49 protein-coding genes are annotated in these 42,511 nt (G+C 68.9%); 25 read left to right on the top strand and 24 right to left on the bottom strand.

Annotation, left to right across the window (positions count from 1 at the left end):
• The 9 genes from EPO51_RS05070 to EPO51_RS05030 all read left to right on the top strand — a co-directional run.
• Nucleotides 1–421: SufD family Fe-S cluster assembly protein (locus EPO51_RS05070; RefSeq protein WP_293346762.1), on the top strand; the 421-nt coding region annotated here is incomplete at its 5' end.
• Nucleotides 418–732: a hypothetical protein gene (locus tag EPO51_RS05065; protein WP_293346759.1), complete on the top strand. Its 315-nt coding sequence runs from the start codon at nt 418–420 to the stop codon at nt 730–732. The genes EPO51_RS05070 and EPO51_RS05065, both read left to right, overlap by 4 nt.
• Entirely contained in the window at nt 729–1,133 is a 405-nt protein-coding gene (locus tag EPO51_RS05060) for a hypothetical protein (RefSeq protein ID WP_293346756.1), read from the top strand. The genes EPO51_RS05065 and EPO51_RS05060 overlap by 4 nt, the downstream gene beginning before the upstream one ends.
• Entirely contained in the window at nt 1,134–1,880 is a 747-nt protein-coding gene (gene sufC, locus EPO51_RS05055) for a Fe-S cluster assembly ATPase SufC (RefSeq protein ID WP_293346753.1), read from the top strand.
• Complete coding sequence (sufD, locus tag EPO51_RS05050) at nt 1,877–2,905, top strand: Fe-S cluster assembly protein SufD (RefSeq protein ID WP_293346750.1); 1,029 nt, start codon at nt 1,877–1,879, stop codon at nt 2,903–2,905. Before sufC ends, sufD begins: the two co-directional genes overlap by 4 nt.
• 2 nt (nt 2,906–2,907) lie before the next feature.
• Nucleotides 2,908–4,122, top strand: coding sequence for an aminotransferase class V-fold PLP-dependent enzyme (locus EPO51_RS05045; protein ID WP_293346747.1), 1,215 nt, complete (start codon nt 2,908–2,910; stop codon nt 4,120–4,122).
• 10 nt (nt 4,123–4,132) lie between these two features.
• Entirely contained in the window at nt 4,133–4,492 is a 360-nt protein-coding gene (locus EPO51_RS05040) for an SUF system Fe-S cluster assembly protein (protein WP_293346744.1), read from the top strand.
• A complete protein-coding gene (locus EPO51_RS05035; protein ID WP_293346741.1) occupies nt 4,492–4,887 on the top strand; it encodes a HesB/IscA family protein in 396 nt (131 codons plus the stop codon). Before EPO51_RS05040 ends, EPO51_RS05035 begins: the two co-directional genes overlap by 1 nt.
• 44 nt (nt 4,888–4,931) lie before the next feature.
• Nucleotides 4,932–5,210, top strand: coding sequence for a 2TM domain-containing protein (locus tag EPO51_RS05030; protein ID WP_293346738.1), 279 nt, complete (start codon nt 4,932–4,934; stop codon nt 5,208–5,210).
• On the opposite strand, the gene EPO51_RS05025 is transcribed toward EPO51_RS05030, so the two are convergent.
• From EPO51_RS05025 to parE, 5 genes are all read right to left on the bottom strand, one after another.
• Complete coding sequence (locus tag EPO51_RS05025) at nt 5,207–5,884, bottom strand: glutathione S-transferase family protein (protein ID WP_293346735.1); 678 nt, start codon at nt 5,882–5,884, stop codon at nt 5,207–5,209. The genes EPO51_RS05030 and EPO51_RS05025 overlap by 4 nt on opposite strands.
• Before the next feature lie 61 nt (nt 5,885–5,945).
• On the bottom strand, nt 5,946–6,749 hold the full coding sequence (locus tag EPO51_RS05020) for an enoyl-CoA hydratase/isomerase (protein ID WP_293346732.1): 804 nt from the start codon (nt 6,747–6,749) through the stop codon (nt 5,946–5,948).
• Between the two features lie 79 nt (nt 6,750–6,828).
• Nucleotides 6,829–7,890: a GGDEF domain-containing protein gene (locus EPO51_RS05015; protein ID WP_293346729.1), complete on the bottom strand. Its 1,062-nt coding sequence runs from the start codon at nt 7,888–7,890 to the stop codon at nt 6,829–6,831.
• Between the two features lie 49 nt (nt 7,891–7,939).
• Nucleotides 7,940–9,622, bottom strand: coding sequence for a DEAD/DEAH box helicase (locus EPO51_RS05010; protein ID WP_293346726.1), 1,683 nt, complete (start codon nt 9,620–9,622; stop codon nt 7,940–7,942).
• 150 nt (nt 9,623–9,772) lie between these two features.
• Nucleotides 9,773–11,827 carry a DNA topoisomerase IV subunit B gene (gene parE, locus EPO51_RS05005; RefSeq protein ID WP_293346723.1) on the bottom strand — a complete coding sequence of 685 codons (2,055 nt, stop codon included), beginning with the start codon at nt 11,825–11,827 and terminating at the stop codon, nt 9,773–9,775.
• Between the two features lie 91 nt (nt 11,828–11,918).
• Here parE and EPO51_RS05000 point away from each other — a divergent pair, with 91 nt between their 5' ends.
• The 4 genes from EPO51_RS05000 (at nt 11,919) to EPO51_RS04985 (ending at nt 16,235) form a co-directional block, all read left to right on the top strand.
• A complete protein-coding gene (locus tag EPO51_RS05000; RefSeq protein WP_293346720.1) occupies nt 11,919–12,830 on the top strand; it encodes an alpha/beta hydrolase in 912 nt (303 codons plus the stop codon).
• Nucleotides 12,827–13,555 carry a hypothetical protein gene (locus EPO51_RS04995; protein ID WP_293346717.1) on the top strand — a complete coding sequence of 243 codons (729 nt, stop codon included), beginning with the start codon at nt 12,827–12,829 and terminating at the stop codon, nt 13,553–13,555. Before EPO51_RS05000 ends, EPO51_RS04995 begins: the two co-directional genes overlap by 4 nt.
• On the top strand, nt 13,540–15,921 hold the full coding sequence (locus tag EPO51_RS04990; protein ID WP_293346714.1) for a hypothetical protein: 2,382 nt from the start codon (nt 13,540–13,542) through the stop codon (nt 15,919–15,921). Before EPO51_RS04995 ends, EPO51_RS04990 begins: the two co-directional genes overlap by 16 nt.
• Nucleotides 15,922–16,019: 98 nt before the next feature.
• Nucleotides 16,020–16,235 carry a hypothetical protein gene (locus tag EPO51_RS04985; RefSeq protein WP_293346711.1) on the top strand — a complete coding sequence of 72 codons (216 nt, stop codon included), beginning with the start codon at nt 16,020–16,022 and terminating at the stop codon, nt 16,233–16,235.
• A 4-nt stretch (nt 16,236–16,239) separates the two neighbouring features.
• On the opposite strand, the gene EPO51_RS04980 is transcribed toward EPO51_RS04985, so the two are convergent.
• The 4 genes from EPO51_RS04980 to EPO51_RS04965 form a co-directional block, all read right to left on the bottom strand.
• Nucleotides 16,240–18,177, bottom strand: a complete 1,938-nt coding sequence (locus tag EPO51_RS04980; RefSeq protein ID WP_293346708.1) for a M61 family metallopeptidase — start codon at nt 18,175–18,177, stop codon at nt 16,240–16,242.
• A gap of 57 nt (nt 18,178–18,234) precedes the next feature.
• Nucleotides 18,235–18,477, bottom strand: coding sequence for a hypothetical protein (locus EPO51_RS04975; RefSeq protein ID WP_293346705.1), 243 nt, complete (start codon nt 18,475–18,477; stop codon nt 18,235–18,237).
• Between the two features lie 82 nt (nt 18,478–18,559).
• Nucleotides 18,560–19,969 carry a type I glutamate--ammonia ligase gene (glnA, locus tag EPO51_RS04970; protein ID WP_293346702.1) on the bottom strand — a complete coding sequence of 470 codons (1,410 nt, stop codon included), beginning with the start codon at nt 19,967–19,969 and terminating at the stop codon, nt 18,560–18,562.
• Between the two features lie 36 nt (nt 19,970–20,005).
• The gene (locus EPO51_RS04965) at nt 20,006–20,344 is read right to left on the bottom strand and encodes a P-II family nitrogen regulator (RefSeq protein WP_293346699.1); all 339 of its coding nucleotides are present in this window, start codon (nt 20,342–20,344) and stop codon (nt 20,006–20,008) included.
• 239 nt (nt 20,345–20,583) lie between these two features.
• Here EPO51_RS04965 and EPO51_RS04960 point away from each other — a divergent pair, with 239 nt between their 5' ends.
• From EPO51_RS04960 to EPO51_RS04950, 3 genes are read left to right on the top strand one after another with little or no spacing between them, the layout of a single operon-like run.
• Nucleotides 20,584–22,122 carry an acetyl-CoA acetyltransferase gene (locus EPO51_RS04960; RefSeq protein WP_293346696.1) on the top strand — a complete coding sequence of 513 codons (1,539 nt, stop codon included), beginning with the start codon at nt 20,584–20,586 and terminating at the stop codon, nt 22,120–22,122.
• A 7-nt stretch (nt 22,123–22,129) separates the two neighbouring features.
• Nucleotides 22,130–22,699, top strand: a complete 570-nt coding sequence (locus EPO51_RS04955; protein ID WP_293346693.1) for a histidine phosphatase family protein — start codon at nt 22,130–22,132, stop codon at nt 22,697–22,699.
• Nucleotides 22,696–24,141 (top strand): NAD(P)H-hydrate dehydratase, encoded by a 1,446-nt coding sequence (locus EPO51_RS04950; RefSeq protein ID WP_293346690.1) that lies wholly within the window; start codon nt 22,696–22,698, stop codon nt 24,139–24,141. The genes EPO51_RS04955 and EPO51_RS04950 overlap by 4 nt, the downstream gene beginning before the upstream one ends.
• On the opposite strand, the gene EPO51_RS04945 is transcribed toward EPO51_RS04950, so the two are convergent.
• Both EPO51_RS04945 and EPO51_RS04940 read right to left on the bottom strand, forming a co-directional pair.
• On the bottom strand, nt 24,138–24,968 hold the full coding sequence (locus tag EPO51_RS04945) for an HAD family hydrolase (protein WP_293346687.1): 831 nt from the start codon (nt 24,966–24,968) through the stop codon (nt 24,138–24,140). The genes EPO51_RS04950 and EPO51_RS04945 overlap by 4 nt on opposite strands.
• Nucleotides 24,969–25,189: 221 nt before the next feature.
• On the bottom strand, nt 25,190–26,221 hold the full coding sequence (locus EPO51_RS04940) for a lysylphosphatidylglycerol synthase domain-containing protein (RefSeq protein WP_293346684.1): 1,032 nt from the start codon (nt 26,219–26,221) through the stop codon (nt 25,190–25,192).
• Between the two features lie 108 nt (nt 26,222–26,329).
• On the opposite strand from EPO51_RS04940, the gene EPO51_RS04935 reads away from it, so the two are divergent.
• The 3 genes from EPO51_RS04935 to EPO51_RS04925 all read left to right on the top strand — a co-directional run bounded on the left by EPO51_RS04935 (nt 26,330) and on the right by EPO51_RS04925 (nt 27,537).
• Nucleotides 26,330–26,797 (top strand): BON domain-containing protein, encoded by a 468-nt coding sequence (locus EPO51_RS04935; RefSeq protein ID WP_293346681.1) that lies wholly within the window; start codon nt 26,330–26,332, stop codon nt 26,795–26,797.
• Nucleotides 26,798–26,866: 69 nt separating this feature from the next.
• Complete coding sequence (locus EPO51_RS04930) at nt 26,867–27,184, top strand: polyhydroxyalkanoic acid system family protein (RefSeq protein WP_293346678.1); 318 nt, start codon at nt 26,867–26,869, stop codon at nt 27,182–27,184.
• A 68-nt stretch (nt 27,185–27,252) separates the two neighbouring features.
• Nucleotides 27,253–27,537, top strand: coding sequence for a hypothetical protein (locus EPO51_RS04925; RefSeq protein WP_293346675.1), 285 nt, complete (start codon nt 27,253–27,255; stop codon nt 27,535–27,537).
• On the opposite strand, the gene EPO51_RS04920 is transcribed toward EPO51_RS04925, so the two are convergent.
• Nucleotides 27,530–29,407, bottom strand: a complete 1,878-nt coding sequence (locus tag EPO51_RS04920) for an ABC-F family ATP-binding cassette domain-containing protein (protein WP_293346667.1) — start codon at nt 29,405–29,407, stop codon at nt 27,530–27,532. The genes EPO51_RS04925 and EPO51_RS04920 overlap by 8 nt on opposite strands.
• Nucleotides 29,408–29,556: 149 nt before the next feature.
• Between EPO51_RS04920 and ndk the strand changes: the two genes are divergently transcribed.
• Both ndk and EPO51_RS04910 read left to right on the top strand, forming a co-directional pair.
• Nucleotides 29,557–29,976 carry a nucleoside-diphosphate kinase gene (gene ndk, locus EPO51_RS04915; protein ID WP_293346664.1) on the top strand — a complete coding sequence of 140 codons (420 nt, stop codon included), beginning with the start codon at nt 29,557–29,559 and terminating at the stop codon, nt 29,974–29,976.
• A gap of 75 nt (nt 29,977–30,051) precedes the next feature.
• Complete coding sequence (locus EPO51_RS04910; RefSeq protein ID WP_293346661.1) at nt 30,052–30,411, top strand: DUF6481 family protein; 360 nt, start codon at nt 30,052–30,054, stop codon at nt 30,409–30,411.
• Nucleotides 30,412–30,441: 30 nt separating this feature from the next.
• On the opposite strand, the gene EPO51_RS04905 is transcribed toward EPO51_RS04910, so the two are convergent.
• From EPO51_RS04905 to nthA, 9 genes are all read right to left on the bottom strand, one after another.
• Nucleotides 30,442–30,864 (bottom strand): DUF1801 domain-containing protein, encoded by a 423-nt coding sequence (locus tag EPO51_RS04905; protein WP_293346658.1) that lies wholly within the window; start codon nt 30,862–30,864, stop codon nt 30,442–30,444.
• A 31-nt stretch (nt 30,865–30,895) separates the two neighbouring features.
• The gene (locus EPO51_RS04900; RefSeq protein WP_293346655.1) at nt 30,896–31,306 is read right to left on the bottom strand and encodes a DUF1801 domain-containing protein; all 411 of its coding nucleotides are present in this window, start codon (nt 31,304–31,306) and stop codon (nt 30,896–30,898) included.
• 11 nt (nt 31,307–31,317) lie between these two features.
• The gene (locus tag EPO51_RS04895; RefSeq protein ID WP_293346652.1) at nt 31,318–31,542 is read right to left on the bottom strand and encodes a hypothetical protein; all 225 of its coding nucleotides are present in this window, start codon (nt 31,540–31,542) and stop codon (nt 31,318–31,320) included.
• A gap of 48 nt (nt 31,543–31,590) precedes the next feature.
• On the bottom strand, nt 31,591–32,022 hold the full coding sequence (locus EPO51_RS04890) for an SRPBCC family protein (protein WP_293346649.1): 432 nt from the start codon (nt 32,020–32,022) through the stop codon (nt 31,591–31,593).
• Nucleotides 32,019–32,342 carry an ArsR/SmtB family transcription factor gene (locus tag EPO51_RS04885; protein ID WP_293346646.1) on the bottom strand — a complete coding sequence of 108 codons (324 nt, stop codon included), beginning with the start codon at nt 32,340–32,342 and terminating at the stop codon, nt 32,019–32,021. The genes EPO51_RS04890 and EPO51_RS04885 overlap by 4 nt, the downstream gene beginning before the upstream one ends.
• A gap of 118 nt (nt 32,343–32,460) precedes the next feature.
• Nucleotides 32,461–32,673, bottom strand: coding sequence for a hypothetical protein (locus EPO51_RS04880; protein ID WP_293346644.1), 213 nt, complete (start codon nt 32,671–32,673; stop codon nt 32,461–32,463).
• Between the two features lie 54 nt (nt 32,674–32,727).
• Nucleotides 32,728–33,063: a nitrile hydratase accessory protein gene (locus EPO51_RS04875; protein ID WP_293346641.1), complete on the bottom strand. Its 336-nt coding sequence runs from the start codon at nt 33,061–33,063 to the stop codon at nt 32,728–32,730.
• Nucleotides 33,050–33,700 (bottom strand): nitrile hydratase subunit beta, encoded by a 651-nt coding sequence (gene nthB / locus EPO51_RS04870; protein ID WP_293346638.1) that lies wholly within the window; start codon nt 33,698–33,700, stop codon nt 33,050–33,052. The genes EPO51_RS04875 and nthB overlap by 14 nt, the downstream gene beginning before the upstream one ends.
• Nucleotides 33,697–34,308: a nitrile hydratase subunit alpha gene (gene nthA / locus EPO51_RS04865; protein ID WP_293346635.1), complete on the bottom strand. Its 612-nt coding sequence runs from the start codon at nt 34,306–34,308 to the stop codon at nt 33,697–33,699. Before nthA ends, nthB begins: the two co-directional genes overlap by 4 nt.
• 91 nt (nt 34,309–34,399) lie before the next feature.
• Here nthA and EPO51_RS04860 point away from each other — a divergent pair, with 91 nt between their 5' ends.
• The gene (locus tag EPO51_RS04860) at nt 34,400–35,038 is read left to right on the top strand and encodes a DsbA family protein (RefSeq protein ID WP_293346632.1); all 639 of its coding nucleotides are present in this window, start codon (nt 34,400–34,402) and stop codon (nt 35,036–35,038) included.
• Between the two features lie 3 nt (nt 35,039–35,041).
• On the opposite strand, the gene EPO51_RS04855 is transcribed toward EPO51_RS04860, so the two are convergent.
• Nucleotides 35,042–36,292 carry a glutamate carboxypeptidase gene (locus EPO51_RS04855; RefSeq protein ID WP_293346629.1) on the bottom strand — a complete coding sequence of 417 codons (1,251 nt, stop codon included), beginning with the start codon at nt 36,290–36,292 and terminating at the stop codon, nt 35,042–35,044.
• Between the two features lie 267 nt (nt 36,293–36,559).
• On the opposite strand from EPO51_RS04855, the gene EPO51_RS04850 reads away from it, so the two are divergent.
• Together EPO51_RS04850 and EPO51_RS04845 are read left to right on the top strand one after the other, a co-directional pair.
• The gene (locus tag EPO51_RS04850) at nt 36,560–39,904 is read left to right on the top strand and encodes a Calx-beta domain-containing protein (protein ID WP_293346627.1); all 3,345 of its coding nucleotides are present in this window, start codon (nt 36,560–36,562) and stop codon (nt 39,902–39,904) included.
• Between the two features lie 127 nt (nt 39,905–40,031).
• A complete protein-coding gene (locus EPO51_RS04845) occupies nt 40,032–40,649 on the top strand; it encodes an ATP-dependent Clp protease proteolytic subunit (protein WP_293346624.1) in 618 nt (205 codons plus the stop codon).
• A 19-nt stretch (nt 40,650–40,668) separates the two neighbouring features.
• On the opposite strand, the gene EPO51_RS04840 is transcribed toward EPO51_RS04845, so the two are convergent.
• Both EPO51_RS04840 and EPO51_RS04835 read right to left on the bottom strand, forming a co-directional pair.
• Nucleotides 40,669–40,926, bottom strand: a complete 258-nt coding sequence (locus EPO51_RS04840) for a hypothetical protein (RefSeq protein ID WP_293346621.1) — start codon at nt 40,924–40,926, stop codon at nt 40,669–40,671.
• The gene (locus EPO51_RS04835) at nt 40,923–41,552 is read right to left on the bottom strand and encodes an HAD-IB family hydrolase (protein WP_293346618.1); all 630 of its coding nucleotides are present in this window, start codon (nt 41,550–41,552) and stop codon (nt 40,923–40,925) included. Before EPO51_RS04835 ends, EPO51_RS04840 begins: the two co-directional genes overlap by 4 nt.
• Before the next feature lie 221 nt (nt 41,553–41,773).
• On the opposite strand from EPO51_RS04835, the gene clpX reads away from it, so the two are divergent.
• A partial coding sequence (gene clpX / locus EPO51_RS04830) for an ATP-dependent Clp protease ATP-binding subunit ClpX (protein ID WP_293346615.1) occupies nt 41,774–42,511 on the top strand: 738 nt, incomplete at its 3' end.

Raw genomic sequence — 42,511 nt, 5'->3', positions numbered from 1 at the left:
CACCGGCACCAAGATGATCCACCTGGGCGCCAACACCCGCTCGCGGATCATTTCCAAGGGCATCAGCGCCGGCAAGTCGTCCAACACCTACCGCGGCCTGGTCTCGGCCCACCCGAAGGCCAAGGGCGCGCGGAACTTCACCCAGTGCGACAGCCTGCTGATCGGCAAGCACTGCGCCGCCCACACCGTGCCCTACATCGAAGCCCGCAACGGACAGTCCAAGTTCGAGCACGAGGCCACGACGACCCGATTGTCCGAGGATCAACTTTTCTACGCTATGCAACGCGGTCTCAGTCAGGAGGAAGCCGTCCAGCTTCTGGTCAACGGCTTCGTCAAGGACGTCTTGCAGGAACTGCCCATGGAATTCGCCGTCGAGGCTCAGAAGCTGGTCGCCATCTCGCTCGAAGGGAGCGTCGGATGAGCCCCAGGCCAACCCACGACGGCGAGGTCACGGCGATCGACGCCGACGGCAATGTGTTGCGCGAATGGGACGGCGTCGTCCTGGTGCGGGCGCTGAACGTGACCGCCGCGGGCAATTGCGACCCGGCGCCGAGCGAGATCCCGGCCGGGACGCGGGCGACCGCCATCACCCTGCTGGACCCGGACGCCGGGCTGTTCGACCTCGAATGCTACCTCGACGAGGCCGGAGAGGCCTATGCATTCGCCCACGGGGTGGGCGGCGACGTCCGCGTCGTCGAGCGGATCGAGGACAAGAAGGCCGTGGAGCTGTGAGCACCCGGACGCGCAAGCCCAAGGTCCTGACGCTGAAGGAGGCGTTCGAGACTGAGTTCGCGCGTCGCGAGATGGAGCGTCGCGCCCGCGAGGAGGCCGTGCGCAAGCAGCAGGAAGATGACCTCGCCGGGGCCCAGGCGCTGCACGCGGCGATCGCCGGCGACGGCGACTTCCTGGCCGGCCAAGGCCTGACCGCCGACGTGCGCCGCTACACGGTGTCGCTCGACCACAGGAACTTCCGCATCGCCGCCTATTTCGAGGGCGGCAAGGCCAGCGTCACGCTGTCCGACAAGCGCGGGGCGACGCCGGGATCGGCCGCGCCACGCAAGCAAGAGATCGTCGAGGGCGTCCCGGACGCGCTCAAGGTCATGGCCCAATTCCTCGCCGATGAGACCCACTGAATGCTGTCCGTTTCCAACCTCCACGCCACCGTCGACGACAAGGAGATCCTGAAGGGTCTCAGCCTCGACGTGCCCGCCGGCGAGGTGCACGCGATCATGGGGCCGAACGGCGCCGGCAAGTCGACCCTCAGCTACGTGCTGACCGGCCGCCAGGGCTATGAGGTCACCGCCGGCGGCGCGACGCTGGACGGTGAGGACCTGCTGGCGCTGGAGCCCAACGAGCGGGCGGCCAAGGGCGTCTTCCTGTCGTTCCAGTACCCGCTGGAGATCCCCGGCGTCCCGGCGCTCACCTTCATCCGCACGGCCCTGAACGCCCAGAGGAAGGCGCGTGGCGAGCCCGAGGTCACGGCGCCCGAGTTCCTGAAGCTGGCCCGCGCCAAGGCCGCCGAGTTGAAGATCGACTTCGACATGCTGAAGCGGGCGCTGAACGTCGGCTTCTCGGGCGGCGAGAAGAAGCGGATGGAGATCTTCCAGATGGCGATGCTGTCGCCCCGCTTCCTCATCCTGGACGAGACGGATTCGGGGCTCGACATCGACGCCCTGCGCATCGTGGCGGACGGCGTGAACGCGCTGCGTTCGCCCGATCGCGCCATGCTGGTCATCACCCACTACCAGCGCCTGCTGGACTACATCAAACCCGACCGCGTCCACGTGCTGGCCGGCGGCCGGATCGTGGCCTCCGGCGGCCCCGACCTGGCTCACGAACTGGAGCGCGAAGGCTACGACAAGTACGCGAGGGCCGCTTGAGCGTCCTGTCCGCCATACGCACCCGCGACGCCGCCGAGCTTCCCGGCAAGCGCGACGAGGCCTGGCGCTGGACCGACCTGCGCGGCCTGATCCGTCAGGTCCCGGAAGCGTCGGCGGCGTTCGATCCGTCCTCGCTTCGGGCGGGACCGTTCGACGCCCTGGCCGACGAGGTCATCGTGGTGGCGAACGGCCAGGGTGCGGCCCACATCGGCGTCGAGCCTGGCGAGACCAAGGTCGTGGCCCTGCGCATCGTCTCGCGCGGCGACGGCGCCCATGCGGCCCGCATCTCGGTGGACGTGGAGGTCTCCGGCCGCCTGACGATCCTGGAAAGCTACGAGGGCGAGGGCGCCTATCTCGGCCAGACGGGCCTGGCGATCAGCCTGGCCAAGGACGCCGCGGTCGAACGGATCGTGCTCGCCGCCGATGACGCCGACGGCGTGACGGTGAGCCAGGCCGAGGTCGATCTGGCGCCCGGCTCGTCCTTCGCCCAGACCGCGCTGACCTCCGGCGCACGTCGCCAGCGGATCGAGACCGTGGTGCGTCACCCGGGCGGCCACGCCGACCTGCGCCTCGACGGGGTCTATCTCCTGGCCGACAGGCGCCACGCCGACCTGACCACCATCGTCACCCACTCGGCCGTCGACGGCGTGACCCAGCAACTCACCAAGGGCGTGGTCCGCGACCAGGCCCGCGCGGTCTTCCAGGGCAAGATCATCGTGGCCGAGGGCGCCGACCGCACCGACGCGCGCATGGGCCACCACGCCCTGATCCTCTCGGACCGCGCCGAGGTCGACGCCAAGCCCGAGCTTGAGATCTATGCCGACGACGTCGCCTGCGCCCACGGCAACACGGTGGGCGCGCTGGACGAGGACGCCCTGTTCTACGCCCGCCAGCGCGGCATTCCCGAACCGGAAGCCCGGGCGTTGCTGACCGAGGCCTTTATCGGCGAGGTCGTCGACCGCATCCTCCACGGGGGCGCGCGGGATATCGTCCGCGCCTGGTCGGCGGAAAGGCTGAGGGCCTGAGCATGGCCTTCGACGCCGAAGCGATCCGCAGGGACTTCCCGATCCTCAGCCGCCAGGTGCACGGCAAGCCGCTGATCTACCTGGACAGCGCCGCCTCGGCCCAGAAGCCGCGGGCGGTGATCGACGCCATGACGCACGCGATGGAGTACTCCTACGCCAACGTCCACCGCGGCCTGCACACCCTCGCCAACGAGACCACCGACGCCTACGAGGCGGCCCGCAGGAAGGCCGCGGCCTTCATCGGCGCCGACGAGAACGAGATCGTCTTCACCAAGGGCGGCACCGAGGCGGTCAACCTGGTCGCCAGCGGGATCGGGGCCTCGCTGCATCCCGGCGACGAGATCGTGCTCTCCGAGATGGAGCACCACGCCAACATCGTGCCCTGGCACTTCCTGCGCGAGCGCAAGGGCGTGGTCCTGAAGTGGGTCCCGGTGACCGACGACGGCCAGCTCGACCTCGAGGCCTACCAGAACCTGCTGGGCCCGAAGACCAGGGTGGTGGCGCTCAGCCACATGTCGAACGTGCTGGGCACCATCAACGACGCCAAGTCGCTGGCCCGCATGGCGCACGACGTGGGCGCCCTGGTGCTGTTCGACGGCTGCCAGGCCATCGTCCACAAGCCGGTGGACGTGAAGGACATCGACGCCGACTTCTACGTCTTCTCCGGCCACAAGCTGTACGGCCCCACCGGCATCGGCATCCTCTACGGCAAGGCCGAGAAGCTGGCCGCGCTGCCGCCGTACCAGGGCGGGGGCGAGATGATCGGGGCCGTTTCGATGGACGAGATCACCTACGCCGACCCGCCGCATCGCTTCGAGGCGGGCACGCCGCCGATCCTGGAGGCGATCGGCCTGGGCGCCGCCATCGACTGGCTGGCCGGCCAGGACCGCCTGGCCATCGCCCAGCACGAGCACGGCCTTTACGCCCATGTCCGCGAGCGCCTGGCGGGGTTCAACTGGCTTCGGGTGATCGGCGAAGCGCCGGGGAAGGGGGCCATCCTGTCCTTCACCGTCGACGGCGCCCACGCCCACGACGTGGCCCAGATCCTCGACCGCTACGGGGTGGCCGTCCGGGCCGGGACCCATTGCGCCGAGCCGCTGATGCGGCGTTTCGGCGTCACGTCGAGCGCCAGGGCCTCCTTCGCCCTATATAACACCGTGGAAGAGGCGGACGCCTTCGTGGACGCCTTGACCAAGACTCAGGCCTTCTTCGCGTAACATGAGCATCATGGACGACGCCGCACCCATCGAAACCCAGTCGCCGCCGCTGAGCCAGGCGGAGCTCGACGTGATGACCGACAAGCTCATCGAGAAGCTGAAGACGGTGTTCGATCCCGAGATCCCGGTCGACATCTACGAGCTGGGCCTGATCTACAAGGTGGACGTGTCCGACGACAAGGACGTGGCCATCGACATGACCCTGACCGCGCCGGGCTGCCCGGTGGCCGGCGAGATGCCGGGCTGGGTCGAGGACGCGGTGAAGGAAATCCCCGAGGTCCGCTCGGTGAAGGTCGATCTGGTGTTCGACCCGCCATGGGACCCCTCGCGCATGAGCGACGAGGCCAAGCTAGCGTTGAACATGTTCTGATGACCCATCTCGATATCACCCCCACCCCACGTCCCCGGCGTCCCCGCCCCAAGGTGGTCACGCTGTCCGAGGCCGCCGCCCAGCGCGTCCGCGAGATCATGGGCAAGGCAGCCAAGCCCTATGCCGGCCTGCGCGTCGGCGTGAAGAACGGCGGCTGCGCCGGGCAGGAATATGTCCTGGAATACGCCGACAAGGCCGGCCCGCTGGACGAGGTGGTCGAGGACAAGGGCGTCACCATCCTGGTCGAGCCCAAGGCCGTGCTGTTCCTGATCGGCACGGAGATCGACTACGAGGTCACCAAGCTCGCGGCCAAGTTCGTGTTCCGCAACCCGAACGAGACCGACGCCTGCGGCTGCGGCGAGAGCGTGACCATTACGCCAGCGAAACTCGACTGAAGCGACGGACGCGGTATCCTGTGCTCAGAAACTCGGGGACAGACATGAGCGACGACGTCGAACTGCGCCGCCTGGCCATCCGCCGCGCCGACATGAAGCTGGCGTTCCGCAGCCACCTGATGGCGTACGTCGTCGTGAACGCCGGCCTGACCGCGATCTATCTCATGACCTCGTTCGGCGACTACTTCTGGCCGATCTGGCCCATGCTGGGCTGGGGCGTCGGCCTCGGCGCCCATGCCGCCTCGGTCTACATGAACGGCGAAGGCATGCGTGATCGGCTGATCGAGGAAGAGCTCGAGAAGCTGCGCAGGACCCGCGGCTAGTCGCCGTCGCCGGCGTAGGCGTAGGGCCCGCCGCGTTCCAGCGCCCGCCGATAGGCCGGGCGGTTGTGGATCCTCTTCAGGAACGCCGCGAGCTTTGGGCGGCCGACCCGCGCCGCGGCGCGATCGGCGGCGGCTTCCAGCGGGAAGCTCATCATGATGTCCGCGGCGCTGAACTCCGGCCCGGCGAACCAGTCCGCCTTGCTCAGCTCGTCCTCCCAGTAGTTGAGATGCGCGACGATCTGCGGGTCGATGAAACTGTCCTGGGCCCGCCTGGCGATGCTCTTGACGATGGGACGCAAAAGGGCGGGCGCACCGGCCGGCAGGCGGCCGAACACCAGCTTCATCAGCAGCGGCGGCATGGCCGAGCCTTCCGCATAGTGTAGCCAATAAGTCAGCCGCCGCCGCTCCGGCGTGCCCGGCGGGGGCGCGAGCCGGCCATGGCCGTAGCGCTCGAGGATGTATTCGACGATGGCGCCGGTCTCGGCCACCGTTTCGCCGTCGGCGGTGATCACCGGCGACTTGCCCAGCGGGTGGATCGCCTTCAGTTCGGGCGGCGCGAGCATGGTCTTGGCGTCGCGTTCGTAGCGGATGATCTCGTAGGGCGCTTTCAGCTCCTCCAGCAGCCACAGGACCCGCTGCGAACGGGAATTGTTGAGGTGGTGGACGGTGAGCACGAAAGGACCCTCGCAAGCGGCGAACCTGCGAGGGTCCTTACAGCGTAAGCCTTGGGGGCGGCTAGCGGCCGGTGAACTTCGCCGGGCGCTTTTCCACGAACGCCATGACGCCTTCGCGGGCGTCCGCCGTGCGTTGTGCGGCGCCTTGGGCGTAAGCCTCGGCCTCGAGTTGTTCGTGCCAGGCCGAATCCAGCGCATCCCAGACCAGATTGCGCGTCAGGCCCAGCGAGGCCGGGCCGTCGGCCAGGGCATGGGCGTACTGCAGGGCCGCGGCCATGAGCTCGGCGTCCGGCACGCACTTGTTGATCAGGCCCCATTCGGCCGCCGTCTTGGCCGGAAGCTTCTCGCCCAGCAACATCAGCTCCATGGCGCGGGCCTTGCCGACCAGGCGGGGCAGCATCCAGGTCGCGCCGCCATCGGGCACCAGGCCGATGCGACGGAAGGCCAGCAGGAAGTAGGCGCTTTCGGCGGCCACCGAGAGGTCGGCGGCCAGGGCCAGGGAGACGCCGACGCCGGCGGCCACGCCGTTCACGGCCGACACCAGCGGCTTGGGCGACTTGCGCACGGCTGAGACGAAGGGATTGAAGGTGTTGAGCAGCGCCTGGTTGGGCGCATTGCCCGTCTGCGGCCGGGCCGCACCGCCGCCGCCCGACAGATTGGCGCCCGAGCAGAAGCCGCGGCCTTCGCCGGTGATCACGATGGCCCGGGCCTTGTCGCCATAGGCGAAGTCTTCGAACGCGGCCGTGAGCTCGGCCATCAGGTCCAGGCCCGCGGCGTTCAGCGTGCCCGGATCGGACAGGGTGATGATCCCGACGCCGGCGTCGATGGATGTCTTGACCTTGGGCGTGGCTTGCGCGCCGTCCATGGCGTCCTCCTTGGGTGAACTCTTTGGGTTCAACTCAAGGCAAGATACCCCGGCGTCAGCCAAGGGAAAGCTTCCGGCCTCAGGCGGCGCGGGTGGTTTCCGAACCCATGTCGGCCAGCGAGGTGCGGTTGCGGCCGGAGCGTTTGGAAGCGTAGAGCGCCCCGTCGGCGCGTTCCAGCAGGGCGGCGGGCGTGTCGCCGGGCTTGTATTCCGCAATTCCGGTCGAGATCGTGATCGCGCCAAGGTCCTCGTTGGTCGAGCGCCGCTTCAGGATCCGTGACGAGATCTCTTCGCGCGCCCTTTCCAGCGCCGCGAGCGCGACCGAGGTCTTCTCGCCAGGGAAGATCACCGCGAACTCCTCGCCGCCGTAGCGGGCGGCGAAGCGGGCGCCCTCGGCCACCCGGCCGATGACGCTGGCGACGTAGCGGATCACCTGGTCGCCGGTCTGGTGGCCCCAGGTGTCGTTGAACACCTTGAAGTGATCGATATCGACGACCGCCAGCACCGCGGGCTCGCCGCGCGCCTCGGCCTGGGCGCAGGTGCGGTCCAGGGTCTCGTCGAATGCCTTGCGGTTGGACAGGTTGGTCAGGGCGTCGGTCATGGCGTCGCGGCGCACCTGTTCCAGGTGCTCGCGCAGGCGGCCCAGTTCGTCGGTGGTGTCGGCGAGCTGGCTCTCCAGGGCCTGGTTCTCCTCCCGCACCTTGCGGGTGGCGACGCTCAGGTTCTCGACCATCGCGCGGACAGCGTCGGAGTCCTGTTCTTCGAACGATTGGCTGGCGGTGGCCAGCTGCTGGCCGTAGGCCTCGCTGGTTTCCCGGGCGGATTCGATGGCGCGGTGGACGCTGTCCAACTCCTCGGACAGGCTCTTGCCGGCGTCGAGGATCTCGCCCGACAGCTTGGCGGCCGGAAGATGCTGGGCCGCGATCTGCTCGCCGACCTGGTCGGTGAACGGCGCGCCGGACTGCAGCACGGTGTTGATCTGCGCCGCCACCTCGCTGTCCTTGGCCGCAACATAGTGCAGCCACAGCTCAAAGTTGAGCGCGGTCGGCCAGACCCTATGGGCCTCCATGGCCTCGATCGCCTTATGGGCCCAGAGATAGGCCTTGGGGCTGCGGAGTATTGAATCGATGTCCGACGACATGGGTCCATAAAGTAAGGGCGGACCCCAAACGACGCGTTAAAGGCGAGAACTATTCTTCGTCGGATCGCGGCGGCGGCGCGGCGCGCATCAGGAACGCGGGCGTGTCGGAGCCGAAGCCCACGACCCGGTCGCGGTCATCGTCGTCGCGGTCGCGCCGCCGTTCGGGACGCTCCGAACGGTCGGGACGGCGATCGGAACGCTCTGCGCCGCGGGCGGGTGGCGGGGCGCTGCGTTCCGGGCGTCCGCTCCGCTCGGCACGCTCGGTCCCGGCGCTGCGCTCCGGGCGAGGGGCGCGTTCGGGACGCTCGGCCGGCTCCGCGGCTTCGGCCGGCACGCCCTCGACGCGTTCCGGACGCGCCTCGCGCGGGGCCCGGCCGCGATCGCGGCGGGCGCGGGGCGCACGCGCTTCCTCGGTTCGTTCCGAGGAGGCCGCGGGCGCGGGCGGCGCTTCGGCCTGGATGCTTTCGACGCGTTCGGGACGCTCCTCGCGGGGCGCACGGTCGCGGCCGCCACGTTCGCGGCCTCGGCCCGGGCCGCCGCGGTCGCGGTCACGACCGCCGCTGCGGCCGGCGCGGGGCTCGTCCTTGATGCTGCCCCAGTCGATGCCCTCGATGACGATCTCTTCGGGCACCTTGCCGATCAGCTTCAGCACCTTGTCCAGGTTGCGGCTGTCGGCGGGCGTCACGATCATGAACGCCTGTCCGCTCTTGCCGGCGCGGCCGGTGCGGCCGATCCGATGGACGTAATCGTCGGCATGGTGCGGCACGTCGTAGTTGAAGACGTGGCTGACGTCGGGGATGTCGAGGCCGCGGGCGGCGACGTCGGAGGCGCACAGCAGACGGAGTGAACCGTTGCGGAAGCTCTCCAGGGTCTTCATCCGGGTCTGCTGGTCGAGGTCGCCGTGGATCGGCGCGGCGTCCAGGCCGTGCTTCTTCAGCGACTTGGCGACGACGTCCACTTCCGCCTTGCGGTTGCAGAAGACGATGCCGTTCTTCACGTCGGCCCGGGCGATCAGCTCGCGCAGCGCCGTGCGCTTGGCCTTGGGGTCCGAGGTCGGGATGCGCACCAGGTTCTGGGTGATGGTGTCGGCCGTGGTCGCCGGGCGCGAGGCCTCGATCCGCACCGGGTCGCGCAGGAACTGCTTGGTGAGCCGGGTGATCTCCGGCGGCATGGTCGCCGAGAAGAACAGCGTCTGCTTTTTCGCCGGCGTCAGCTTGAAGATGCGCTCAAGGTCCGGGATGAAGCCCATGTCCAGCATCCGGTCGGCTTCGTCGACCACCATGATCTGCACGCCGGTCATCAAGAGCTTGCCGCGCTCGAAGTGGTCCAGCAGGCGGCCGGGCGTGGCGATCAGCACGTCGACGCCGCGGTCCAGCTTCATCTCCTGGTCCTTGAAGGACACGCCGCCGATCAGCAGCGCCCAGGAGAGCTTCTGGCCCTTGCCGTACTTCTCGAAGGACATCGAGACCTGGTCGGCCAGTTCTCGGGTCGGTGCGATCACCAGGGCGCGCGGCATGCGCGCCTTCGACCGGCCTGCGGCCAGGCGGTCGATCATCGGCAGGGTGAAGGCCGCGGTCTTGCCGGTGCCCGTCTGGGCGATGCCCAGGACGTCGAGGCCCTGCAAGGCCACTGGAATGGCCTCGGCCTGGATCGGCGTTGCGGTGGTGTAGCCCGTCTCGGCGACGGCCTTGAGGGTCGCGGGCGAGAGGCCCAGGTCGGAAAATTCGGTCATTCGCTAACGATGGTGCGGGGCGCTCCCGCAAAACGGGTACGGCGCGACGCGGTGGCGTGGACGGAGATCGGCACGCGCGCGGAACATACGGCGGACGGCTCGACTGTCAACGCACGGCGCGACACTAAGGTTCAGTCCCGGCCCGACTGCTCAGATATCGAGGTCCGCCGCGGCGAACTCGGCATTCTCCTGGATGAACTGGAAGCGGGCCTCGGGTTTGCGGCCCATCAGGCGCTCCACCAGGTCCTCCACCACCTCCTCAGCCCGGGGCAGGGTGACCCGCGCGAGGGTGCGGGTCGCGGGGTCCATGGTGGTTTCCTTGAGCTGGGCCGGCATCATCTCGCCCAGGCCCTTGAACCGGCTGATCTCGGGCTTCTTGCCCTTGAACTCGGTGGCCAGCAGCTCGTCGCGGTGTTCGTTGTCGCGGGCGTAGACCGCCTTGCCGCCATGGCTGAGGCGGTAGAGCGGGGGCAGGGCGAGGTAGAGCCGCCCGCCGCGGATCAGGTCGGGCATGGTCCGGTAGAAGAAGGTGATCAGCAGGCTCGCGATGTGGGCGCCGTCGACGTCGGCGTCGGTCATGATCACGATGCGGTCGTAGCGCAGGTCCTCGTCCTTGAACTTCGACCCCGTCTGCGCGCCCAGCGCCAGCAGCAGGTCGCTGAGCTCCTTGTTGCCGCCGAACTTGTCGATCGAGGCCGAGGCGACGTTCAGGATCTTGCCGCGCAGGGGCAGGATCGCCTGGGTCTTGCGGTTGCGGGCCTGCTTGGCCGAGCCGCCGGCCGAGTCCCCCTCGACCAGGAACAGCTCGGTGCCGTCGGTGGCCGACCCCGAGCAATCCGCCAGCTTGCCGGGCAGGCGCAGCTTCCGCGTGGCCGAGGCCCGGGCGACTTCCTTGTCCTTGCGGCGCTTCAAGCGCTCCTCGGCCCGCTCCACCACGAACTGCAGCAGGGCGCTGGCCGACTTGGGCTGGGCGGTCAGCCAGTGGTCGAACGGGTCGGCCAGGGCCTTCTCCACCAGGCGCTGGGCCTCGGTGGACGACAGCTTCTCCTTGGTCTGGCCCTGGAACTCCGGGTCGCGGATGAAGACGCTGACCAGGGCGCCAGCCTGGGAGATCACGTCGTCGGCGGTGATCAGCCCGCCGCGCTTCTCGCCGGTCAGCTCGGCATACTGCTTCAGGCCCTTGGTCAGCACGGCGCGCAGTCCGGCCTCGTGCGTGCCGCCTTCCGGCGTGGGCACGGTGTTGCAGTACGACTGCATGAAGCTGTCAGCCTCGCCGAACCCGGCGGGGGTCCAGGCGATGGCCCACTCCACCTTTCCGGTCTCGCCCGGACGCGCGAAGCGGCCGGCGAAGGGCTCCGGGGTCACCGTTTCCAGACCCTTGATCCGCTCGGCCAGGAAGTCGGCCAAGCCGTTGGGGAAGCGGAACACCGCCTCGGCCGGGGTCTGGTCGTGGATGCGGCTGGGATCGCATTGCCAGCGGATCTCGACGCCGCCGAACAGATAGGCCTTGGACCGCGCCATCCGGTAGAGACGCGCCGGCTTGAACGCCACGCCCTCGCCGAAGATCACCGGGTCCGGCGAGAAGCTGATCCGGGTGCCCTTCTTCCGAGTCGGGCCCAGCTTCTCGATCGAACCGACTGCCTTGCCGCGCGTGAAGGCCTGACGCCATTCGAAGCCGTCCTTCCAGGCGGTGACCTCGACGCGCTCGCTCAGCGCATTCACGACCGAGACGCCGACCCCGTGCAGGCCGCCCGAGGTCTCGTAGGCCTTGCCCGAGAATTTCCCGCCCGAGTGCAGGACGGTCATGATCACTTCCAGGGCCGACTTGCCCGGGTACTTGGGGTGCGGGTCGACGGGGATGCCGCGGCCGTCGTCGGTGACGCTCAGCGAGCCGTCGGCCTCCAGCGCGACCGTGATCAGCTTGGCGTGGCCGGCGACGGCCTCGTCCATCGCGTTGTCGAGGACTTCGGCGAACAGGTGGTGCAGCGCCCGCTCGTCGGTGCCGCCGATGTACATGCCCGGCCGCTTGCGCACCGGTTCAAGCCCTTCGAGGACCTCGATGTCGGCGGCCGAGTATCCGGAGCCCTTGGCGGGCGTCGGCGCATCGGCGCGCGGCTCATGGCTCTCGGCCAACGGCGCGGCCGGCGCGGGGTTGAGCGCGTCGTCGAAGAGACCGGGGAGGGAGCTGGCGGAGGACTTGGACATGAGCGCTGAAGGGTGGTGCGATTCTGGGGGGCTCGGTATGAACAGACGGGGCTCTCAAGGCAATGCGGCGAGTTGCGAAGGGGCGGACGACGTGACCAGCTGGAAGGATCCGGAGATCGCGGGCGTGCGCGCCCTGCTGGCGGCGAGGCAGCCGGAACCGAGCGCGCCGCCTCCGACGCTCGCCGAGCGCCGCGCCGCCATGGACGCGTTCGGCGAGATGGGCGCGCTGCCCGTCGGCTGCTTCCACGAACCCGCGACTATCGGCGGCGTGCGGTGCGAACGCGTGGTTCCGCAAGGCGCCGTCGCGGGCCGGATGCTGCTCTACCTGCATGGCGGCGCCTACACGGCGGGCAGTCCGCGCAGCCACCGGCCGCTGGTGGCGCGCCTGGCGGACGCCGCCCGGTCGGTCGCCGTCGCCGCCGACTATCGCCTGGGGCCGGAGCACCGCTTTCCGACGGCGGTGGAGGACGCCACGGCCGTCTACCGCGCCCTGCTGGAGGGCGCGACGGAGCCTGGCGGGCTTCTGGTGGCCGGCGATTCGGCCGGCGGCGGCCTGGCCCTGGCCCTGGTGCTCGCGCTCAAGGCCGCGGGCCTGCCCCAGCCCGCCGGGGTCTTCGTCATCAGCCCCTGGGCCGACCTGACCCAGTCCGGCGCCAGCTACCGCACCAAGGCCGACAGCGACCCGATGATCACCAAGGCCGGCCTCGACAAGAACGCGCTCGATTATCTGGGCGGCCTCGATCCCCGCGACCCCCTGGCCTCGCCGGTGTTCGGGGATTTCGCGGGCGTGGCGCCCGTCCTGATCCAGACCGGCTCGGAGGAAGCGCTGCTCAGCGACAGCCTGACCATGGCCGACGTCCTGGCCCACGCCCGGGTGGCGGTGCGCCTGGAGGTCTGGCCGGAGATGATCCACGTCTTCCACGCCTGGAGCGGCGGCCTCCAGGCCGCGCGCCGCGCCATCAAGCTGGCGGCCGCGTGGATGGAGGAGCGGTACGGCGCGTGAGGTGGCTGGCTGGGCTGGCCCTTGCGCTCTCGGCCCAGGCGGCCGGGGCGCAGCCGCTGGTGCTGTGGGCGTGGGAGCGGCCCGAGGACCTGCGCTTCGCCGGCCGCGAGGTCGAGATCGCCGCGCAGACCGGATTCATCGAGCTGTCGGGCGACCGGCTCATCGTCCGCGGCCGCCGTCATCCGCTGCAGGCGGGGTCTGGCCAGGTCACCACAGCCGTGGTTCACCTCCAGATAGATCCGCGCCGTCGGCTGGTCTGGACGCCCGAGCGGCAGGCCCAGGTCGCTCAGGCCGTGCTGCGCCTCGCCCGTCGGCCGGGCGTGCGCCGCCTGCAGCTGGATTTCGAGGTCCGGGCGTCCGAGAGGCCGATCCTGCTGGCCGTGCTGCGCGGCGTCCGCGCCGGATTGCCGGAGGGGATCGAACTTTCCATGACCGCGCTCGCCTCGTGGTGCGACACCGAGACGTGGCTGGACCAGGCGCCGGTGGACGAGATCGTGCCGATGCTCTTCAGAATGGGGCCCGGCGGCGAACGGCTGAAGGCCAGGCTCGCGGCCGGCGGCGACTTCGCCAATCCCAGGTGCCGCGGGGCGCTGGCGGTCTCGACCGACACGCCCCTGGCGCGCGCGCCCGCCGGCCGGCGGGTCTATCTGTTCAATCCCCGGAGCTGGACGGCCGCCAGCTTCGAACGCACGAGACGTGGGGTGGCGGCATGGCCGGTCGGCTGAAGGGCGTTGGGGCGGCAGTGGCCGTGCTGGCCCTGGCGGGGGCCTCCGCGGCGCACGCCTCGGGGCCGGGCTCGGAGTCGCCCTGGTACCTCGATCAGTTCGGCGGCGAGGCGGCCGACCTCAAGCGGCTCTACGATGGCCAGCTCGGCATCGTGATGGCCCGCTCTCCACGCCCGCAGCTCTACATCGCCTGGCGCCTGCTGCACGGCCAGAAGGTGGGGCAGGCGGCCGGTGACGCGCTCTCGACGCCCTGCTGCGACCCGCCCTGGCGCTGGCGGTACGACGCCCGTGAGAATGTCGGGACCGACGGCTGGCTCAAGGCCCGAAAGGCCGTCCCCGGCGTGGCGGAGATCGGCTTCCTGTCCACCGACCGCGACGGCGCGAACTACACCAGCGTGGTCAACTGCTTCGACGAGGCGTTCGACACCGCCTCGGCCACGCTCAAGGATCGGGCGGCGAAGTACGGTGTGGGCTCTCCGGAGCTCCGCGCCTGGGTCGATGCGCAGGACGCAGTCTTCCAGGCCTGCCACGACCCCGAGGCCAAACTGCCGGCGCCGCTGGCCGGCGCGCCGGCCTGGCTGAAGGCCGACCGCGCCTACCAGGAGGCGGCGTTCGAGCTCTATCAGGGCCGCAACGGCGAGGCGGCGATCCGGTTCGCCGCGATCGGCAAGGACAAGGCCTCGCCCTGGCGGCCGCTGGCTCCCTACCTGCGGACCCGGGCGCTGGTGCGCTCTGCGCTGGCGGAGAAGACCGGCGACAGCTTCGCCGGTGCGCGGGCGGCCGTCGCCGACCTGGCCAAGGCGTCCCCCGGCACGTTCGGCCAGGGCGAGGCGCGCAAGATGCGCCACCTGCTCGATTTCCGGGACCGGCCCAGGCAACTGATGGCCCACCTGGACAAGGAGCTGGCGGCGAAGGAGGCCTTGCCGGACATCGCCGTCAGCTTCCGCGACTATTCCAGCCTCTACGACAAGGGCGTCGCCAGTCCCGAAGTCCTGGACTGGGTCGCCACCCTGCGGGCCCAGCCGGACAGCAAGGCGCGGGACGCCGCCGAGGGCGCCGGGGAGGTCGCGGCCCTGGAGCGGAAGACCCGCGCCGCCGCGCTCGCCCGTGCCCGCACCCGTTGGGCCGCCGGTCGAGACCCGGCCTGGCTGATCGCGGCCCTGGCCCTGACCGACCCGGGCGCGCCCGATGGGGCCGAGCTGGCGGCGGCGGCGGCGAAGGTCGCGCCCGACAGCCCGGCCTGGCTGTCCGCCCAGTACCATCTGACACGGCTCACCCTGACCCAGGCGGACCCCGCCGCGACGCGGGCCCGGCTGGACGCAATCCTCCGGCGGTCTGACCTCTCGGTCAGCGACCGCAACGTCTTCACCGCACAGCGGGCGCAGGTGGCGGCGGACGCTGCGGATTTCATCCGGCTGGCGCTGCGCAAGCGGCTTTGCGCCGACATGGACGAAAAGAGCGGCTGCGTCCGTGGCTACTGGCAGGCCGACGCGGTCCAGCCCTCAGGCGTCTACGACGGGCAGGGCTGGGAGGGGACGCAGGGCTTCGGCGAGGACGCCCGCGCGGTCATCGACCGCCTGCCGCTGAACGACCGGATCGCGCTTTCCCGCGACCCGCGCCTGCCGGAAGCGCTGCGGCTGGACGTGGCCCTGACCAGCTACGCTCGCGCGGTGGCCCTCGGCGATCACGCATCGGCCGATGGCCTGGCCGCCGACCTGGAGAAGCTGCTGCCGCAGCTCGCCGACGACTGGAAGCGGGTGCGGACGACGTCGGCAGGGTCCGACAAGCGGTTCTACGAGTTCTTCATCCTGGCGAAGGTCCCGGGCATCCGGATCGACCTGGTCGACTATACCCGCCCCGAGGGCAAGGTGGCGGAGTTCCAGCAGTACTGGACCGATTGGATCATCCTCGCGAAGGGCCGCCCGGCGGCCGCCGACCCGCCGGCGCTGGCGCTCTACCAGGACGGCGGCGTCATCGACGACGACGCGCCGGACGCCGCCACCGACCTGACCTGCCTGGGCGAGTGTGGCCTGGGCGCCTCGCCGCTGCGCCTGCCCGACTTCGCCCAGGCGCAGGCTGGGCAGGCCCAGGCCGAACGCGGCTACTTCGTGCGGATCAAGCCGACCTACGGCGACGAGCCGACGGCCTCGATGCCGGCGGGTGGCGTCGCGGCCTGGGACGAGATGCTGGCCTACGCCGCCGCCCATCCGAAGAACGCCCAGGTCCCCGAGGCCCTCTATTGGCTGGTGCGCGTCGGTCGGTACGGCGGCAGTCACAACCACTCGGGCAGGCGCGCCTTCCAGCTCCTGCACAAGGCCTATCCGACGAGCACCTGGGCCAAGCGGTCGCCCTACTATTACGATTGAGGGCGAGGATGGCCGTTTGGGCTTGCGAAACGCCGGTGCGGGAGCGAGGCTGGCGTCGGGTAGACCGCCGACAAGGCGGCGTTCGACGGGAGGAACAGATGCAGCAGGCCACCAAGGCGCGCACGGGCGTGCGCATACCGGCGGAAATCGCCAACATCGTCGGCACGTCGGCGGCCATCCTGGCTGTCGTGGCCACTGGCTCGGGCATCGCGGCGGCGTGGCCCGATCTCTCGGAATGGCAGTTCGCGGGGGCCTACCTCGCCCCCGCCGCGCTTGCGTTCGCCGTCTACTGGTGGGTCGCCCAGAAGCTTTGAACCGCTATTTCAGCGGGTCGTAGATCTTCGTCAGCAGGTCGGGCTTGCCCTCGATGCGCTCAAGGCGCGGATAGCGAAGGCCGCCGTTGTAGCTGATGGCCTGCACCTTGAAGTGGTCGCCGTCCTTGACGATCAGGGTGATCGGCTCCTTGCCGCCCTTCGCCGCGGTGATCACCTCCTTCAGGCGGTCGGTGTCGTAGGCGATGCCGTTCACGGCCAGGATCTTGTCGCCCATCGTCAGGCCCGCCTTGAACGCCGGCCCGTCCCAGAGCACGCCGGTGATCGTGGCCTCGCGGTTCAGCACCAGGCCCAGGGAGTAGGTGAGGTCGACGATCTTCCGGTTGGCCTCGTTGTCCTTCCAGTAGTCGGTCGGCTTGTCGGCGTAGACCAGCCGGTAGCCGCCGCGCGCCAGGCCATCGAGCGGGTAGGCGGGCGCCACGCGCCGGGCGCGGGTGTCGAGGAATGTGGCCCAGTCGTAGGGCAGCACCGTGTTCAGCGTCTTGACCACATCCTCGAAGGTGTAGGTCAGGGGCTGTTTCCAGTCGCCGTCGTTGACGCCGAAGAACGCGCGGCCGAAGTCGTCCAGCGACTTCTTCCCCCCGGTCTTCTCGCGGATCAGGGTGTCGGCATCCAGCCAGATGAGCTGGCCTTCCGAGTAATAGTCCTCGCTGCGCTGCCAGCTGGTCCAGGGGATCGGCCGGCGCCCGGCGATGATCGGGTCGTTGGTGGTGTCTTCGACCGAACGCCATTCGCGGCCCGGCCGGCCCTCGGTGTAGGTCGCCGCGGTCATGGCCAGCGCGTCCAGCGTCTGCTGCTTGCTCACCAGGCCCGAGCGGGCGCCCAGCACGAAGCCCCAGTACTGGTCCTGGCCCTCGTAGACCCACAGCAGGCTGTCGCGCATGGGAACGTTGTAGTTCGGCGTCCAGAGGTCGGCCGGGCGCCGGTACTTGCCGTCCCAGGAGTGGTTGTACTCGTGCGGCAGCAGGTTGCGGGACGGCGCGTTCTTGGCCCAGTCGATGAAATATTCCGGATCCGTACCGTTCTCGGACGAGCGGTGGTGCTCCAGGCCGATGCCGCCCATCCGGTCGGTGAGGGCCAGCAGGAAGTCGTAGTGGTTGAAGTGCCGCGCGCCGTACAGCCTGTCGGCCTGACGGACCAGTTCGCGGTGCTGCTCGATCTGTTCCGGCGTGGCGGCCAGCAGTTCGGGCCGGTCGGCCACGATGTTCAGGCGCACGGGCGACTTGCCGCTGGTGTCCAGATCGTAGCGCTTGAAGTAGCGGCCCGCGAACATCGGCGAGTCCATCAGGGTGTCGAAATCGACGGTCTTGAACCGCGTCCAGCCCTTGTCGACGCCCTCGGCTTCCAGCGCCGTGCCGTAGCCCCAGCCCTCGGGCAGCTTGATCGCCGCGTCGATCTGGATGCGGCGGGTGAAGTAGCCGGCCGGGTAGAACGCCAGGTTCAGCCACTGGGCGTTCAGCATCTCAGGCGTCATCACCACCCGGCCCTGGTCGCCCGCCGTGGGCGACAGGTACTGGAACTCGATCTCCAGCGACCTGGCGTCCTCGGGCGGGCTCAGGTGGAAGGCGAACACCTGCACGGGGTCTCGCATCCAGGGCACGACCTTGCCGTTCGCCTTCACCACCAGCCCGGCCATGTTGTGCAGGGCGTTGCGCGGCGAGTGGCCGCCCGGGACCCACTGCGGATAGAGCAGGGTGAGCGGTCCGCCGCCCACGATCGGGATGGTCTGCCGCACCCGGAAGATCCGCCGCTCGAGGTCGGTGGCGTCCACCTCCAGCTTCAGCGTCCCGGCCGGATAGGCCACGTCGCGCGGCGTGGCGATCGGCGCCGGCATCGGCAGTGGCTGCGGGCCTTCGGACGGCTGGGCGTGGAGAGGGGAGGCGACGGCGAGCGTCGCGACGGCGGCAAAGAACGCTGATTTCAAAGGGATGCCCCGACAGGAAACGACTGGGGCATTTCTAGAACCTGTCCGGGGCGGGGCTCAATGGCCGGGCGGCGGATCTTTGGGCTCGCCGCTCTCGTCGTCGTCGTTTTCCTGCCGTGCGGCCGCCTCCATCACGCGCTGCGGCGGCGGATCCATGACCTGTCCGAAGCCCAGCATGACGAAGGCGAGACCGGCCGCGCCCTTGACGCTGCGGCCATGCCTGCGGCCCAGCCATGCCCCCAGCGGCGCCAGCACGAGGAGCGCGCCCAGACCGATCAGATAGCCCAGCCAGCCGTCCATACGGTCAAGGTGGGCCCGCTCGGGCAAAAGAAAAGGGCCGCAGCTTGCGCCGCGGCCCCGATCTCAGGTCAACTTTCGCCGACTAGCACTTGTAGTACATGTCGAATTCGACCGGGTGCGGGTGAAGGGCGAGGCGCATGACCTCTTCCATCTTCAGCTCGATGTAGGCGTCGATGAAGTCATCGGTCATGACGCCGCCGGCCTTCAGGAAGGCGCGGTCCTTGTCGAGGTTTTCCAACGCTTCCTTCAGCGAGCCGCAGACCTCGGGGATCTTCTTCTGCTCGCGGGGCGGCAGGTCGTAGAGGTTCTTGTCGGCGGGCGCGCCCGGATCGATCTGGTTGATGATCCCGTCGATGCCGGCCATCAGCAGCGCCGTGAACGTCAGGTAGGGGTTGCCCATCGGGTCGGGGAAGCGGGCTTCCAGACGCTTGCCCTTGGGGCTGTCCACGTGCGGGATCCGGATCGAGGCCGAGCGGTTGCGGGCCGAATATGCCAGCTTCACCGGGGCTTCGTAGCCGGGCACCAGGCGCTTGTAGGAGTTGGTGGTCGAGTTCGAGAAGGCGTTGATCGCCTTGGCGTGCTTGATGATGCCGCCGATGTACCACAGGCACATCTGGCTGAGGCCCGCGTACTTGTCGCCGGCGAACAGCGGCTTGCCGTCGCCCCAGATCGACTGGTGGACGTGCATGCCCGATCCGTTGTCGCCGAACATCGGCTTGGCCATGAAGGTCGCGGTCTTGCCATAGGCGTGGGCGACGTTCTGGATCACGTACTTGTAGAGCTGCAGGCGGTCGGCCATGACGATCATGGTGTCGAACTTCAGGCCGAGCTCGTGCTGGGCCGGCGCCACTTCGTGGTGGTGCTTCTCGGGCTTCATGCCCAGTTCGCCCATCACGGCCAGCATCTCGCCGCGCAGGTCCTGGGCGCTGTCGACCGGATTGACCGGGAAGTAGCCGCCCTTCGGGCCCGGGCGGTGGCCCATGTTGCCCTCCTCATACGACTTCTTCGAGTTCACCGGCAGTTCGCTGGCGTCGTACGAGTAGCTGGTGTCGTGCGGGGCCGTGGACCACTTCACGTCGTCGAAGATGAAGAACTCGGCTTCCGGGCCGAAGAAGACGGTGTCGCCGATGCCCGACGACTTCACGAACGTCAGCGCCGCCTTGGCGATGGAGCGCGGGTCGCGGTCGTAGGGGGTGCCCGTGTCGGGGTTCACCACGTCGCAGAACAGCGCCAGCGTGGTCTGCTGGTAGAACGGGTCGATGATCGCCGAGTCCAGGTCCGGACGCAGCTTCATGTCGCTCTCGTTGATGGCCTTCCAGCCGGCGATCGAGGAGCCGTCGAACATGGTGCCGTCGGTCAGGAACTCGTCGTCGACCAGGTCGATGTCGAACGTGACGTGCTGCATCTTCCCGCGGATGTCGGTGAAGCGGACGTCGACGTATTTGACGTCCTTCTCCTTGATCATGTTCAGGATGTCTTTGGCGGAAGCCATGCTGGTAATCCCCTTCTTGAAGACGTTATTCGGTGGTCAGATTGCGACGGTCCCGGTTTCGCCGGTGCGGATGCGCACGACGTCCAGGATTTCCGAGATGAAGATCTTGCCGTCGCCGATGCGGCCGGTGCGGGCGGCCGTGGAGATCGCTTCCAGCGCACGGTCCAGCTGGTCGTCGGCGATCACGACCTCGATCTTGATCTTGGGCAGGAAGTCCACGACGTACTCCGCCCCGCGGTAGAGTTCCGTCTGGCCCTTCTGGCGGCCGTAGCCCTTGGCCTCGATGACGGTCATGCCCTGGACGCCCAGCTCCTGCAGGGCCTCCTTCACCTCGTCGAGCTTGAACGGCTTGATGATGGCTTCGATCTTTTTCATGCGCTCGACTTGGACAAACGACGTCAGACGCCGGGGCGGTCGCGGGCGAACCAGCACGCCGCGGCCCACGGCCACAAGCACGCTTCGGTTGCCTGCCGTTGGGGCCGGCTGGGAAACTAGGTCAGCGCTTAGAAAATGGGCGCCACAAGGTCAGAAAGTGATCACGCTGGAAATCGCCTTGTGGGGCGGGGTTCGGCGCCTACGATCGCTGCGAAACGTGTTTGGGAGGCGCTTGAAGCATGGACGAACGGACCCCGGTGCTCATCGGAGCAGGCCAATTCACGTACCGGGGCGATCCGGCCGCCTCGCCGTCGCCGACATCGTTGCTGAAGATTGCGGCGGAACGTGCGGCGGCCGACGCTGGAATCGGCGCCAAGGGCCTGGTCGGGGTCGACAGCCTGGCCGTGGTCGGCTTCACGATCGACGCTCCCGGCTCCAAGCGGGGGATGATCCCGCATGCCACGAACCCGCCGGCCACGCTGTCCAAGATGATCGGCGCCGCGCCGCGCTGGAGCGTTTATTCCGAGATGGGCGGCAACACGCCCCAGTACCTGGTCAACATGCTGGCCGAACGGATCGCCCGCGGCGAGACCGACCTGGCGCTGACCGTCGGCTGTGAATTCCTGGGCTCGGCCATGAAGCGCGCCACCAGGGGCCTGAGCTTCGACGACTGGAAGGCGGTCGAGGACGAGAGCCTGGAGCCGGCCCAGCGCGTCGGCGACCCGCGTGCGGGCAGCACGCCCTATGAGATCCGCCACGGCATCAGCCGGCCGATCAACATCTATCCGCTGTTCGAGAACGCGCTCCGGGCGCGTGACGGGCGCTCCATCGCCGAGCACCAGCAGCGGATGGGCAAGCTGTTTTCCGCGTTCAGCGCGGTCGCCGCCGAGAATCCCGAAGCCTGGTTCCCCGTGAAGCGGAGCCCCGAGGAGCTGGTCGAGGTCTCCGAGAAGAATCGGATGATCGGCTTTCCCTATCCGAAGCTGCTGAACGCCATCATGGAGGTGGACCAGTCCGCCGGCGTGCTGGTGGCCAGCGTGAAGAAGGCCCGCGAACTGGGCGTGCCCGAGGACAGGTGGGTCTATCTGCACGGCTGCGCCGACGCGTCCGACCTCTGGTATCCGCTGGACCGCCAGGACTTCCACTCCAGCCCTGCGATGCGGCTGACGGGCAAGCGCGCCTTCGAGATGGCCGGGGTGGGTCTCGACGACATCGACCTGATCGACCTCTATTCGTGCTTCCCGGTGGCGGTCGAGGTGGGCGCCGAGGAGCTGGGCCTGTCGCTGGACGATCCGCGCGGCCTCACGGTCACCGGCGGCCTGCCTTACGCGGGGGGGCCGGGGAACAACTACGTCATGCACTCCATCGCCGTGATGCTGCAGAAGCTGCGTGAAAAGCCGGCCGCCTATGGGCTGGTCACCGGCAACGGCTGGTACCTGACCAAGCAGTCCACCGGGATCTATTCCGCGACGCCGCCGGACAAGCCGTTCGAACGCGAGGACCCGGCCGTGCTGCAGCGCCAGATCGACGGCCTGCCGCATCCCGAGGTCATCGAAACGCCGCAGGGGCGGGGTGTGATCGAGACCTACACCGTCATCCACAAGCGCGAGGGACCCTTCCTCGGCATCGTCGTCGGCCGCGACGAGAACGGCCGGCGCTTCGCCGCGAACACTCCATCCGACCCGCAGACCCTTGCCAGCCTCGAGGCGAGCGAGCAGATCGGACGGACAGGCACGGTCGCCCAGGAGGGCGACCTCAACATCTTCACACCGGACTGATCCTCATATGGCCCGTCTCTACCTGATCCGGCACGGCCGACCCTCGGCGACCTGGGGCGGCCACGACGACGACCCGGGCCTGGACGAGACGGGACGGACGCAGGCGAGGGCCGCCCGCGACTGGCTGCTGTCGCGGCCCGAGGCGGAACGCCCGGGCCTGGTGGTCAGCTCGCCCCTGCGCCGCTGCCGCGAGACCGCCGAGCCGACCGCGGTGGCCCTGGGGGTGGCGATGGAGATCGATCCGGTAGTGGGCGAGATCCCCACGCCCAAGTCCCTGACCGGCGCGGCGCGGCCGGAATGGCTGCGCCAGGCGTTCCAGGGGACCTGGGCGGCCATCGACGGCGACATGGACTACGACGCCTGGCGCACCGACATCGTGGCCTCGCTGGCGCGGCGCGCGAACACCGCCGTCTTCTCGCACTATGTGGCGATCAACGCGGCCGTCTCCCGGCTGCTGGGCGTCGACCAAGTGCTGGCGTTCCGGCCCGACCATACCTCGATCACCGTGCTGGAGACCGACGGCGAGACCGTGCGGCTGATCGAGAAGGGCGCCGAGGCCGCGACGGGGGTCCTTTGAGCGGGCGCCCCATCCTGACCGTGGCCGAGATGGCCGCCGCCGACCGGGCCGCCATCGAGGCGGGGACCCCGGGCGTCGAGCTGATGGAGCGGGCCGGCCGGGCCGTGGCCGACGCCGTCGTCCAGAGGTTCCGTCCCCAGCCGGCCCTTGTCCTGTGCGGCCCCGGCAACAATGGCGGCGACGGCTATGTGGTGGCCCGCCTGCTGAAGCAGCGGGGCTGGCCGGTGGAGGTGAGGGCGCTGGGCGAGCCCGCCACCCGGGACGCCCAGGCCATGAGCGCGCGCTGGGATGGCCCCACGAAGCCGCTGAACGGCGCCTTGGACGGGGCGCTGGTGATCGACGCCCTGTTCGGAGCCGGCCTCTCGCGCCCGCTGGATGGGGCCGCCGCCGGGGTCACGGCGCTGTTGGGCAACCGCCCCGGGACGGTGGTCGCGGTCGATGTGCCCAGCGGGGTACCGGGCGACACCGGCCTGCCGCTGGGTCCCGCGGTCTGCGCCGGCCTCACCGTGACCTTCCACGCCCGCAAGCCCGGCCACGTGCTGGAGCCCGGCCGCAGCCTCTGCGGCGAAGTGGTCGTGGCCGACATCGGGCTGGGCGAGACGGCGTCCAAGATCGTCGAGAACGGCCCCGATCTCTGGCTGCCACGCTTCCCGTGGCCGAGCGCGGCCTCCCACAAGCACGCCCGCGGCCGGCTGATGGTGATCAGCGGCGAGGCCTGGAGCACCGGGGCCGCCCGCCTGGCCGCCCGCGCCGGCCTGCGTATCGGGGCCGGCCTCGTCACGGTCTACGCGGGCCAGGACGCCCTGGCCGCCAACGCCGCGCACCTGGAAGCGGTGATGCTGAAGCCCTTCGATACCGATCTGGAGCTGGAACAGGCCGCCGACGGCGCCGACGCTGCGGTGATCGGTCCCGCGGCGGGCGTCAACGAGACCACGCTGTTGAACGTCCTGGCCCTGGCTCGCACCGGCGCGGCCCTGGTGATCGACGCCGACGCCATCACCGTCTTCCGCGACGACCCGGAGGAGCTGTTCTCGGTCCTCGACCGCGACGACGTCCTGACCCCGCACCCCGGGGAGTTCGAGCGGCTTTTCCCCGGTCTCCTGAAATCGTCCCCGGAGCGCATCACCGCCGCCCGCCGCGCGGCCGAGAAAGCCGGCGCCGTGGTGCTGCTGAAGGGCCCCGACACCGTGATCGCCGCGCCGGACGGCCGCGCGGCGGTGAACATCAACGGCTCGCCGTGGCTGGCCACCGCCGGCTCGGGCGACGTCCTGGCCGGCTATATCGGCGGCCTGGTCTCGCAGGGCATGGAGAGTTTCGAGGCGGCCTGCGCGGCCGCCTGGATCCATGCCGAGGCGGCCGAACTGCATGGCCCCGGCCTGATCTCGGAAGATCTACCGGGCCTGACCCCCGCGGTCCTGCGCCGGCTCTACGACGAGCGCTAGGCGAAGAGCTCCGCGCGCACGCCCCGGCCCATCTGGCTCAGCAGCTCGGCGGCCAGCGTGTCCAGCTCCGAGCCTTCGCGGTAGTCGCCCCCTGCCGCGAGGCGCGCCCGCCCGTCCGCCAGCAATCGCGCGGCGGCGGCCTCGGTGATCGGCCGCTCGGGGTCGTACACGGCCACCGGATGGCCGCCATGATCCGTCATCACCCGCATGACCGGGATGTCGGTGAGGCCGTCGCCGAAGAACGCGATCCGCTCGAACGGCACCGCGCGGTCGCGATCAGCCTGGACGGCGTTGATGCCGTCGTTGTCCCACTCGTTCAGGGTCCACTTGTTGATCCGGAACAGGTACTGGGTCTTGCTGGTGTAATTGATGGCCAGCGCCGGTCCCACCGCCTCCTGTGCCGCGTTGAACATGAAGGCCGAGGCGTAGATCCGCTCGAACTCATGGGCGATCGGCGAGCCTTCGATCAACTCGCGGTTGCCGGACGAGATGATGAAGTGGCGCAGGTCGAGGCCGCGCGCGGCCGCCCGGGCGTTCTGGCGCGCGAACCACTCCTCGACGCCGGGAAATAGCCGAAGGGCCGCGCCGCGCTTGCGCCAGCTGTCCAGGGTCAGTTCGAGGCCCTTCTCCCGAGCCTTCTCCAGCATCAGGTGCATGTAGGCCAGGATGCCGTCGCCGCGCTGCGCCTCGGCCAGCGCCTGGGTCTCCCGCCAGAAATCGGCGTGGTTCATCCCCAGTTCGTCGGGGATGAAGGCGTGCTCCTGCATGTTGCCGCGGGCCAGCGTGCCGTCGAAATCGTAGGCGAAGACGGCGAGGGGGCGGCTCATGGCCTGTTCACTAGCGCCCTATCGGCCGGCTGGGAACGACCCATGAGGGTCGCCCCGGCCCCGCGACGGGAGGCGGGGGCCGGGGCGTACGGCGACGGTTGTCGGGGAACAGGGCCGCCGCCGCGTCTTTGTCCGCCAATGGTGGAAGATGCACGGACGAGGGAGTTACGCAGGCTTCGCCGTCGCGGATGCAGCGGCTGCACCCTTTGGTAGAAATTTCTTCAGATTTTTTTCGAGGGCCGTTCGCGGACCGTGTCGGCGGCTAGCGCCACGCCGGCGATTAGCAGCGGCAGCACGAAGAAGAACAGCCGATATCCAAGGAAGGCTGCGGCCAATCCGGCCGGCTCCAGGCCCCTGAGGAGGGTCGAGATCGAGCCCTCGAAGACCCCGACGCCGCCCGGCACGTGGCTGACCAGCCCGACGACCACCGACGGGGCATAGGCGCCGACGAAGGTGAAATAATCCACCGCCCCGGAGGGCAGCAGCACCCAGATGATCGCGGCGGCCACCGCATTGTCGACCGCGCCGATGGTGAGCTGGGCGGCGGCCACCCGGACCGATGGCAGCTTGACGCTGTGGCCGAAGCCTCGCAGCGGCCGGCGAAGGGTGGCGCAGAGCACGACATAGGCGCCCACGCCCGCCAGCAGGATGGCGCCCAGCCCGTCCGCCACCGGGTTGGCGATCCGGCTCACGGCGGCGATGTTCTGGCTGCCGGCCAGCAGCAGCGCCAGGCCGGCCAGGGTGGAAAGGCCGACGGTGAAGGAGAAGCCGTGGAAGAGAGTGGTGGCCGCCACCTGCCGGAGCGTGATCCCGTGCTTGGCGTAGTACCGCGCGCGGATGGCGCCCGAGACGATCAGGTTCGCCCCCAGGCTATGGGCGATGGCGCTGGCGATGAACGAGCCGGCCAGGGCGGAGCGCACGGCGATCCGGGCGCCCGCCCAGCGCAGCCCCAGCCACTCGATCGTGCCCATCAGCAGGAAGCTGGTCGCCGACAGGCCCAGCGCCAGCAGCACCGAATCCCAGCCCCAGGCGCGCATGGCGCCGGCGATCTGGCCCAGGCTGATCTCGTGGAATTCGCGCCACAGGATGTAGGCGGCCGCGCCCAGGAGCACGAAGGCCACCAGGTGCCAGGCCAGGCGCTGGAGCATCGGGAAGAACCGCGAGCCCTGCGTTTCGGGCAAGGCGGCGGCCAGTTCTTCCTCCACATCCTCGACGACGTGGTCCGGCCCCGTGGGGGGATCGAGGGTCAGCACGGGGCCTCAGCTTCCTTGAGTCGGACGCGCCACATGGTCCCGGCCTGGAACCGAAGCGCAAGGCGTAGGTTTCTCCCGCACCTTCACGACGGATTTAAGGAGGCGATCATGCGCCGGGAAGATATGCGCGACCTGGAGGCGGAGCGGCTGCGGCGCCTTCGCGACCGCGACCGGGACGATTTCGGCCAGGCGGACTATTCGAACCTCTACGGCTACGATCCACGCACGCGCTCGGGCTACCGGGCTTACGACGATGTCCGGCCGGACCCGGTCTACGAGGCCGAACGGCCCCCGCGGTCGGCGGACTGGGACGACGAGCGCCATCGCGCCCGCCGCGACGGCCCTTCGGACCGGGTGCTCTGGGCCGTGATCATGGAGCGGTTGAACGACGAACGCCGGCTCGACCTGCGCGAGGTCGAGGTCGAGGTTCATGACGGCGAGGTGACCCTGAACGGCACGGTGCGGCACAAGGCCGACAAGCGCCGCATCGAGGACGTCGCCGATATCGAGGGCGTTCGCAACGTGCAGAACAACCTGCGGCCCCGCGAGGCGAACCGCCGCTGGACCTTCCTCTGACGGCATGGGATTGCGGCGATCGCGAAGGTCGCCGGAACCCCGGCCCGCGATTCGGTCGTTGTAGGCATGATGAGCAAGCCCGTCGTCGTCACCATCCCCCACGAACTCGGCAAGGCGGAGGCGCGTCGGAGGATCGACGAGGGCATCGGCCGCCTGACCTCCCAGATCGGCGCCGTGGGCGAGATCAAGCAGGCCTGGGACGGCGACCTGATGCGATTCTCGCTGCTGGCCATCGGCCAGACGGTCACGGGCACGATAGACATCCAGGAGCGCGAGGCGCGGCTGGAAGTCCATCTGCCCGGCATCTTCGCGATGATCGCCAACAAGGTGAAGGGCCGGCTGCGCGACGAGGGCCAGATCCTTCTGGGCCCCCCGAAGAAGGGCTGAGCCGCTACAGTCAAGGCAACTGATCGGCGTGCGGGGCGTTCCTTCGGGGACACTTCGAGGAAGCCAAAATGCCCCACAAGCAGACTGAACAAGAAGCCCAGCGCGCGTTCTCCCATGGCTCCGGCCAGGCCGCCGCCGACATGGCGTCGGACCCGAAGAAGGCGGTCGAAGAGCACCGTCATATCGACGCGCCGTCCAGCCGCCCGGCTGTTCCCGCGCCCGAAGGTCAGAAGCACGACCACATGGCGGAACGCGAAGCGGCGGCCGAGGACCGTCAGGAGGCGCTGCTGGACGAGGCGATCGAGGAGACCTTCCCGGGTTCTGACCCGATCAGCCCCAAGCACATCACCTGATCAGGGATTCGTAGGCCTCCTGGGCCTCGATCCATTCCCGTTCGGCCGCCTCGAGGGCGGCCTGGGCGGCCTCCCGCCTGCGGGAGAGTTCGGCGGCCTTCCCCGGATCGCCGGTGAAGGTCGCCGGATCCGTGAGGGTCCGGTCGATCATCGCGACCAGCTCCGTGGCCTTGGCCAGGGCGGCCTCGGCCGTCTCGGCGCGTCGGCGCGCGGTGCCGGTCGGCAGCTTCGCCTTGGGCGGAGGCGGCGGGGGCGGCGGCGCCACGACCGGTTCGGCCTTGATCTGCGTCGGCGCGCGGGAGGCCACGCGGGCGCGCTCCAGCACGAAGGCCGCGTAGTCCTCCATGTCGCCGTCGAAGGGTTCGATCCCGCCGTCCGCGGCCAGCCACAGGCGGTCGGCCACCAGCTCCATCAGCGAACGGTCGTGGGTGATCAGGATCACCGCGCCCTCGTAGTCGTTCAGGGCGTCCAGCAGCGCGCGTCGCGAGTCGATGTCCAGGTGGTTGGTCGGTTCGTCCAGGATCAGGAGGTGTGGCGCCTCCATGGCCACCAGGTTCAGCAGCAGCCGCGCCCGCTCGCCCCCCGACAGGTTGGCGACGGTGGTGTCCGACTTCTCGAAGGTGATGCCGAACTGGGCCAGCCGCGACCGGCGCGCCGCCTCGCTGGCCTGCGGAAGCACGCGGCGGATGATGTCCAGCGGCGTGTCCGCGGGGTCCATCGCCTCGATCTGGTGCTGGTGGAACCAGCCGACCTTCAGCCGCGGACTGCGGTGCAGCGTGCCGGACTCGACCTCAAGGGCCCCGGCCACCAGCTTGGCGAAGGTCGACTTGCCCGCGCCATTGACGCCCAGCAGGCCGATGCGGTCGTCGATGTCCAGGCGCAGGTCCAGCTTCCGCAGGATCGGCGGGCCGCCATAGCCGACGGTGGCGCCCTCCAGCCGGAGCAGGGGCGGGGCCAGCGGCCGTTCGGGGGAGGGCAGGGAGAAGGGCGTCACCCGATCCTCGATCACGTAGGAGACCGGCGGGAGCTTGGCGATCATCTTCAGGCGCGACTGGGCCTGGGTGGCCTTCGACGCCTTGGCGCGGAACCGGTCCACGAAGGCCTGCAGGTGCTCGCGGCGGGCCTCGACCTTGGCGCGGTTCGCCTCCTGCAGGCGCAGCTTCTCGGAGAGCTGGCGCTCGAAGTTGTCGTAGCCGCCAGGGTACAGGTCGAGCTTGCCGTCCTTCAGGTGCAGGATGTGGTCGACGGAGTTGTTCAGCAGCTCGCGGTCGTGGCTGATGACGATGGCGGTGTGGGGATACTTCTGGAGCCGCGCCTCCAGCCAGAGCGCGCCTTCCAGGTCGAGATAGTTGGTCGGCTCGTCCAGCAGCAGCAGGTCGGGCTCGGCGAACAGGCTGGCCGCCAGCGCGACCCGCATCCGCCAGCCGCCCGAGAACTCGGCCATCGGCCGGCTGAGGTCGGCCTGGCTGAAGCCCAGGCCCGCCAGGATCTCGGCGGCTCGCGACGGCGCGCGGTCGGCGTCGATCTCGATCAGCCGCGTGTAGATGTCGCCCATGTCTTCGGGCTCGGCGGTCTCGAGGCGCTGCAGCAGGTCGTGGCGCTCGACGTCGGCCTCGAGCACGGTGTCCAGCAGGCTCACCGGCGTGGCGGGATGTTCCTGGTCCACCGACCCGATGCGCGCGGCGCGCGGGACCCCGACCTCGCCGCCGCCGGGCGTGAGCTGGCCTAGGACCACCTTGAACAGGGTCGACTTGCCCACGCCGTTGCGCCCCACGAGGCCAACCTTGGCGTCCTTGGGCAGGGTGACCGTGGCGTGGTCGAAGAATCGGCGTCCCCAGGCGTCGAGGACAAGGTCATTGATCTGCAGCATGAGTGGGCGGGGCCTCTAGCAGAGGAATTGCCCCGCGTCATTGGCGCGCGGCGTCTTGCTTCGCAGTGCGGGATGACGATATAGACCCCGCCACCGTGCGGAGACACTTCGCGCGTCTCCCAATTCTTCCTAGAGCCCCATCGGAGCCCATGACCGAACGCACCTTCTCGATCATCAAGCCGGACGCCACGCGTCGGAACCTGACCGGCAAGGTCAACGCGGTGATCGAGGACGCCGGCCTGCGCATCGTCGCCCAGCGCCGCATCAAGATGACCGAGGCCCAGGCGAAGAAGTTCTATGAAGTCCACGCCGAGCGGCCGTTCTACGGCGAGTTGGTCGAGTTCATGACCTCGGCCCCGGTCGTCGTCCAGGTGCTGGAAGGCGACAACGCCGTCGCCCGGTACCGCGAAGTGATGGGCGCCACGAACCCGGCCCAGGCCGCCGACGGCACCATCCGCAAGCTCTACGCCGAAAGCGTCGGCGAAAACTCGGTCCACGGTTCGGACAGCGCCGAGAACGCCAAGATCGAGATCGCTCAGTTCTTCACGGACGCCGACATCGTCGGCTGACCTGACGCAACGAGTTCGGTTCCGCGGGGTTTTCCCCGCGGACCACGTTTTTATCCCCAACCGCCATAAGTGAACATGAGAGAATCCAAGGTTCTGCCTGGCTTCTCCGACCGCCTCGCCGCCCAGGCCGAAGCTCGGAAAGCCCTCCTGGCGAAATTCAAGCCCAAGCCCACCGTCCAAGCCGAAGTCTTCGAGACCCGCGAGCAGAAGAAGGCCCGCGAAATCGAAGAGGTGCGCGCCAAGCGCGCCGCCGAGAAGGAAGCCGCCCGCCTCGCCAAGGAAAAGGCCGAGGAAGAAGCGCGCATCGCGATGGAAAACGACGAGGAGCTGATGCTCCAGCTCAAGCGCGACGACCGCAAGGCGCGCAAGGCGGCGGCCAAGGCCGAAGCCCGCGCCAAGCGTGAGATGAAGTCGCAGATGCGCCGAACCGGCTAAACGCCGCCCGCACGGCGGCCGACCCGCGCCTCAGGCGCCCGTTGGCTTCTTCCGGGGTCGCGCCGAGGTGTTCAGCGTCACGGCGGCCCGGACGAGCGCCTTGAACGCCTCTTCGTTGACCTTATCGCCCTCGCGGAAATCGATCGCGCGCCGGGTATTGCCCTCCAGGCTGGAATTGAAGAGCCCTGACGGGTCCTCCAGCGAGGCGCCCTTGGCGAAGGTGAGCTTCACGACCGCCTTGTAGGTTTCGCCGGTGGTGATAATGCCGGCGTGCGACCAGACCGGCGTCCCGCCCCACTTCACCTCCTCGACCACCTCGGGGTCGGCCTGCCTGATGAGCGCTCGCACGCGGGCCAGCGTCTCGCCCCGCCAGTCGCCCAGCGCCTCGATCTTCGCGTCGATGAACTGCGAGGGCGAAGCGCCCGCGTCCACCCGGACGTCGTTCTTCTGCATCGTTGTCGTCGCCTTCGTCTGAGGTTGGGCGTCAGGCCATCCAGCCGGGCAGCGCCGTGGCTTGCCGGATCCAGCTCGCCACCAGCGCCTCGTCGGGCTGTTCGTCCTCATGGATATGGAAGTAGCGCGTGTTCGCGTCCTTGGACCCGACCGGTGGAAGCGGATCCAGCGCCGCGCCGCGGAAGAACGTCACCTTCACGTACCGATTGAAGCAGTGAAAGCTGAGGAACCATCCCTGGCCCTCGACGCCGTAGAAGGGCGAGTTCCATTTCACCGCCTTTCTCACCCCCGGGACGATGCGCTCGACGAGCGCGTCGAGGCGGCGCCCGGCGTCGCGCTTCCACCCCGGCATGGCCGCGATGTAGGCCTGCACCGGCGCGTCGCCGTCGGCCTTGGCGATCTGCGGGTTGCCGCCGGAGAGAAGGGTCGGCTTGCCGGCCATCGGGTTTGCTCCTAGCCGCTGGTGACGCGCTGGCCGCGGCCCTTGGCGACGTACGGCAGCAGGAACATGTACAGGCCGGTCAGCGCCAGGAAGGCCAGGGGAAACAGCGGCGCATAGTACACCCACTGCGCGGGCTGCCTGCCCAGTCCCAGGGTGACGAAGATGGCGACCACCACGGCCATGAAGGCGATGGACACCCAGCGGTGGCTCTGCCGGATCCAGGCGTTCAGGTTCAATGGTACCTCCCTTTTGCGATGGGATTGAATGGATCGGACCGGCCGGCGTCAGTCCACGCGAGCTAGGACCTCATCGAGGTTGGCGAGGAACTGCTTCCACCCGGCGTGCGCGCCGCCGAAGGCCTGCTTCTGGTTGGGCCGGAAGCCCGCCTGTTCCATACGCAGGTGGGTGCCCGCATCCGTCGGCGTGAGCGTGAAGGTGACCACGCTTTCCAGGCTGTAGGCCGGGTCGTCGTGCGCGAAGTTCCAGGTGTAGGCGAGCGTCCTCAGCGGCTCGACCACCAGGACCTCGCAGTCCAGCACGCCGCCCCAGTCGCCGCGCAGGTTGAACCGGTGGCCCACCGACGGCTCGAAGTCGCTCTTCATCAGCCACTCTTCCATCAGGTGCGGCTGGGTCAGCGCACGCCAGAGTTTCTCCGGCGGATGGGGGATCTCGCGCTCGACGACGACGGAGCGGGTTTCGGTCGCGGTATCGGTCATTGGTCCATCCTCTTGAGCAGGTCCTCGAGGTTGTCGAACCGGCCTTCCCAGAAGCCGGCCATCTGGTTCGTCCAGTCGATCAGCGGGCCCAGGGCGCCGAGCTGCGCGCTGTAGTGCGTCTGGCGGCCCGCGTGGCGGTCGCGCACCAGTCCGGCCTGCTTCAGGACGCCGAGATGTTTGGAGACGGCCGGTTGCGAGACCCCGGCCTGGGCGGTCAGCGCCCCGACGGTCTGCTCGCCCTCACGGCACAGCCGTTCGAAGAGGGCCCGCCGCGTCGGATCGGCGAGCGTCCTGAAGAGCAGGTCGTGGGAACTGGACATCGGAACGTATAACTCGTGGGCTATGGGTCAAACCCATAACTGACGAGATATGTGTGCGCAAGCGACATCGCGAAGGGGCCAAGGGCCATCCGACGCGCCGTGTTCGCAAGGGTGGGTGCTAGGCTTCCGTTCCGCCGGTGAGCCGGCGGCTGAGTTCGCCATAGTAGCCCTGGATCAGGAGCTCGACCGTTTCGCCGCGCTCCTCCGCCTTGAATGCGAGGTCCTTGGCCATCTGCACAGCGGCAGACCGCGAGAGCGCGTTCGCCACGGGCGTCCCGTCGCTGAACACCGTCCAGTCACCGTCTTTGCGCGCCACTGCGAATTGAACCATCGCCGTCTCCTCGCAGCGTGAGTGCGGAAAGTAAGGTGAAGGTTCCCGCCACGGCTAAAGGTGAACCGGCTGGCCGTGCGGCGTATGCAAGTAGGCCATTTCCCACGCGCCTTTGCGTGCGCGGAGCTCGGCCTGCGTGGCGAGGTTGCGTTCGGTGGCGAGCCGTTCCAGCGCGGCCACCCAATGTTCGTAGTAGCGCGAGCCGTCGTCGGCCGGATCGCGAGCCAGCTCCCCAGAAAGCGCCTCGGCCCATTCGGTCCAGGTGAACGCGTCCGCCTCGTGCAGCTTCAGCGTCAGGGCGAAGGCCTGCGCCTGCCAGGGTTCGGCGAAGACCGGTCCCTCTGCGTCGCGGGGCAGGCGTGGCAGGGCCAGGATGTCAGGCGCGCTCAAGATAGGGTTCCCATAGGTCCAGGCTCACGCTGTCGCGGGGCGAGGCATCCGGGCCCCACAGCTCGCGGGCGCTGAAGGTCACGCCGTAGAGGTGGCGCGGCTGCTCACCCAGGCCGTGCGCATGGGCGTCGGGCCAGACGTGCGCGCCATGCAAGCGCTCGATCAGCCCTGCTCGGCCGCGGACATAGCGGGGCAGGCGGGTGTGGCCGATCGGGTTGAGGTTCCGGGCCCGCACCACGTCGCCGACGGCGAAGGTCGGGGCCCCTGCCTCGCGGATATAGGAATAGGGCGCGGTCAGCGCGGCCTCCACGGTGTTCGCCGGCCGGATCGGAGTGGACGTCGGCGCCGCTGGGTCGGCCTGGCCGGACGCGAGTTCCTGCGCCGTCACGAAGCCTCCGTCCAGGAGCAGCTGTTCGACGCGGGTCAGCCACTTTTCGTAGTAGCTCATGCGCAGGTAGTCGGCGGGCGGCAGCATCTCGATCCGATGTCGGCCCGCGTCGATGTTGCCGCGGGTCGGCGAGGCCAGGTTCAGCGCATGCACGCGGCCTTCCCATGGATGATGGAACACCGGCTCGTTCACCTCGGGGGCGACCGGTCCCATGCCGTGCATGCCGCCCATGTCGTGAACGCCGTTCACAGACGCGTCGTCCCGATCATGCCGTTCCGCGTGACCAGCGCGGCCAACGCCGCCTCGTCCAGGTCGTCGGTTCCCACCGGGCGCTCCGGAATGACCAGGTAGCGGACCTCCGCCGTGGAATCCCACACCCTCACCTCGGTCTCCTCGGGCAGCGCGGTCCCGAACTCGGCCAGCACGCCACGCGGGTCGATCACGGCGCGCGAACGATAAGGGGCCGACTTGTACCAGACGGGCGGCAGGCCCAGGACCGGCCACGGATAGCAGGAGCAAAGCGTGCAGACGACGAGGTTGTGGACGTCCGGACCGTTCTCCACGGCAATCATGTGCTCGCCCTGGCGGCCGGTGAAATCCAGCTCTGCGATGGCCGCGGTGGCGTCGTCCAGCAGGCGCGCGCGGTAGGCCGGGTCGGTCCAGGCCCTGGCCACGACTCGCGCGCCGTTCCTCGGGCCCACCTTGTGTTCATAGTGATCGACGATGGCGTCGAGGGCGGCTCCGTCCACCAGGCCCTTTTCGACCAGGAGCGACTCGAGCGCTTTCACCCGCAGCGCGATGTCGGCCGGCGGGTCCTGCTCGTGATCGTGGTCATGATCGTGGTGGTCGTGGGCCATGCGGCGAGCTTGTCCCAAGCCGGGCCCCAGGTGAAGAGGCGCGTGACCCGCGCGGCGTCTGCTGCGATGCTTCGGGCCGAAGGAGGCCGCCATGGACGGGCCGCATCTGATCTACTTCGCCGACCCCATGTGCTCGTGGTGCTACGGCTTCTCGCCGGTGATCGACCAGATCCGCCAGGCCTACGGCGACGCCCTCCCGGTCCGGGTGGTGATGGGAGGTCTGCGTCCCGGCACGGACACGCCGATGACGGACGAGGCGAAGGCGAGCGTTGTCGGGCACTGGAACCACGTGCATGAGGCCTCGGGCCTGCCGTTCGATCCCGCCGTGCTGGACCGCGAAGGTTTCGTCTACGACACCGACCCGGCCGCCCGGGCCGTGGTGGTCGCGCGCCGCGAGGGCGAGGACGTGGCCGCGCGCTATCTGGCCGCCGCGCAGCGCGCCTTCTACGCCGAGAACCGCGACGTCACCTCGCCCGAGGTTCTGGGTGACCTGGCGGAGGGCTTCGGGCTCGACCGCCAAGCCTTTCTGACGGCCTGGGCTTCCGAGGCCGCCAAGCAGGAGACGTGGCGCGACTACGCCATGTCGCAGAACGCGGGCGTCACGGGCTTCCCGACCCTGATCGGCGGCCCCAACGACCAGGGCGTCTACGGCGTCGTCACCCGCGGCTACGCCTCGGGCGAACAGGTCCTGGCCGTCATCCGCAACTGGATCGCCGGGATCGCGGCGTAGCGCCTACTTGATCCGCGCCGGCGGGTTGCGGCCAAGGTCCATGATCAACTTGGTGAACAGGTAGAGCCGCGGAGTCACGCTCTTCAGGTCGACATACTCGTCCTCGGAGTGGAATTTCCCGCCGACGGGTCCCAGACCGTCCAGGGCCGGAACCCCGGCCTCGTTCGCCAGGGCGGACTCCGAGGCTCCGCCGTTGCCGCCTCGCCCGATCTGCATCCCCAGGCCCGCGTAGATCGCCTCCGCCCGGTCGGCCAGGCCGTCCGTCGCGGCGTTGTTGGGCAGGGGCGGGAACGAGGCTTCCCGGCGGATGGTCACCTTGGTGTCCGGGATCACCGTCGTCTTGGCGCTGGTCTCCAGGGCGTGGGCCACCTTCTCGACGTCGGCCTTGTCGCGCACCCGGATGTTGATCGCCGCCGAGGCGTCCTCCGGGATGATGTTGTACCGCGCGCCGGCGCTCATCAGGGTCAGGTTGACCGTCAGGCCGTCACCGCTGGTCGGGAATTGCCTTATTGATTCAAGCTGGTGGATCAGTTCGACGGCGGCGTTTCGTCCGTCCTGCGGCGCCACGCCCGCGTGGGCCGGACGGCCCTTCACGTCGACGTAGAAGCTGTTCGAGCCCTTGCGCCAGACCGTGATCACGTCCGGCGGATCGCCAGGCTCCAGGTTCAGCTCGACGTCGGCGTCCTTCAGCAACCGGTCGATCAGTTTGCGCGTGCCCGGCGAGCCGCGCTCCTCGGAGGTCTCGATCAGGAAGGTGATCTGCCCGAAGTCCTTGAACCCCAGCTCCTTCAGGATCTGCAGGGCGTAGATTCCCTGGACCACGCCGCCCTTCTCGTCGCCGACCCCGGGGCCGGTAAGACGATCGTCCGTCATCGTGTAGGGCCGCTTCGCCGCCGTGCCGGGTTCGAACACCGTGTCCAGGTGGGCGATCATCAGGATGCGGCCCTTGCCCGACCCCTTGAGCCGGGCGACCAGGTTGTCGGGCAGGCCGGGGATCTCGGCGGGCACGGCCTCGACCGTCATGCCCAGGGCCTCCAGCCGTGGCGTGAGGATCGCCGCCACGCGGCGTCCGCCTTCGACGTCGCCGGTGCCGGAATCGATGTTCACCACCTGCTCCAGCAGCTTGAGCTGGTCGGGCCGGGCCTTCTCCGCCGCCGCCCAGACCTTCGCGTCCTTGGCCATGGGCTTGGGCGCCGCCATCGCCGGCGTCCCGACCGCCGCCGCCATCGCCAGGATCACCGCCGTACGCCGCATCTCTCTAACTCCCCGACCAGACTCTGGCGCACTTGGCTGCGCCGCGACCGCAGAATGACCAGAGCGTCGCAGCCCTGTCACGGGCGACGTCTATCCCTCAGGCGATATCCCGGGCAGCGCGAGGCTTCGCGCAGGCGCCGCAGCTCGAAAACCGCACAGCTTGTGGGTGAATCGATTCTGGCGCTTGCACCCCCTCGTTAACCAATGTGGGATGGTCGGCCGGCCTCTGGGGAGGGGTTGGTTTGTGTCGGGTTTTTGGGGGCTTAGATGCCAATTTTCCAAGAGAATTTCACGGGATTCACCGCGGCCGGCTTCGCGTCGACGCCGGGGGCGGGTCAGCTGGATTCTGACACCTGGATCGTCACCGGCTTCAGCGACGGCGCGAACCCTGCGTTCGGCTTCACCGGGACCAGCGGCGACTTCGCGCGCGGCGTGATCAACGGCGACCCGAGCACGGGCGGCATCTATGCGACGGCGGCGGCGACCCCAACCTACGGTTCAGGTCTGCTCTATCAGCCCACCGGAGCCGAGGGCGACAACGACGGGTCGATTGTCGCTCGGATCCAGAACACCACGGGCGCGCCGGTGACCAACCTCACCGTCGGCTTCGACTGGCTCTACCGCAACACCGGCGACCGCAGCAGCGCGCTGGTCTTCGAGTATTCCACGAACGGCACGACCTGGACGACGATCGCCGATGGCGCTTTCGCGACGCCGGGAACGGCGGCGTCCACAGGAACGGGCACGACCGTTCTGGCCGACAGCAACAGCCTGTCCCTCAGCGGCTTGACCCTGAACGTGGACGAGTTCCTGTTCCTGCGCTGGCGGCATGACCTCTCGACCGGCAGCGGCAATCGCGACGAGTTCGGCCTCGACAACGTGGTGGTCGACGGCTCGGCCCTGACCGGAGCCGGCGCCGTGAGTGTGGGCGACGCCTCCATCGCGGAGGGCGACTCGGGAACCCAATTGCTGACGTTCATCGTCACCCGTTCGGGGTCGACCGAGGCATTCAGCGTCGACTATGCCACCGCCAACGGCACGGCGACGGCGGGCTCGGACTATACCGCGGTCTCCGGAACGCTGACGTTCGGCGTCGGCGAAACCAGCAAGACCGTCACGGTGCAGGTCAGCGGCGACACGGTCGTGGAGCCCAACGAGGGCCTCTTCCTGAACCTCACGAACGCCACCAGCGGCGCCACCATCGCCGATGGCCAGGCGGTCGGCACGATCACCAACGACGACTTCTCGCTCGTCGCGATCCACGACATCCAGGGCGCCAGCCACACCTCGCCCCTCAACGGCGTCCACGTCGTGACCAGCGGCATTGTGACGGCGGTGGACACGACAGGGGCCCGCGGCTTCTGGATCCAGGATCCGAACCCGGACGCGAACGATGCGACGTCCGAGGCCATCTTCGTCTTCACGGGAGCGGTTCCGACCGTCGCAGTCGGCGACAGCGTCCGGGTCGAAGGCAACGTCGCCGAGTTCCTGGGTTCGGACCCCAACAACCTGACGGTCACCGAGATCGACAGCCCCTCGATCACCGTTCTTTCGAGCGGCAACGCGCTGCCGGCGGCGACGGTGATCGGGACGGGAGGCCGGCTGGCGCCTACCGAGGTCATCGACAACGACAACTTCAGCGTCTTCGACCCCAGCCAGGACGCCATCGACTTCTACGAAAGCCTGGAAGGGATGCGGGTCACCGTGCCGGACGCGCAGGCGACCGGCCCGACCTCGGGCAACTCGACCTGGATCGTCGGAAATCAGGGCGCGAACGCCACCGGCATGAATTCCGCGGGCGGAATCACGATCGGCGCCGGCGACATGAACCCCGAGCGGGTCCAGATCTTCTATGATTCCGGCGTTTCCCCGGCGGGCGTGCAGCCGAACGCCGCCACCGGCGATCACCTGGGCGACGTCACGGGCATCCTCCACTACTTCGGCGGCGACTACGAACTCCTCCCCACCGCGATCGGCTCGACCGGCAGCGGTCCGATCGTCCTTCCCAAGGAAACGACCGCCCTGGACGGCGACGCCGAACATCTGACGGTGGGCGCCCTCAACGTCGAGAACCTCGATCCCACGGATTCCCAGGCCAAGTTCGACGCGCTGGCGGCGAACATCGTGGGTAATCTCGGCGCCCCCGACATCGTGGGCCTCGAGGAGGTGCAGGACGCCGACGGCGCGGGGAACGGCACGAACTATTCCGGCCATCCGACGGCCGACAAGCTGATCGCGGCCATCAAGGCGGCAGGCGGCCCGAACTACGCCTACGTCGAAGTCGCGCCGACGGCGAACAACGTCAGCGGCGGTGAGAGCAACGGCAACATCCGCCAGGGCTATCTCTACAACACCGACCGCGTGGACTTCGTCTCGGTCAGCCAGATCACCGACGCGACGCCGGCCAACGGCGACACCTACGCCAACAGCCGCAAGCCGCTGGTGGGCGTCTTCGAATTCAACGGCGAGACGATCACGCTGATCGACGTACACAACACCTCGCGCCTGGGCAGCGAGGGCCTTTTCGGCCAGCACCAGCCGGCGACCAACGAGGGCGACGCCCGCCGCATCGAGCAGACCCTGCACGTCAAGACCTACGTCGAGAGCCTCGTGGCCACGGATCCCGACGCCCGCGTGGTGGTGATGGGCGACTTCAACGCCTTCCAGTTCGAGACCTCGATCACCCAGCTGGAAAGCGGCGGCGCGCTGACCAACCTTACCAACCTGCTGGCGCCGACCGAGCGCTATTCCTACAACTTCGACGGCAACAACCAGCAGATCGACCACATGCTGGCCTCGCCCGAGCTCTACGCCGGGGCCCAGTTCGACATCGTCCACATCAACAGCAACCAGGCCGTCGTGAACCAGACGGCGGACCATGACGGCTCGGTGGCCCGGTTCTTCATCAACTTCGACCCGACGGCCGTGGCCGACGCGGCGGCGGTGAACGAGAACCAGAACGTCACCATCGACGTGCTGGCCAACGACACCGACGCCAACGCCGGCGACACCAAGACCCTGATCGGGGTCGCGGGCGGCCCGCTGGGCGGTCAGGTGAGCATCGTGGGCGGCAAGGTGGTCTACTCGGCCAACAGCGATGCGATCGACGCGCTGAAGCAGCCCCAGACGGCGGTGGATACGATCACCTACCAGGTGCAGGACAGCCACGGCGCGGTCAGCACCGGGACGGTGGCGGTGACCGTGCGCGGGGTGACCGACGCGCCGACCCGGACCGGCACGGCCAATGCCGACACGATCAACGGCTCGGCGCTGGAGGAGACCCTCAACGGGGCCGGTGGCAATGACAAGCTGCTGGGCAACCTGGGCGCCGACACCCTGAACGGCGGACTGGGGAACGACACCCTGACCGGCGGCGTGGGCGCGGACCGCTTCGTGTTCTCGGGAACCTTCGGCGCCGACCTGGTCACCGACTTCGCGGCCAACGACGTCATTCAACTGGATGCGTCGCAGTTCGCCAGCTTCGGCGCGGTCCAGGCCGCGGCCAGCCAGTCGGGGGCGGACGTGATCATCACGCTCAACGCCACCAACACCATCACCCTGGCCAATGTGACGCTCGCCAGCCTCAACTCCGGCGACTTCCTGTTCGTCTAGACGGGTGCAAAGGGACGGCGGCGCCCACGCCGCCGTCCTGCCGCCTTGCGCCGGGCCTCGCGGCACGCGATATCGGGGAGGAGCGCGGGCGTTCGCGTCCGCTCCCGATATCCCAGAAGGACCTTCCATGAGCGATCCCGTGACCACCGCCCTTGGCCTCGTGCCGATGGTCGTCGAGCAGACGAGCCGGGGCGAGCGGGCCTATGACATCTTCTCCCGCCTGCTGAAGGACCGGATCATCTTCCTGGCCGGTCCCGTCGAGGACGGCATGGCCAGCCTGATCTGCGCCCAGCTGCTGCATCTTGAGGCCGAGAACCCCAAGAAAGAGATCCAGATGTACATCAACTCGCCGGGCGGCGTGGTGACGTCGGGCCTCGCGATCTACGACACCATGCAGTACATCAAGAGCCCGGTGATCACGCTGTGCCTCGGCATGGCGGCCTCCATGGGCTCGTTCCTGCTGATGGCCGGCGAGAAGGGCCAGCGCATCGCCCTGCCGAACAGCCGGATCATGGTCCACCAGCCCTCGGGCGGCTACTCCGGCAAGGCGCAGGACATCCGCCGCCACGCCGAAGACATCATCAAGACGAAGCGCCGGCTGAACGAGATCTACGCCAAGCACACCGGCCAGCCGATCGAAGTGGTCGAAGAGACCCTCGACCGCGACCACTTCATGACCGCCGAGGAGGCCCGCGACTGGGGCATCGTCGACAAGGTCTGGGAAAGCCGCGACGGCGAGGACTGACCCGACGGCGCGCCGGCGGTCAGCCGGCGCGGCTCCGGGCCACGGCCAGCAGGCGCGCCCGGCCGGCGGCCTCGGTGATGTCGATTCGCTCGAAATCCAAGCCTGCGGTCTCGCGCACGTCGGCGAACAGGCCCTTCGGGTCCTCGTGGAAGTGCAGGAAGGCGCGGCCCTTCCGGTAGAAGACCCCCCGCGACTTTTCCGCCAGGCCCGCCAGCGTCCGCAGGTCCGCCAGCAGCGGCTCCAGGGCGTCCAGCGCGGCGGGCGAGGCGTGTTTCATGGCTTCCCGGAGAAGACCCTGAAGTAGGGCTCCTCGGCAATCCCGAGCATTTCCGTATCGCCGCCGGTGTCGCCGTACGCCGCCCGGACCCTGAGATCCGGGCCGAACGCGGCCCTGAGCCGCACGACCTTCTCCGGCCCGCGGCAGTTCGGCGCAGCGAAGGCGCCGGTGACCCGGTCCCGCTCGTCGAAGGCCAGAGGCGTGCCCAGGAGGTCGTCGGCGCCCAGGCCGCGGGCGAACGGCGCCACCACCAGGTCCGGCGACGCCGTGACGATCACCAGGCGCACCCGTTCCTTGCGCCACCGCTTCCAGGCGATCACCGCGTCGGGGCGCAACAGGCTGCGGGAGTGTTGCTCGGCGAACGTCCGCGCGTCGGCCTCGAGGCGGTCGCGGCCCACGCCGGCCAGATAGACCTTGGTCGCCGCCGCCTTGATCCGGCCACGGTCGCGGTGAAACAGATAGGCGAGGGCGGCCGGCGCCAGCCGCACGCCGCCCAGCAGCCAACGCCCCCTGGGGGTGCGCCATTTGAGGAAGGCCGTGTAGCTGTCCTTGACCGTCAGGGTGCCATCGAAGTCGAAGGCCACCACCGGCGCGTCCGGCGTATCTGCTTCACGCTCTTGTGCCATTTCGGCGCGTTTCCCATTTGGTAAGGCGAGGCGCCCAAGCTTCGGACTTCGCGCCACACTTTGTCGCCCTGGTGAGCGAAGGCTTGTGATCCCGGCGCGGATCGGGGAATGTCAAGACTTGGACAACCCGCGGCGCGTATCCTGCAGGGCTAGGGCGCTTGTGCCCGGGGCGAACGCCACCAGTCCATCGGCTGGCTTCGTCGCAACAGTGAGATGAGACCATGACCAAGGCCGCCAGCGGAGATTCGAAGAGCACTCTGTATTGCTCTTTCTGCGGCAAGAGCCAGCATGAAGTCCGCAAGCTTATTGCGGGCCCGACCGTGTTCATCTGTGATGAATGCGTCGAATTGTGCATGGATATCATTCGCGAAGAGCACAAGATCTCCTTCGTGAAGTCCAAGGACGGCGTGCCGACGCCGAAGGAAATCCGCGAAGTCCTCGACGATTACGTGATCGGCCAGGATCACGCCAAGAAGGTCCTCTCGGTCGCGGTCCACAACCACTACAAGCGCCTGAACCACGCGACGAAGAACAACGACGTCGAACTGGGCAAGGCCAACATCCTGCTGATCGGTCCGACGGGCACAGGCAAGACCCTGCTGGCCCAGACGCTGGCCCGAATCATCGACGTGCCGTTCACCGTCGCCGACGCGACGACGCTCACCGAAGCCGGTTATGTGGGCGAAGACGTCGAAAATATTATCCTGAAGCTGCTGCAGTCGGCCGACTACAACGTCGAGCGCGCCCAACGCGGCATCGTCTACATCGACGAGGTCGATAAGATCAGCCGGAAGTCCGACAATCCCTCCATCACCAGGGACGTGTCGGGCGAGGGCGTCCAGCAGGCCCTGCTGAAGATCATGGAGGGCACCGTGGCCTCCGTGCCGCCGCAGGGCGGGCGCAAGCATCCCCAGCAGGAGTTCCTGCAGGTCGACACCACCAACATCCTGTTCATCTGC

The organism is Phenylobacterium sp., assembly GCF_004297125.1.
Lineage (GTDB): Bacteria > Pseudomonadota > Alphaproteobacteria > Caulobacterales > Caulobacteraceae > Phenylobacterium.
Note: the sequence above shows the minus strand (reverse complement) of the source record. Positions and strands in the feature narration are given on the sequence as shown.

Bases quoted from the DNA above. Each gene is read 5' to 3' on its own strand.
- EPO51_RS04905 (WP_293346658.1), bottom strand. From the start codon at position 30,864: ATGCAGAAGAACGACGTCCGGGTGGACGCGGGCGCTTCGCCCTCGCAG.
- EPO51_RS05045 (WP_293346747.1), top strand. From the start codon at position 2,908: ATGGCCTTCGACGCCGAAGCGATCCGCAGGGACTTCCCGATCCTCAGC.
- EPO51_RS04885 (WP_293346646.1), bottom strand. From the start codon at position 32,342: ATGTCCAGTTCCCACGACCTGCTCTTCAGGACGCTCGCCGATCCGACG.
- sufC (WP_293346753.1), top strand. From the start codon at position 1,134: ATGCTGTCCGTTTCCAACCTCCACGCCACCGTCGACGACAAGGAGATC.
- EPO51_RS04840 (WP_293346621.1), bottom strand. From the start codon at position 40,926: ATGAAACACGCCTCGCCCGCCGCGCTGGACGCCCTGGAGCCGCTGCTG.
- EPO51_RS05035 (WP_293346741.1), top strand. From the start codon at position 4,492: ATGACCCATCTCGATATCACCCCCACCCCACGTCCCCGGCGTCCCCGC.
- EPO51_RS04845 (WP_293346624.1), top strand. From the start codon at position 40,032: ATGAGCGATCCCGTGACCACCGCCCTTGGCCTCGTGCCGATGGTCGTC.
- EPO51_RS04985 (WP_293346711.1), top strand. From the start codon at position 16,020: ATGCAGCAGGCCACCAAGGCGCGCACGGGCGTGCGCATACCGGCGGAA.
- EPO51_RS04855 (WP_293346629.1), bottom strand. From the start codon at position 36,292: ATGCGGCGTACGGCGGTGATCCTGGCGATGGCGGCGGCGGTCGGGACG.
- EPO51_RS04880 (WP_293346644.1), bottom strand. From the start codon at position 32,673: ATGGTTCAATTCGCAGTGGCGCGCAAAGACGGTGACTGGACGGTGTTC.
- EPO51_RS04890 (WP_293346649.1), bottom strand. From the start codon at position 32,022: ATGACCGATACCGCGACCGAAACCCGCTCCGTCGTCGTCGAGCGCGAG.
- EPO51_RS04975 (WP_293346705.1), bottom strand. From the start codon at position 18,477: ATGGACGGCTGGCTGGGCTATCTGATCGGTCTGGGCGCGCTCCTCGTG.
- EPO51_RS05020 (WP_293346732.1), bottom strand. From the start codon at position 6,749: ATGGACGGCGCGCAAGCCACGCCCAAGGTCAAGACATCCATCGACGCC.
- EPO51_RS04920 (WP_293346667.1), bottom strand. From the start codon at position 29,407: ATGCTGCAGATCAATGACCTTGTCCTCGACGCCTGGGGACGCCGATTC.
- glnA (WP_293346702.1), bottom strand. From the start codon at position 19,969: ATGGCTTCCGCCAAAGACATCCTGAACATGATCAAGGAGAAGGACGTC.
- EPO51_RS05030 (WP_293346738.1), top strand. From the start codon at position 4,932: ATGAGCGACGACGTCGAACTGCGCCGCCTGGCCATCCGCCGCGCCGAC.
- EPO51_RS04955 (WP_293346693.1), top strand. From the start codon at position 22,130: ATGGCCCGTCTCTACCTGATCCGGCACGGCCGACCCTCGGCGACCTGG.
- EPO51_RS05040 (WP_293346744.1), top strand. From the start codon at position 4,133: ATGGACGACGCCGCACCCATCGAAACCCAGTCGCCGCCGCTGAGCCAG.
- EPO51_RS04960 (WP_293346696.1), top strand. From the start codon at position 20,584: ATGGACGAACGGACCCCGGTGCTCATCGGAGCAGGCCAATTCACGTAC.
- EPO51_RS04965 (WP_293346699.1), bottom strand. From the start codon at position 20,344: ATGAAAAAGATCGAAGCCATCATCAAGCCGTTCAAGCTCGACGAGGTG.
- EPO51_RS04835 (WP_293346618.1), bottom strand. From the start codon at position 41,552: ATGGCACAAGAGCGTGAAGCAGATACGCCGGACGCGCCGGTGGTGGCC.
- EPO51_RS04990 (WP_293346714.1), top strand. From the start codon at position 13,540: ATGGCCGGTCGGCTGAAGGGCGTTGGGGCGGCAGTGGCCGTGCTGGCC.
- EPO51_RS04900 (WP_293346655.1), bottom strand. From the start codon at position 31,306: ATGGCCGGCAAGCCGACCCTTCTCTCCGGCGGCAACCCGCAGATCGCC.
- EPO51_RS05010 (WP_293346726.1), bottom strand. From the start codon at position 9,622: ATGACCGAATTTTCCGACCTGGGCCTCTCGCCCGCGACCCTCAAGGCC.
- ndk (WP_293346664.1), top strand. From the start codon at position 29,557: ATGACCGAACGCACCTTCTCGATCATCAAGCCGGACGCCACGCGTCGG.
- EPO51_RS04910 (WP_293346661.1), top strand. From the start codon at position 30,052: ATGAGAGAATCCAAGGTTCTGCCTGGCTTCTCCGACCGCCTCGCCGCC.
- EPO51_RS04945 (WP_293346687.1), bottom strand. From the start codon at position 24,968: ATGAGCCGCCCCCTCGCCGTCTTCGCCTACGATTTCGACGGCACGCTG.
- EPO51_RS04925 (WP_293346675.1), top strand. From the start codon at position 27,253: ATGCCCCACAAGCAGACTGAACAAGAAGCCCAGCGCGCGTTCTCCCAT.
- EPO51_RS05065 (WP_293346759.1), top strand. From the start codon at position 418: ATGAGCCCCAGGCCAACCCACGACGGCGAGGTCACGGCGATCGACGCC.
- EPO51_RS04860 (WP_293346632.1), top strand. From the start codon at position 34,400: ATGGACGGGCCGCATCTGATCTACTTCGCCGACCCCATGTGCTCGTGG.
- parE (WP_293346723.1), bottom strand. From the start codon at position 11,827: ATGTCCAAGTCCTCCGCCAGCTCCCTCCCCGGTCTCTTCGACGACGCG.
- EPO51_RS05015 (WP_293346729.1), bottom strand. From the start codon at position 7,890: ATGTCGTCGGACATCGATTCAATACTCCGCAGCCCCAAGGCCTATCTC.
- nthA (WP_293346635.1), bottom strand. From the start codon at position 34,308: ATGGCCCACGACCACCACGATCATGACCACGATCACGAGCAGGACCCG.
- EPO51_RS04935 (WP_293346681.1), top strand. From the start codon at position 26,330: ATGCGCCGGGAAGATATGCGCGACCTGGAGGCGGAGCGGCTGCGGCGC.
- EPO51_RS04850 (WP_293346627.1), top strand. From the start codon at position 36,560: ATGCCAATTTTCCAAGAGAATTTCACGGGATTCACCGCGGCCGGCTTC.
- EPO51_RS04930 (WP_293346678.1), top strand. From the start codon at position 26,867: ATGAGCAAGCCCGTCGTCGTCACCATCCCCCACGAACTCGGCAAGGCG.